We start from the raw sequence: 54,702 nt of genomic DNA, 5'->3' as shown, positions 1-54,702 counted from the left end.
CTTTGTCGCCGATGGTGACGAGCATCGCCATTTCTGTCGCAGTGAGATGATCGATGAGCACGTCGCGGACGTCGGCCACGTGCTGCGGAGCCGCGACCTTGATCAGGTCGCTGCCCCGGGGAGTGATGGCGACCACCGCCCCCCGTTGGTCGGCGAGGCACCGCTCGCGGGACACCAGGCCGCGATTTTGCATCCGGCCCAGGTGCTGCGACAGGCGGCTCTTCTCCCAGCGCAACAGCTGGCCGAGTTCGAACGACCTCAGCCGGCCTTCGGGCGCCTCGGAGAGATGGGCCAGGACCTTGTAGTCAGCGGCGGACAGCCCGCACCGGTTGCGCAGTTGCCGCTCGATGAACTCCGACAGCCCGTCCTGCATCTTTATCAGGCTGCGCCAGGCCTGCTGTTCTCGCTCGTCCAACCACCGCGGCTCGGTCATGCACGTCACTTTACCGTCTGGTTGACATGGTAACCAAATGCGACATACAGTTTGGTTCACACATTAACCAAATGTGGGGCGTCGACGACACAACCCGTTGACAACGACGGGGTGGGCATGGCGCGTCCTATCCGGCTTCAGAAAGCAGGCACACCAATGAGCAGCGTCAGCATTATCGGCCTGGGGAACATGGCCGGCGCCCTGGCCGCACGCGCGGTCGCCGGCGGCAACGCCGTCGAGCTCATCGGCCGCGACCCGGCCAAGGCGGAGGACCTGGCCGCGACGCTCGGCGGCGGGGCTACGGTCGGGACATTCGGCGCCGTCCCGGTTGGCGACATCGTCGTCCTGGCCGTGCCATACGCCAGCGCCGTGCCGGTCGTCGCCCAGTACGGGGATGCACTGGCCGGCAAGTTCATCATCGACATCTCCAACACGTTCAACGCCGACGCCACCGGGCTCGTCATCCCTGACGGCACGTCCGGTGCGCAGGAGATCGCCAAGGCAGTCCCGGCGAGCGCGCACGTCGTGAAGGCGTTCAACACGGTCTTCGGCCACGTGCTGGCCCAGGGGCGTCCGTTGGACGTGTTCTTCGCCGGAGATGACGCGCGGGCCAAGGCCGACGTGTCGGCGTTCATCGAGAGCCTCGGACTGCGCCCGCTCGATGTCGGCGGCCTGGAGATGGCCCGCTGGCTGGAAGGGGTCGGACCGCTGCTGATGGGCCTGGCCCGCAACGGCGCGGGGACCTTCGACGTCGCCCTCGGCGTCGACCTCCCCGGCTGAGCGCACCCCTGCTAGTAGCCCGCGGCGCTCCCGCCGCGGATTCTCACGAAGGAGTCATCGTGCGTCTGATATGGCAGCTCTTGGCGGTTGTGGCGGTCTGGATCCTCGGCAATCTGGGCACCGCGGCGGTGAAGGACAACCCCTGGCCGGCGCTCGTCGCCGGCCTGCTGACGGCCGTCGTCGCGGTCCTGGTCTACGGCTGGGTGGTGCGGCGCACCGAGCACCGGGCCCCCGTCGAGGTGGCGCTGAAGGGAGCAGGCGCGGGGATCAGCTGGGGCACGCTGCTCGGCATCGCGCTGTTCGGGGCAGTCATCGCGAACATCGCCTTCTTAGGCGACTACACGATCAACGGCCTGGGCACGACAGCGAGCGCCGTCGGCCTGCTCGGCATCATGGCGGGTGCCGCCGTGACCGAGGAGCTGGTCTTCCGCGGTGTCCTGTTCCGGAACGTCGAGCACTGGACCGGAACCTGGATCGCGCTCGTGCTGACCGGCTCGCTGTTCGGCCTGATCCACCTGCTCAACGCGAACGCCACCCTGTGGGGCGCCATCGCTATCGCCATCGAGGCAGGCGGGATGCTGACCGCCGCGTACATCGCCACCCGCAAGCTGTGGGTGCCGATCGGTCTGCACTTCGGCTGGAACATTGCCGCGAGCGCCATCTTCAGCACCAAGGTGTCCGGCAGCAACACCCCGCAGGGCCTGCTGGACGCGACGATGTCGGGTCCAGCGCTGGTCACGGGCGGCGACTTCGGACCGGAGGGCAGTGTGTACGCCGTGGTGTTCGGCGTGGTGGCCACCGTCGTGTTCATGTGGCTGGCACACCGGCGTGGTCACGTGGTCCCCGTCCGTCGCTCGGCCCGGGCGGACGTGGCCGCTAGGCTCGCCAGGTGATCGAACCCCCGCCGGCGCGCACGTCGTGAAGGCGTTCAACACCGTCTTCGGTCACATGCTGGCGCAGGGCAACCCGCTGGACGTGCTCATCGCCGGCGGCGACGCTGAGGCCAAGGCGACTGTGTCGGCATTCATCAAGAGCCTCGGGTTGCGGCCGATGGACACCGGCCCCCTGGGAATGGCGCGCTGGCTGGAGGGAACGGGCCTGGTGATGATAGGCCTGGGCCGCTACGGCGCGGGAAGCTTCAACTTCACCCTCGGCGTCAGCACTTCTGCCTGAGCGCGCCCGCACCACCACTTCTCGCGCCACATCAATCACAAGGAGCAGTAGCGTGCGCGTTTTCGTCACTGGCGGGACCGGCCATTCCGGTTCGTACATCATCCCCGAGCTCATCGCCGCCGGGCACCAGGTCACCGGCCTGGCCCGGTCGGACACAGCCGCGGCGGCGCTGTCCGCGCTCGGCGCGAAGGTGCGCCGCGGCGACCTCCAGGATCTCGACGGGCTCAAGGAAGCGGCTGCGGACTCCGACGGCGTCATCCACGTCGCGCACCGGCAAGACCTGCTTTTCTCCGGCGGGATCCACGCCGTGGCCGCCGCCGAGCTCCCGATCATGCTCGCGTACGGGGAGGCACTCGCGGGAACCGGAAAGCCGCTGGTCGCGGCAGGGAGCATCGGCTCGCCCGGGCAGGGATTCCTGGGCCGGACGGCCACCGAGGAGGACCCGGCCCTTCCCAGTGGCGATGAGCACAAGGGCACCCTGCGGGCTCGAAACATCGTGGAAACCACCGTAATCGGCCTCGCCGAGCAGGGCGTGCGGTCTTCGGTCGTGCGGCTCGCCAACATCGCGCACAGCACGACCGACCGTGCCGGCTTCCTCCCCACGCTGATCGCGCTCGCGAAGGAGAAGGGCTTCATCGGCTACCCCGGAGACGGCGCGAACCTGTGGAACGCTGTGCACATCCGCGATGCCGCCTCCTTGTTCCGCCTGGCGCTGGAGAAGGGCCCGGCCGGCAAATACTGGCACGCGGTCGACGACGGGGGCATCCCGCTCCGCGAGATCGCCGAGGCCATTGGCAGCCGCCTGGGCCTGCCCGCCGTGAGCGTGCCCTTGGACGAACTGATGCTGCCGGGATACTTCGGGTTCCTCGCGAACATAGTCACGCAGAGCTACCCGGCGTCCAACCTCATCACCCGCCGGACCCTCGGCTGGGAACCCGCTCAGCCCAGCCTGCTCGCCGATTTGGACAACGGCCACTACTTCCCCGCCAGTTGACGGCAGGGACCCCCATCGCAACGGTCAAGAACGTGCTGGATTGGCTGGAGTCCTTCCACCAGCTGACCGGCCGCCGCCACCGCGGCGGCGCCCGTGCCGCCACTGGCGCAACGGGCGTCACGCATCGCCACGCCCGGCCGCTGCGTGATCGCGCCATCGTGCACACCATGCTCGGCACCTTCCTGTCCGACCCGACCGACGCCCCGGCCGTGGTCGTCGACTACGTCGCCGAGCAGCTCGGCCTGGATCCGGCCGACCTGAAGGGGTACGGGGAGAAGGAGGCGCGCTGGGATCACCAAAAGCTGATCCGCCAAGCGCACGGCTACACCAGTTTCGAGTTCGAGCAGTGGTTCGGCTTGGCCCGGTGGGTGTATCGGCGGGTGTGGAGCGGCAGCGAACGCCCGATCGTGCTGTTCGACCTGGTCACCCACCGCCTGGTCGAGGCCAAGATCCTGCTGCCCGGGGTCACCACCTTGGAGGAGATGGACGTCGCCGCCATCCACGCCGCCGCCGATATCGCTCGCGAACCGGATGAGCACCTGCACGAGGAACTGACCGAGCGTTACGCCACCGTGCGGCGCTTCCTGCCCAAGCTGCTCAAGCACCTCGACTTCGATGCCGGAGCGGCCCTGGACGCGCCAGGGCAGGGGGTGCGGCCCGGTCATGAGGTGCTGGAGGCGATCGACTTCCTGCGCGCGATCGAACGCCGCCGCACCGACATCTCTCCCGAGGAGGTCCCGGCCGCCTTCCTGACCTCCGCCTGGCACCGGCGGGTCTTCCCCAAACGCGGCGAGTTCGCCGGAACCTTCGACAAGCAGGCCTACACCCTGGCCGCGGTGGAGCGGTTGCGCGAGTCGTTGCGCCGCCACGAGGTGTTCGTGCCGGGCCTGCGCAAATGGGGTGACCCCACCGCCGGGCTGCTGACCGGAGCGGCGTGGGAGAAGGAGCGCCCGAAGATCTGTGAGGAGCTGGGCCTGTCACCCGATCCCGAGCACGACGTACAGCGCTGGGCCACCACCCTTGACCACGCCTACAAGCAACTCGCCGCGGGCCTGTCGGGCGACGAAGACGGCCAAAACAAGTGGGTTCGCCTGGAAAGGGATGAGAGCGGCAAGGACCGGCTGGTCCTGACCGGCCTGGAACGCCTGGACGAGCCCGCCTCACTGACCGCGCTGCGCGCCGACATCGATGCCCGCATCCCCGTCGTCGACCTGCCCGAGGCGCTGCTGGAAGTGCACGCCTGGACGGCTGCCTGGACCACTTCACCCACGTCTCGGGGGACGCGCCCTCCCGCAAAGAGGACATGATCACCTCGATCGCCGCCGTGCTGGTCGCCCAGAGCATGAACGTCGGCATGCGCCCCATGGTCTGCGAAGGTGATCCGGCACTCGCCCTGGACCGCCTGTTCTGGGTGGAGCAAAATTACCTGAGGGCGGCCACCATCACTGCCGCCAACGCCGCCCTGGTCGACCACCACACCACCCTGGAGTTGGTGCAAGCCTGGGGCGGCGGCGAACTGGCCTCCGCCGACGGACTGCGCTTCGTCGTCCCGGTCAAAACCATCAACGCCGGAACCAACACCAAATACTGGGGGAAAGGCAAAGGCGCCAAGGGCGCCACCTATTACAATTTCACCTCCGACCAATTCACCGGCTTTCACGGCATCGTCATTCCCGGCACGCCGAAGGGCTGGTATTACATCCTGGAAGGACTGCTGGAACAGGAGACCTCACTGAAGCCGACCGAGATCGCCTTCGGCATCTTCCGGCTGCTGGGCTGGCAGTTCTCCCCACGCCTGGCCGACGTCGGCAGCGCCACCCTCTTCCGCGCCGATCCGGCCGCCCACTACGGACGGCTGGAGAGCCTGATCCGCAGCCGCGTCAACCTCGGCCTCATCCGCGACAACTGGGATGACCTGCTGCGCGTCGCTGCGTCCCTGTCCACCGGCGCGGTCAAGGCCAGCGAACTGTTTCGCTACTTCGCCGGCGGCGGCACGCCCACCCCGATCGGCCGCGCCCTGATGGAGCTGGGCAAGCTGGATCGCTCCACCTACCTGGCCTGCTACTTCGACGACGAACTCCTACGCCGCCGCGTACACACCCAGCTCAACCGCCAAGAATCCCGCCACACCCTGGCCAGGAAAATCTTCCACGGCCAAAAAGGCGAACTCCGGCAGAAATACAAAGAAGGCCAGGAAGATCAACTAGGGACGTTGGGGTTCATGACCAACGTCTGCATCCTCTGGAATACCGTCTACACGGCTCGCGCGCTGGACGAAATCCGCGCCGAAGGAAAGAAGATAGCCGCCGCCGACATCGCCCGACTGTCCCCGCTGGGATTTGAGCATTTCAATTTCCTGGGCCGCTACAACTTCGCCCTGCCGGAGACCATCCGGGACGGCGCCCTGCGCCCGCTGCGCACGCCCCCACCCGGTCAGTAAGACCGCAGGAACGCCACACCCTCTGAATCCGCCACGGCGCAAGACTGGCCTGGTCAGAGACAGTGTGTCAAATCATGTGACGCTAACCCCGACTCATCGTTCCACTAGTACTGGGAGGCCGGCCTCCGCCGGAAACCCACTTCCCCGATGCCCGATCAGCCTGTCGGCATGGTCGGCCACCCGGCCTTGATCGGTGCCATCGGGACGGCTAGCGTGATCGCCGAACTGCCGGGAGGCGGGGCCGAGGTGATCGCGTCACGTGGGAAGAGCCCTTGACCCGAACGAGCTGTTCGACCATGACGCCGTGGAGTTTGGGACCGACTGACGATGAGCGCGGAAGAGGATTTCAAGCAGGTCGGCGCCGAGCTGGCCGACCTGGGCGTATGGATCTCCACGATGATGGGGAGTCCCGCGCTGAAAGATCAGGCGGGGAAGGTGTTCGCGAGCCTGCAGCGCGACGGCGCGATGGTGTTCCGGCTGGTCAGGGACACCGTCGAACACGCGGCCGCGCTCCAGCTGGCCGGGGCGTCCCTGTTCGACCCCTCGGGGCGGGGCAGGGCGATGAAGGACTGGGTGGTCGTGCCTCACTCCTGGGCCGGGAAATGGACGGATCTGGCCGAGGCCGCCCTCAGCCGCCCACGCTGAGCGGGCCACGACCGCTACCGCTGGACGGTCAGCCGTCATCGCGGCCTTCCGCGGGCGGCCGGGAGGTCCTGGCCTCGATGGCGTGGATGACGGCCGCCATGTCCGCCCCGCCGTGTCCCAGCGCCAGGGTCTCACCGAACAGGGCGAGGCAGACGTCCACCAGGGGAGAGGCCGTCCCCGAGCCACGCGCGGCCTCTGCGATCAGCCGGTTGTTCTTCAGCACGGCATCGATCGCGGCCTCGTCGGCCAGCATCAGCATCACCACGCGGGTCCGTTCGAACACCTCGGCGGGGCCCGCCGCCACCCTCGCGCCGGCCGCGCGCAGGTCCTCGCACCGGCCCGGGGAGCGGTTCCAGACGATGAGGGGCGTGCCCGCCCGGGCCATGTTGAGCGCCATGGGCCGACCCATGAGGCCAAGACCGATAAAACCGACGTCCATCACCCACCTCCGCCGCGCCCCACGGCGGAGCACCGGCAGGACAGTTCTAGCAGCAGGTGGCGGTAACGGTCTTGAACGATTGTGCGGACGATCCCGTCTCCGTCGACGCCGAGTCGCTCCCTTCCAGAAGCCTCGTAGCGCACCAGGTTGCGGTTGACGAACACGCCGCCGGCGGTCCACGCGTAAAACAGCGACCGGCCGTAGTGATCCTTGGGCTCCTTGTCGGCGAGCAGGTACGTCCTTTTACCGACAGGCAGCAAGGTAGCGGTGCGTTTGGTGGCCGCGGTGAACCAGCACGCGCCGCGCTCAGGGGTGTCGACCTGCAAGAGTCTGCGAACGCGGCATCAAGGGCTTGCATCTCAAGCCGCTTGAGGTCGCATAGTGGGCGTCGTGGACATGAACGAGCTGTATGCCATTGGGGATGTCGCCCGGCGGACCGGCCTGAGCGTCAGTGCCGTCCGGTACTACGCGGACGCCGGTGTCGTCACGCCGGCCGCCGGCACCCCGGCGGGCCACCGCCTGTACGACGTTTCGGCCATCGCCCGGCTGGAACTGGTCCGGACGCTACGGGAACTCGACGCCGGCCTGAACGAGATCCGGCAGGTGCTGGCCGGCGAGGCGACGCTGCGCGAGTTGGCCGCCACCCATCTGACATTGCTGGCACGACAGGAGACGCGGCTGCGCAGCCGTCGCGCGGTGTTGTCGACCATCCTGCGGCAGGACTCCACGGCCGAGCAAGTCACGCTGATGCACAAACTTGTCGGTATGTCAGACGAGGAACGCGATCGGCTGATCGACGAGTTCTGGACTGAGGTCTCCACCGGCTGGGAGGCGCCGGAGCGGATGGTCGAGTGGTGGCGGGCGGCCCGGCCGGAGCTGCCGGAACATCCCACCGCGGCCCAGCTGGAGGCGTGGATCGAGCTGGCCGAGATGGTCCGGGACACCGAAGTCCGGCAGGCCGTGCGCCATGAGCTGTACGAGGTGTGCACCACCGGGGCCGGGCCGCTGATGACCTCGTCGTCGATGCTGGACAGCCTGGAGGCGGCCACACCGATCGGCCAGGCGGCGATGGACGCGGCGCGGGAGCAGGTGCCGCCGGACTCGCCACGAGGGCGCGAGATCGCCGACCAATGGATCGAGTGGCTGACCGGCATTCTCACGACACCGGACAGCCCCGGGAAGCCGGACACGCCCGAGTTCCGGATCCAGACGGCCGACCACATGCTGGCGGGCGCGGAGTGGGACCGCACGCCGCCGGAGCCAGAGGGACCGTTCGACCGGTACATGGCGCTGGTCAACGCCGTGAACAACGCGCCACCGGAGCGGTTCCCGTTCGAATGGCTGGCTGCGGCAATGCGCGCGTCCGCCCTACCAGCTCCTTGATTACTTCGACCCGAAGCGGCAGGCGCCTCGCGTCAGGCCATGGAGGGCCGCTGTCTCTGGGAGCCGTCGGCCGCGAGCGGGAAATCACGCAGCGACAGAGCACTCGGCGGAGGCAGGGCCCCGTGAGCCGCCTCGGCGCGGAACGACTGGAGCAGGTAGGCCACCAGACGCCGAGACGCGGCACTGTCATGCGGCAGCGCGGTGACCAGCCCGCAATGGGACAGCAGGGCCACGGCGAGGTCGGACGGATGGAAGTCGGCACGCAGCGCGCCCGCTGCCTGGGCTCTGCGGACCAGGGTCATGAGCTCCCGCTCGGCCCGTTCCCGGGACTGCGCGTGCTCCACCGTGCTGCCCGGGAAGACCGCGACGAACGCGGCCGAGAACCCCTGTTCCTCCCGCTGAAGCTCGCAGGCCGTCTCGACCACCCGCTGGAAGCCTCGCCAGGGGTCGGGGTCGGCCAGCGCCTCGGTGAGCGCTCGGGCGCAGGTCTCCATCTGCTGCGCGAACGCGGCCTGCACCAGGTCGTCCCGGGTCGGAAAACGCCGGTACAGCGTCGCGACGCCGACCCCGGCCCGTCGGGCCACGGTCGCCATGGGCGCGTCGATCCCGTGCTCGGCGAAGACCGCACGGGCGGCGACGAGGATGCGTTCCCGGTTGCGCCGGGCGTCGGCCCGCAGCCCCGGGCCCGCGATCCGAGAGGATTCCTCCACCATTGTCTCTCACCTCTGGTCCAAACGGACGGTGCCGTCCGGTTAAGAGCCTACGCTCGGGGCCAGACCCCCGCACGGCCGCTGGTGACGAAGGTGAGAAAGATGGACGACCGCATGATGAGAGCAGTACTTTTCGACCGCTTCGGTGGCCCCGAGGTGCTGTACGTGGGCCGGGTACCACGCCCCGAACCGGCACCCGGCGAAGTACTCGTGCGGGTGCGCGCGTTCAGCGTCAACGGCGGCGAACTGGCGGCCCGCTCCGGCCGCCTCCGGCTCTTCACCGGACAGAAGTTCCCGCAACGCGTCGGGCTGGATTTCACCGGCGAGGTCGCCGCGCTCGGCGCCGGCGCGACGGACGCCGCGGTCGGCGACCGGGTGTGGGGCATCGTGGGCCGCACCGGATTCGGCAGCGCCGCCGAGTACGTGGCAGTCCGGACCGAGCGGCTCGGCCGGGTCCCGGACGGACTGGATCTGGTGGCAGCCGCCGCGCTGCCGGTCGCGACCACGGCCATCACGGCGCTGCGCGACAAGGCCAGGCTGCGCCCCGGCGAACGACTGCTCGTCCGGGGCGCTGCGGGTGGCGTCGGCAACGCCGCCGTCCAGCTCGGACGGGCATATGGTGCCGAAGTCACTGCCCTGGCCCGCGCCGCCAACCTCGACTTCGTCCGCACGCTCGGCGCCCACCACGCCATCGACCACCGGACCGTCCCACCGAGGGAACTGGGCCTGTTCGACGTGGTCCTCGACACCGCGGGCACCGACCTGCGGTCCTTCCGGCGCCTGCTGACACCCGGCGGACGCATGGTCACCATCTCCTTCGACCTGACCCGGCTCGCCGCCTCACTCGGCTACATTGCCGCCAGCGCTGTGCACGGACGCGGTCGGGTGCGCTTCTTCAGCGGCAACCCTACGCGGGCGCTCTTCGACGACCTCGCCCGCCAGGCGGCGGCGGGGGGACTGCGCCCTGCGGTGGACAGGTGCTTCCCGCTGGAGGAGACAGCGGCGGCACACCGGGCGCTGGAGGCGGGCGGGGTGCGGGGCAAGTACGTGGTCAGGGTCGACTAAGGATCCCGATGGATCGGGCGGCGGAGGTCAGGAAGGCCGATTCTGGTCGGCGCTTGTCATAGTGCAGGCGGGAGCGCATGTCGACCGCCTGGTCACGCCGGCCGGCGCGCCACCGGCCGGCCGGCGCGCCACCGGCCGGCCGGTCGCCGGACATGGGCGGGCCCGAGGTGCGCCCCGCTGCCGATCTGGCCCGCGCCTACGCCCGCTCGCGCCCCAGCCGTCGGCCGGTGGTGTCGGTGCCGATGCCCGGGGCCGGCATCCGCGGCTACCGCAAAGGGGGACATCTCACCCCTGAGCACGCCGACGGCCGCATCACCTTCGAGCAGTTCCTCGCCGCATGAGTGCCCTCACCTGGCTGCGGGCGGGCCTGGCCTTCCTCGCCGTGGCGCAGTTCGCCGTGGGGTGTTGGGCGCTGTTGTTGCCCCGCTCGTTCTTCGACATTCCGTGGGTGGGGATGCGCATGCCGTACAACGCGCATCTGATGATGGACTACGGCGCGATGAGCATGGCCCGTACGGCGCTCGCCGTGTACCTGGTGTTCGCCGCGCCGCACCTAGTGATCCACGTCCAACTGCTGCACCATCTCACGCCCGGCGAACGCGTGCCGTTGCTGGCCGCACTCACGGCGGCCGTCGTGATCCCGCTGGTGCTGCTTCCGCTCACCAGCCGACTCGAAAAGGCGTAATTCCTCCACCTTTCCATAGAAAGGCGTCTTTGTTATGCCCGAAAACGTTCCGTTGCCGATCTGCGGGGACGCGGCTTGCCCCTTCAGCTGCGGCCCGTGATGGCCGTGTAGGTCGTGGGGGGTGAATGGTGAAGGTCATGGCGGTGGGGTTCACGAGATGCTCCGGCGGCTTCACAGGTGGCGTGCTTCGGGTGCCACCGGAATACGGCAGAAACGGGGCGGCGAGCTTGATCGCCGATATTAGGATCTAGGGCATCTACCACTATTGGTAACGGTTTCGAAGGTTCGGGTGGCGTCGATCGATCGGACGGCGTACCTGAGGTTCGCGCGAGCCGTATCGGAGCGAGCCGAGGTGTTTCCCCTGACAATCGAGCGGATGTTCGCCGAGCACCGCGGTCTGCTGCACGCCGTGGCCTACCGAGTACTCGGCAGCGTCGCCGAAGCCGAAGACGTGGTGCAGGACGCGTGGTTGCGCTGGAGCCGCGTCGATGTGGCGACCGTCGCGGACGCCGAAGGCTATCTGGTCAGGGTGGCCACCCGGCTGGCGATCGACCGGCTGCGCAGTGCACGCGTGCGACGGGAGTCCTATGTGGGATCGTGGCTGCCCGAGCCGCTTCTGACTGATCCGGATGCCGCGCAGAACGTGCTGCTCAAGGAGTCGGTGTCGACCGCGATGCTGCTGGTGCTCGAAACGCTCTCCCCGGTGGAACGCGCGGTGTTCGTGCTCAGCGAGGCCTTCGGGTACGGCCACCACGAGATAGCGCACCTCATCGGGCGCAAACATGCGACAGTGCGCCAGATAGCGCTCCGCGCCAGGAAGGCGGTGGAGACGCGGCACCGCCGCTATGACACCGATCAAGCGACCAGGCGGCAGGCCACCGAGCGGTTTCTGGCGGCCTGTCTCGGCGGCGACCTGAATGCCCTGATGGAGGTATTGGCGCCGGATGTGACCATGGTGAGCGACGGCGGCGGATTCACCGGCGCCCCTCGCAGGGCCATCCACGGCCGCGAGCGTGTGGCCCGCGCCGCCGTCATCCTGTCGGCACATCGGCCGTACGACTCGCTGGCGCAGATCTTCCAGGTCAACGACGGCCCGGGAATCATCATCCACTCAGGGCGCACACCGGTGCTGGCGGCCACCTTCCATCTGGTGAAGGGGAAAATCGAGGTGATCCACGTGGTCAGCAACCCGGAGAAGCTGACCGGCGTCGCGCTGTAAGGGGGCAGCCGGAATACGGGAGAAAGACACCGCGACCGTGGGTTCCCGCTGGTTAGCGGCGTTGGCCAGATGGGGCGAGATGTTCGGTGACGGCAGCGATTGCTTCGCTGCCGGGCCGGGTGTAGCGCATGGCGGTGCGGGGGTTCTTGTGCCGGGTCCTGGCCATGATGAGCTGTAGGGGGACTTCGGCGTCGCCGAGGTCGAGGTTTTTGACATTGAGGGCGAGGATCTCGGCGGCGCGGGCGGCGGTTTCGTAGAGCATCCGCCACAGGGTCTTCTCCCGCAGCGGCAGGTCTCGGCGCGACAGCAGCCGGTGGATCGTCGTCTTGGCGACCGCTTTGGTTTCGTCCGGGTGAGCGCAGCTCCGACCTTCGTCGGCGACCTCAGCCAACAGCCGACCCGCACCCAGAAGCGCGACGGTCCGGCCGATGGCCGATGCGTAGGCGCGATGGGTGTTCGGATTGCCGATCCGGTTCGTCGACAGAAACTGCTCGGCGACGTCGACGCCGTCGCCGCGCAGCGGCGAGACCTTCCGGCCTGCGGCCGCGCTCACACCAACGTCCGGACGATGTGCCGGATAACGTGCACAAGTCGCGCACCATCCCGGGGAACGAATCTCCTGCTCGACCACAGCGGCTGGCAGCGCATGTACGTGATAATAGACAGTTATCACGTACATGCTGTCATTGTCCGGAAGTGCGCCCGGCTACCGTGATCGGTATTGGGCTCTCCTCAGCCGTCAGGGGTTTCGCTGTCCAGTGGCGGCTGACCCTGCTCGAGAGGACTGTGTTCAGGGGAAGAGATTCGGCCAGTTGCCGCCGCGAGCGCGTACGTCCGCGGCCACCTCGTTCACCGACCGACCGTCGGTGTCAACGCGCAGATCATCTGCCCCGGCGCTGTCGAGCGCCTTGGCCTCGAACGGCGCTCGTGCGGCGATGCGGTGTAGGGCGTCCGAGTTCAGTCCTTTCAGCTCATCACCCGGTATGGTCGGCCCACCTCCCCATCCACGCTGCGCGACGCGCTCGGCCAGCGTTTCTGGCCCCGCATGCAAGCGGCACACGGTCAATGCGGTTCCGGGCAGCAACTCGGCGTAGCCACGGAGAGTGTCATCGGAGTCTGCTTCCCCGGAGACGACCAGGCACTGGGCGCCAACCGTGCGGTGCCCTGCCCAGATGGCCGCGAGGTTGCGGGCCTTGAGGCGATGGCCTTCCACGTCATCGGCGGCAGGACGCAGCGCCCCGATCTGTTTCACATCGACGTAGGCGGCTCGCACGCCGCTCCGGTAGACCTGCATGAAGATCTCGTAGCCGACCGTCGACTTCCCAACCGCCGTAGCGCCGCGCAGCCACAGCACGGGTACCGGCACGGAAGCCGGTGCGACATCCGTCGAGCTCGGATGACTCTGCCGGTCAGCGGCACTGTGGAACGTCGCGGCGGGGAGGAGACCCGGCCATCCCCCAACCCGCTCACAGACCAGCCGGGCCGCCTCGGACACCACTAAGCCGCCCGTATCCACGCACACGTCGGCGTAGTCACTGCGTTCCAGGGCTTCCGCTTCAACGACCGCCTCCTGGACCAGATCCGGACGCCATCCCCGCGCGAGGAACCGTTCCTTGAGCTCAGCGCTATCAACGCGCAGTCGGCACACCGTGAACGCGGCCTCAGGAAGATGGGCGGTGTACTCACGAACCTCCTCGGGAGTGTCAACGAAGCCCGCAAGGACCAGACATTGCACCCCCTCCTGCCGGAAGTTCGGCCACATCGCAGCCAGATTCCGCGCGCGGAGGTGGTGCGTCACGCCCTCGGACATGGGATAGCACAGGCTGATTTGGTCAGCGTCGACAAACGCCGTCTTGACGCCAGCACGGCTCAGCTGCGCAAACACCTCCCAGCCAACCGTGGACTTCCCGACACCCGTAGGCCCCGACAGCCAGAGCAGAGGCAGAGAAACGTTGCTCATCCGCGCGACACTAGCGGGCCCCCGTGCAGCGAGCGAGTGCATTTTTGCCGCTGTCAGGGGGCGGGTGAGGCTCCGAACAGAACACGCGGTTCCAGGTCCAGCCGGGTGGCGGGTGCCTGGTCGGGTGGATTGAGGTTGAGGGTCCAGTTGCCGAACCGGCGGATGGTGTGGGTGATGTAGGGCGAGATGGTGGCCAGGTCGTCCAGATCGACGGGGTGGCCTTCGGCGGCCAGGGCGCCTGCGGCGTCGGTGACGTCACAGGCGGCGAAGTAGATGACGCAGTTGGCGAGCAGCTCGTTGAATTTGACGACCTTCTCGTGATGGTCGGGGTCGTTGTGGCTGATCAGCTTGCCGCCGTACATCAGCCAGTCGGCGAAACCGTGGATACGCGGTCCGATCGATCGAGGTCACACACAACCCCCGAGACCGTCACCAACATGATGACGACCACCTCAACGATCAGCCTTCAGCCCGCGGTGTCTTTGTCTCGTATTCCGGCTGCCCTTTGTAACACAGATCACACGGCGACGCGTCACTTCTCGGGCCGCCGTCTCGTCCGTGAGGCGATCAACCAGCCGATCGTTGTCATGGAAGAGGGAATACCTTGATGTTCGCGGTTTATCTCACGGTCACACTTCTCGCTGCGGTGCTCTACGGTATGGCAGCCATCGCCAACCTCATCGGCCATGACTACCCCAAGAGCCAGGCGGACATGTTGGGCGTGCCCCGGTCCTGGATGCGCCCATTGGGGATGCTGCTGGCCGCCGGGGCGCTGGGGCTGCTGGCCGGAATCGCCGTACCGATCCTGGGCACGCTCGCCGCCAGCGGGCTCGTGCTGTACTTCCTCGGCGCATTCGCAGCACACCTACGGGCCAACGACCACCACTTCGCCCCCTGGGCCCTCTTCTTCTGTACGGCGGTGGCCGCTCTGGCCGTCAACCTAACGTGCCGCTGAGCCCGGCGAGCGGAGGGATGCTTCGCGCCGAGGAGGTCGTCGACGAGCTGACCGAGCGATGCCTCACCGGATACCTCGTGAGCTCCCGCCCGTGACGGGCGGGAACTCAGGGGGTCGGGATCAGCGCTCGCAGACGATGCCGTCGCCGTCGCGGTCTTGATACCAGGCGTACTCGGGATCGGTTCCGCGGCGGTAGGGCCCGTATCCGGCGGCATTGGCCGCCGCGCACGTGGGGAAGCGAGGATCGTTGCCGCCCAAGGGCGGATCCGGCGTTGAGGTAGGCGCGGAGGTGGGCGCCGAGGTCGGATTCGGGGCCGGGGTGTTGGTGGTGTCGCACCGGCCTGACCAGATGCGCAGCCGCTCTCGCTTCGCCTTGGTCTGCTCGGCGCGCATCACGGTGATGTACTTGTCGTTCGGCTTGTACAGCACGGCCTTGCCGTAGCCGTAGCGCACCAGGTTGCGGTTGACGAACACGCCGCCGGCGGTCCACGCGTAAAACAGCGACCGGCCGTAGCGATCCTTGGGCTCCTTGTCGGCGAGCAGATACGTCGTCTTACCAACGGGTAACAAGGTAGCGGTGCGCTTGGTGGCCGCGGTGAACCAGCACGCGCCACGCTCAGGCGTGTCGACCTGCAAGAGGCGAACGCGGACGGTGGGGCCGGTACGGGTGAACCGCACATCGATCGTGTCACCGTCCACGATTTTTACGACCGTTGCTTTCTTTGCACCCTTCGGTACAGCGGCAGCCTCGGCGGGCGCGGCCACGGCCAGGGGAGCGGCGAGAACGACGGCGAGCAGGGACGCGCCAATACCTCGAGTCACAGGTCTCCTTCACGCAAGACAGAGTCTTGACCGTAACCTTATGGGTTCAATTCGACGCATATAGTCACCAATCTGGAATATGCGAAAATCCTTCACATTCAAGGCCGCATCGAAGTCATCGAACGGGCAGGTCACGAGGGTGCTCTAGGCAGGCAGGCCAGGCGGTCGCGAGGACACAGCGCTGTTGTTCGACGACCCGTACGGGGAGCCACCCATGGGCGGTGCGCCGAGGTGCTCTCGTCCACCGGCCCGGCCCCCCGAACCTGCCCGTGGCGGTACAGGGCAAGAGGTAAGCAGTGGAGGTGACCCGTGGTTGCGGCCCCTCGGGCACACTGCCCCTGAAGACCGGTACGTTGCGGCGATCATCGCCCCCGCCTCCCTCGGTCAGAGCCCGGACCCCGGCGCAGCTCCCGGCGCCCGAGCAGGTCTCCGACGGCGAGGAGTCGCCACCCGACCCGACCGAGGCGCCGTGAAACGGCATACCGGACCGCTTTGGCGGCGCCTTCCACAACCGCGAATGCCCGCTGGGCCGACGGAGTGGTGCGCCGCCGCTGTCATAGCGCTCATCCTCGGCTCTTTCGCGATTCAGATCATCAGCACCGTGGTCGACGCGATTTTCAGCACCTGGTATATCGGCGTTTCCGTAGGAGCATGCGCCGTTCTGGCGATTATCGGATGGTTTCAATGGAGGGCCATTGCCGCCCGGCACCGTTCTGCGCGACTAGGTCATCTGCAACTGACGCTGCCGCAACTGGATGCGATGAATCCCACCGATTTCGAGCGGGCCACGCGTGACCTCATGATCCGAGACGGCATCGCGGCCCGGCACGTGGGACAGCGCGGGGACAAGGCGGCCGATGTCATCGGCCGCGAGCGCGGCGGCTACGTCATCGTCGTGCAGTGCAAGCACACCACCACCACCGCCAAGGTCGGCTCCCGGGTGATCTACGAGGTCAACGGCACGGCCGCCGCCGCGCACGGCGGCGATGTCGCCGTGGTGGTCACCAACGGCTCCTTCACCCGCGACGCCCGCCAGACGGCCGCCGACTTCCGTATCCACCTGCTCGGCCGCGAGGAACTCGGGTGCTGGGCCGGCGGCGAGGCGTCCTTGCAACGTCTGCCGAGATTGACCACCCCACTGCGGCGCTGGCGGCGGCTGCGCCACACCTCGTCCCGGCTCATCCACCACCGCCCCGCCTCACGCCACGACCTCCTGCGGCCGTGAAACGAATGCGCGTCGAACGGGCATAGTGCCGCCCCGCTCACCGCCCAGGTCTGCCAGGCGGCGCCAATCAAGTGGGCAGACGCCGCACGGGCCTTGCGGCGTCGCGATGACCTCGGCCACTGCCTCGCACGGGCTGCGGACCTGTCACAGCAATCAGCGACCTCGTTCCCTGCCGAGAAAGCACGACAGGAGTCGCCTGAAGTCGTCCGGGTGCTCTATCGGCGGCACGTGCCCGCATCGGCCGAGCACGTGCAGACGGACATCGGCCAGGTGTTCGAGCAGGGGCAGGGCTGCCGTCCCGAGCGGGGTGACTCGGTCCTCGGCGCCGTGCACGAGCAGCACGGGCGCGCGGACCCCTGCCAGCGTTTGCGCCGAGAGGGTGAGATCGTCGGCCCAACGTGCCCTAGGTGGAGGGAACAACGACGCGTATGCGGCCGCCCCCGCTCGCATCGCGGCTGTACGGGCGGCGACGGCCGACTCGGTCACAAGCGCTTGGTCGAGGACGAGGCGACTCAACATGTCTCGTGCCCCGATTGGGCCGACGGGGGCGGCCCAAATCGCGTCGAGCTCGGCGGACAGCGGCGCCCCAGGGGCGCCCATCGTCGAGACCGCCACCACATGGGTGACCTGCTGGGGACGCGCGGCCGCCAACGCCAGCGCCACGGCACCGCCCATGGAGTGGCCCACCACGGCGTAGTGCTCGACACCGAGAGCATCCATCAGGCCCGCGGCCTGCTCCGTCCACAGCCGGAGCCCACCCCTGGAACCCTCCGGGATCGGTGTACGGCCGAACCCCGCCTGGTCAGGAGCCACCAGGCGCCAGGACGTGCCCAGCGCCTGTGCCGTCGTCGCCCAGGCTCCGGATCCGGTCGTGCCGGGTCCGGAGCCGTGCAGCATCAGCACCGCAGGGCCGGTGCCGCTCTCCAGGACGTGAACGGGGGAGCCGTCGACTGTGACGGTCCGAAGTGCCGTCATCGAGACCGGTCCGGTGTGCTCATGCGGATGCGGAGTTGATGGACTTCGAGAAGACGTCCATCATCGCCCGGCCGAACTGCGGCATGTCGGGCCAGCCGCGGCAGGAGACGAGGTTGCCGTCCACGACGTCGGGAGCGTCGATGACCGTCGCGCCCGCGTTCTCCATGTCGCCGGTGATGGGGGGGAAGCACGCCGTCTTTCGGCCCTTCAGCAGCCCGTACACGGCCGGGACCTGCGCGCCGTGGCACACCAGCGCGATCGGGAGGTTGCGCGCGAAGAAGTGCTCGGTGATGCGCCTGACGTCGGCGTCGACCCGGATCCACTCGGGGGCGCGTCCCCCGGGGATGATGAGGGCGTCATAGCGCTCGACGTCGACGTCGGCCCAGGGCACGTCGACCGGCAGCTTTCGGCCGTTCTTCTCCACGTAGGCGTCGGAGTTGGGGTCGAACTCGTGGATGACAAGCTGAACGTCACGCATGGTGCGTGACGAGACGTCAACGTCCCAGCCTCCCTCCTGCACACGATAGTAGGGATACATGGTGTCGAGCTCCTCGGCGGCGTCGCCGGTCAGGAGCAGCGCTCTGGGCACCTGCTTCTCCTCGCATCTGGGCGGGTGAGATGGATCCAATCCGATCCGATCCGATCCGCTCCGGTTGGGTTAGCATTCCTCGGCCCGGCCCGCCCGTCAAGCCTTTGCCGTCATTCCGTCCGCGTCCTGGGCCTCGTCGAACAATCGTCGGAACCGCTCGCCGGACAGCAGGATGTGCCGACGCATGGCGTAGGCGGCGGCATCGGGGTCACGCGCGGCGATCGCGGCCAGAACCTCTTCGTGCTCGGCCATGGCCAGGTGAGTGACCTGGGTGTCGTGGAGAAGCCGGAACAGGTGCACGTGCGTGTGCAGGCGAGCGAGCGCTTCGCGGATGACCTGGTTCTCCGCGCTCAGGGCGATGAGATCGTGAAAAGCGGCGTCGCGTAGCCCGAAGGCGCCATAGGCCATGGCACCGTCGCCCCCCTCCAGCTCCGCCATCTCCTCCAGCATTCGTCGCAGACCGGCCACCTGTTTCGAGGATGCGCGTTCGGCGGATCTGCGCGCCGCTGCCGGCTCGAGGAGCAGGCGGACCTCGACCATGTCCTCGAATCGGTGACGGGTGATCTGGGGAGGAATGCGATAACCGGCATGCGGCACACGCACGACCAGGCCTTCGGCCTCCATGCGGTTCAGAGCGTCTCGGATCGGCGTCTGCGAGACCCCCAGCTCTCGCGCCAAAGCGTCGATCGTGACGCGCGAGCCAGGCTCGATCCGTAGCGACATCAGCTGTCCGAGCAGCGTGTCGTACACCTCGTCGGCAAGTCGGCCGCGAGATCTCCCCGGCGGCGTTCCGCCCCTCATGGCCCCACGGCGCCGCGCGATCATCGCTTCGTCGTCCATCGTGACGAGAGGTCCTTTCTTGCGCCTTCGGGAACCTGTTGACATCGGTCGCAACGCTACGGGATATTGACGCCCCCACCCGGATCGTATAGGAAAGGTGGCGGATGCCAGCCATCCTTCACCCATCGGGGAACCGCCCGCCATCGCTCCGCTTCGATCAGTTGGAGCTCCCATGAGCATGCTCGACGTCCTACTCGATTCGCCATCGGGCCCACAAGGACCAAAGGACCTCTCGACTGCCTGAAGCCCCATCACGTCGCGGCGTACTCGTGACGCCGGTCCGCAGGTCAGCCCCTGCGACAGCCGGCAACACGCCTGAACAACCCAGCAATTGCTCGGCGAAGCACACAGCAGGGCTCCAAAAGTCCCCACCCCCCAGAAAGCAGGCAAGAGGATGCGGTATCCCAAGCGGATAGGACGACTGTCCGTTTCCACTCGAAAGGTGCAGCTGGCGACGGTGGCCATGTTGGTGGCCACGACCATGGCGGCTTGCGGCGGCCAGGACGACGGCGCGGCGAGCGCCCCCAAGGCGCCGGCGGACATCCCGGAGCTCACCAAGGACCCGCTGACCCTCAGCTTCATCTGGTTCGAGTGGCCCCCCGCCAAAGCTCTGGAAGACTTCGCGAACGCGGAGTACACCAAGGAGCGGTCGAACGTGACCATCAAGGTCAACACCGTGCCGAACGCGAACTGGCACGACGCGATGTTCACCCAGTTCGCAGCGAACAAGACCGACTTCGACATCCCGATCCTGGACTCGCAGCACATCGGTGAGGCCGTGACGAACGGCAACATCCTCGACATCACCGACTTCGTCAAGAAGAACATCGACGTCAACGCCTACAACCCGTACCTCCTGGCGGCCTACGGCCAGTACCCCCAGGCGGAGACCGGGCAGCGCGACGAGAACGCCAGCCTGTACGGCCTGCCGCTGCTCGGCGACACCTGGACGATGATCTACCGCAAGGACCTGATCGGCGACAAGCCGCCGCAGACCTGGGACGAGATGATCGCAGCCGCCGAGAAGTGCCAGACGGACAACCCCGGCGTCAGCGGGCTGGCTTTCCACCAGGCCAACGGCTCGGACGCCGCGGCCGTGACCTACAACACGGTCAACGGCGTCTACGGCGGCAAACTCTGGGACTCCAAGGCGCGCAAGATCGAGGGCGTCATCAACGACGCCGCGGGCCAGGAGGCGATGGACGTCCTGGTCAACAAGATGAAGCCGCTGACCGCCGCGGGCTCCGGCAACTGGTTCATCGACGAGGTGAACGCGGCGGTCGCCCAGGGCAAGGCATGCATCGCGTTCAACTGGATCGCCGCGAGCGGCGGCCTGCTCGACCCGAAGGAGTCGACGCTCGGCACCACGCGGGAGGAGATCCTCGAGAAGCTGGGCTTCGCCACCCTGCCGAAGCAGAAGACGGACCTGGTGCCGCTCGGCGGCATGGGGATGCACGTGTCGGCCTACTCCTCCCCGGAGAAGCAGGCGGAGGCCCTGAACTTCATGAAGTGGTTCGAGCAGGCTGACATCCAGAAGAAGTGGGCGGCCGCCGGTGGTGTGCCCGCGCGTACGGACGCCCTGGCCTCGCCCGAGTTCCTCAACGCCGGGCCGTTCAACCAGGTGTACGCCGACTCGGTCACCCGGATGCGGGACATGTGGAACGTGCCTGAGTACGCGCGCCTCATCGACATCGAGAACACCAACGTGAACGCGGCTCTCAACGGCGCGAAGAACCCGAAGGACGCGCTCAACGACATCGCCAAGGAGCAGCAGGGCGTGCTCGACTCCGCCGGCCGCAAGGGCGGCGGCGGACTGTGAGTGACCCCGTCTCTCTGACGACGGACCACCCGGTGCAGGAGGCGTCGCAGACGCCTCCTGCACCGGGGCGGTCCCGCCACCTGAGCGACCGCTGGCTCACGGTGGCCTTCATCTCCCCCGCGCTGCTGCTGTTGCTCGCGATGTCGGTGTTCCCGCTGCTGTGGGCGTTGTACCTGTCGTTCACCGACTACTCGGCCACCCGCGGGGGGGCCGCCACTTTCGTCTGGTTCGAGAACTTCACCGCCATCCTGACGTCGGCGCAGGTCCACCTGAGGGCCTTCACGACGTTGATCTACGTGGTCGGCGCGGTCACCCTGCAGACCGTGCTCGGTTTCTCCATCGCCTACCTGATCTCACGGCGCACGCACGGGCGAGGACTGCTGACCACGCTGTTCCTGATTCCGATGATGCTGTCGCCGGTCGTGGTCGGGCTGTTCTGGCGATTCATGCTCGACGCGCAGTTCGGCGTGATCAACAGCATGCTCGGCTCGCTCGGCCTGGGGCAGGTGGAGTGGCTCACCCGGCAGAACACGGCATTGATCTCCCTGATCGTGGTCGACACCTGGCAGTGGACGCCGTTCATCATGCTCATCGCACTCGCGGGCCTTACCGCGGTCCCCAAGTACCTGTACGAGGCCGCCTCGATCGACCGGGCGTCCGAGTGGTTCCGGTTCCGCACCATCACTCTTCCGCTGGTGTGGCCGCTGCTCCTCATCGCCGTGCTGTTCAGGGCCATCGAGGCCTTCCGGCTGTTCGACCTCGTCTACATCCTCACCAGCGGAGGTCCGGGGGTCTCCACCGAGACGTTGTCGTTCCACGTCTACAAGGTCGCGTTCCTGGGCTTCAACACCGGAACCGCCTCGGCGTACGGGATTCTCATGGTCCTCGTCGTCATCGTCCTCGCGCAGCTCTACATGCGCTACCTGAACAAGCTCAAGGAGGACTGATGGCCGTCTCCGTCGACGAGGCCGTGTCCCCAGGTCCTGTCCAGGATCACCGGCCCCCAGGGCGCCGCTTCGGCGGCCGGGGACGCGCCGTGCTGGAGATCGCGTTGCTGGCCGTGCTGGCCGCCGTGATGCTCTTCCCGGTGCTGTGGATGATCGAGACGTCCATCAAGGAGAACCGGGACGTCTACGCCATCCCGGCCAAGTTCTTCAACTTCACGGTCACTTTGGACCATTTCAAGGACGTCTTCGTCGCCTCCGGTGGCGGTCCCTCGACCTTGTCCGGCGCGTTCCTCAACTCCGTCGTGGTCGCCGGGGTCTCCACGGTGCTGGCCACCGTGCTGGGGGTCCCGGCGGCCTGGGCCTACTCACGCTTCGCCGTGAAGGCCAAGAAGGACCAGCTGTTCTTCATCCTGTCCACCCGGTTCATGCCGCCCGTGGTGGTCGTGATCCCGATCTTCCTCATGTACCGCCAAGTCGGACTCTTCGACACCAAGCTCGGCCTGATCCTCATCTACACCGCGTTCAACGTCCCGTTCACGATCTGGATGATGAAGGGGTTCGTCGACGAGGTGCCCGCGGAGTACGAGGATGCCGCCATGCTCGACGGTTACACCCGCCTGCAGGCGTTCTGGAAATTCACCCTTCCCCTGCTCCTGCCCGGCATCGCCGCGACGGCGGTCTTCGCCCTCATCTTCTCGTGGAACGAGTTCGTGTTCGCCATCTTCCTCACCTCCAGCGACGCCGTGCGGACGGCCCCACCCGCCATCGCCGGCCTCATCGGCGGAACCACTGTGGACTGGGGTCTCGTGGCCGCCGCCTCCATAGTGTTCGCCCTACCGGTGCTCGTCTTCGCCTACCTGGTGCGCAAGCACCTCGTCGCCGGTGTGACGCTCGGGGCGGTGCGACGCTGATGGCGGGCATCGAGGTGACCGCGCTGCACAAGCGCTACCCGGACGGGACGGTCGCGGTCGAGCACGTGGACCTGTCCATCGCCGACGGCGAGCTGTTCGTGATGCTCGGCCCTTCGGGCTGCGGCAAGACGACCACGCTGCGGGCCATAGCCGGCCTGGAGAGGCAGACGACGGGCGACATCCGCATCGGCGACACGCTGGTCAACGACCTGCCGCCCGCCGAGCGCGACATCGCCATGGTGTTCCAGTTCTACGCTCTCTACCCCCATCTGAGAACCCGCGACAACCTGGCGTTCCCCCTGCGGGCCGAGGGACTGCCCAAGCAGGAGGTGCAGGAGCGGGTCGACGAGGCCGCCCGGCTGATGCGGCTCGGTCCGCTCATGGACCGGCGACCGCACCGGCTGTCCGGCGGGGAGCAGCAGCGCGTCGCGCTCGCTCGCGCCCTGGTGCGACGACCGCGCGCGTTCCTCATGGACGAACCCCTCACCAACCTGGACGCAGAGCTGAGGGCGGACATGCGCACGGAGATCAAGCACCTCCAAGGGGAGCTGGGGACGACGATGGTCTACGTCACCCACGACCAGGTCGAGGCGATGTCGCTCGGTCACAGAATCGCCATCCTCAACAAGGGCCGCGTCGAGCAGATCGGCACACCGCTGGAGGTCTACGACCGTCCGGCGAGTCTCTTCTGCGCCGCGTTCATCGGCTCCCCGCCGATGAACCTGATCGAGGTGGAGCTGGCCGACGGGCAACTGCGCAGCAAGAGCGGACTGGCCCTCGCGCCACCGCCGAACCTGCCACGCGACCGTTCCCTGGTCGCGGGCGTCCGGCCGGAGGCGCTGGAAGTCACGGAACCAGGGGCGGAACGTTCGGTCCCGGCCCGCGTGCTCTCGGCGGAGTGGTTGGGCGACGAGATCATCTACGTGGTCGATTACGGCGACCGGCGCGACGTACGGGTTCGGATGCCACTGACCGTCCGTTTCGCTGCCGACGCGCCGGTCGGGCTGCGGCACACCGGCGGGCCCCCGCCCGTCTACGACGCGAGCACGGAAGAGCTGGTGGCCTGATGGGAACCGTGGCAGTACACGGGCTGTCCAAGTCCTTCGGTAAAGTCCAGGCCCTCGACGGGGTGACGCTGGACGTGCCGGACGGCTCGTTCTTCGTCGTGTTGGGGCCCTCCGGGGCAGGCAAGACGACGACCCTGCGAGCGATCGCCGGCCTTGAGAAGCTCGACGCCGGGTCGGTGCACCTGGACGGTAGAGACGCGACCGGTGACACCCCGGCCGCACGCGACCTGGCCATGGTCTTCCAGAGCTACGCCCTCTACCCGCGACTCACGGCGTACGAGAACATCGCCTCGCCACTGCGGGCACGCCGCTGCTCTTCCAGCGAGATCGCCGCCGCCGTCGAGAAGATGTCGAGCCTGTTGCACATCGAACGCCTGCTGCAGCGTCGTCCCGCGCAGATGTCGGGCGGTGAGATGCAGCGTGTCGCCCTGGCCCGGGCACTGGTCCGTCGCCCGCGCGCGTTCCTCATGGACGAGCCGCTGACCAACCTCGACCTCAAGCTCCGCGTCGAGATGCGCACCGAGCTCACCCGCATCCACCGGAGCCTCGGGGGAACCTTCATCTACGTGACCAACGACCAGGTCGAGGCCCTGTCCATGGCCGACCAGGTCGCGGTCCTCAAGGAGGGGAAGGTGCAGCAGGTCGGAACGCCGACCGAGGTGTACGAGCGTCCGGCCAACCAGTGGGTCGCAGGCTTCGTCGGGAGCCCGGCGATCAGCCTGCTCGCCTGCCACGCCGAGGGAGATCGTCTGGTCGGGGCGGAAGGCTGGACGCTGCCGCGGCCCCGCTGGACCACGGCTGAGGACGGTCGTCCGCTGCTGCTGGGCCTGCGCGCGGAGGACCTGTCCGTCGAGCAGCGTGGGAGCGCGTCGTTGCCGGGTGAGCTCTACGGCCTTGAGCCGCTCGGTGACCGGACGGTGGTCGACGTCCGGGTGGGGACGGAGATGCTCAAGATCAAGGCACGCCCCACCGTCACCGGCACGCCGGGCGAGCGGCTGCTTGTCACGGTCGACCTGGACCGTGCGCACCTGTTCGATGCCGGCACCGGGCTGGCGCTGTCCGAGGCCGGGAGGTAACCGCGCGGGGCGGCGACGTCGACATGCGTCCGCACGTGGCAATCGAGCCTCGGCGGACCGTCACCGGTGAGCACGGCCTGACGACGCCGAAGCGGCCATGGCCCCAGAAGGCGATCGGTGGCGCGGGGCATCGCCCCGCGGCCAGGGCCGAGGTCACGTTCGACCCGCTCGGCAACCTCGACCCCGACCAGGTCGTGTGACCCGTTCGTCAACGCGTGTGGCGCGATCGCCGAGGTCACGCCGGACATCACCAAGAACATCACAGGAGGCGACGCAATGAGTGACCCGATGAACGTCCTGGCCCCCGAGCACCGGCGGCTCCGGATCGGCGACGCCTGGCGCGACGCCGCCGGCGGAGCCACCTTTGCCGTCGAGGACCCGGCCACCGGCAAGACCATCGCCGAGGTGGCGGACGCCGACGTCGTCGACGGGCTCGCCGCTCTGGACGCGGCGAGCAAGGCAATGACGGAGTGGGTGGCGACCCCGCCGCGAAAACGGTCGGAATTGCTGACCGCGACGTACCGGGCACTGACCGAGCGATCCGAGGAGGTCGCCCGGCTGATAACGCTCGAGATGGGCAAGCCGCTCGCCGAGGCTCGGGGAGAGGTGGCCTACGGCGCCGAGTTCTTCCGTTGGTTCGCCGAGGAGGCGGTGCGCGTCGAGGGGCGCTACAACACCGCTCCCGCTGGTGGATATCGCATCCTCACCGTGCCGAAGCCGGTCGGACCGTGCGTCTTCGTGACACCCTGGAACTTTCCGCTGGCCATGGGGGCCCGCAAAATCGCTCCTGCGCTGGCGGCGGGCTGCACGACGATCACCAAGCCGGCAGCCCAGACGCCACTCACCATGCTGTTCCTGGCCCGCATCATGGAGGAGGTCGGCGTTCCCCCGGGCGTCGTCAACGTCGTGACGACCAAGCGTTCCGGTGAGGTGGTCTCAGCACTGCTGGCCGACCGCCGGACCCGCAAGCTTTCGTTCACCGGGTCGACCGAGGTCGGGCGCGTGCTGCTACGACAGGCGGCGGACAACGTGCTGCGCACCTCCATGGAACTGGGCGGCAACGCGGCCTTGATCGTGTGTGCCGACGCGGACCTGGACGTCGCGCTCGACGGTGCCATGGTGGCCAAGATGCGCAACATCGGGGAGTCCTGCATCGCGGCCAACCGGATCTACGTCGAGGAGCCGGTGCGCGAGGAGTTCACGGCGCGCTTCGCCGAGCGGATGGCCGCGCTCTCGGTGGGCCATGGTCTCGACGACGGCGTGAACGTCGGGGCGTTGATCGACGAGCCCTCGGTCACCAAGATCGACGAGCTCGTCGCCGACGCGGTCGATCGCGGCGCCCGTGTCCTGGTGGGCGGCGAGCGTCCGGAGGGGCCGGGCCACTTCTACCCGCCTACGGTCCTCGTCGACGTGCCCGAAGACGCACAGATACTGGAGGCGGAAATCTTCGGCCCGGTGGCGCCGATCATCTCGTTCACATCCGACGACGAGGTGATGGCGAAGGCCAACGACACCGAGCACGGCCTGGCCGGATACGTCTTCACCCGTGACCTCCAGCGGGCGCTCCGGTTCGCCGAGGGGCTGGAGACGGGGATGATCGGCGTCAACCGTGGCCTGATCTCGGACCCGTCGGCTCCGTTCGGAGGCGTGAAGCAGTCCGGGATCGGCAAGGAGGGGTCGCACGAGGGCATCTTTGAGTACCTCGACGTCACCTACGCGGCGATCGACCTACCGTGACCGGCCTGCGGCTCCGGGTGCCCACCGAGGATCACCGCGCCCTGTGCACACATGACCTGACGGGCCTCCACCCGTGGGGCGGGACCCAGGCCACGGTCGGCACGAATCCGCCGGCCCCCGGGGACACCGTCGACTCCGCCGATGTGCGCGCCACAGACGCGGCCGCGGCGGTGGATGGGGCGATCAGCCCTTTCGGCGGTCCCAAGGGCCACGCCCTCGGGCTCATGATCGGGGTGCTGGTCGCGACCTTGACTCGTACCGCCCTTGGCGACGATGTCCGCGGGACCCTCGACCCGGCTGACCCGCCCACTGAGGGCGACGTCCTCATCGCGATGGACCCGAGGGCGCCCGGGCACGACCGGGTCCGGGCGCCCGGCGCGCGCCTGCGCCACCCGGCAGCCAACCTTGCCGACGCCGTCCCGGTCTCGCAGGTGACCTGCACGTCCGCCCAGCAAATCACCGCCGACGTTCCAGAGAGGCACTGACATGCTTGAGACCGTCCGCGGACCACGCCAGCTGATAGTGGGCGAAGGGGTCGCGCAGAACATCCCACGAGTGGTGACCGAGTGTGGCTCGCGAGTCCTCATCGTGACCGACCGGGTTCTTCTGGGGCAGCCGGGCGTGGCCGAGATCGTGGCCGCCGTGCGGGAGAAGGTCGAAGTCGTCGGGGTGTTCGCCGACGCGACTCCGGACGTGCCACTCACCGATGTCGCCCTGGCCGTCTCGGTCGCCGCAGAGGTGGACGCCGACGTAATCCTCGCCATCGGGGGTGGCACGGTGATCGACCTCGCCAAAATCGTCGGCGTCATCCGGTGCCACGGTGGGACGCCGCGCGACTTCTACGGCGAGTCGAGGGTGCCGGGGCCGACGATTCCTCTCGTCGCGGTCCCGACGACGTCAGGCACCGGCTCCGAGCTCACGCCCGTCTCGGTGTTGACCGACCCGGACCGCGAGCTGAAGGTGGGGGTCTCCAGCGTCCACATCGTGCCCGACTTCGCCATCGTCGACCCCGAGCTCACCTACACCTGCCCTGCGACCGTCACTGCCCACTCCGGCATCGACGCGTTTTGTCACGCGGTGGAGAGCTACACCGCGCGACCCCGGGCCCACGGACCACGCGACCTGGTGGAGCAGGTCTTCCTCGGCCGCAACCCGATCACCGATCACTACGCGCTCCTGGCCGCGGAGCGGATCGCCCGCAGCTTGCCCCGTGTCGTCAGGGACGGAGGCGACAAGGACGCGCGCGCGGACATGTCCTATGGGTCCATGCTGGCCGGGCTCGCGTTTTCCCACGCGGGCAACGCGGCTCCGCACGCCCTCCAGTACCCCATCGGCGCAGCCACCCACACACCGCACGGCCTGGGCGTCGGGCTGCTGCTGCCCTACGCGCTGGACGCGGCCAGGGACGCCATCGGCGACCGGTTGGCCATCCTCGCCAGGGTGTGCGGGCTCGACGTGACCGACGCCTCGGATGCCGAGGCCGCAGATACGTTCCTCACCTGGCTCGACGGGCTCCTTGCCGACATCGGCATCCCCGCCACCTTGGCGGACATCGGCGTGGCACGCGCCGACCTCCCGCGCTTCGCGGAGATGGCCAGTGGCGTCACCCGCTTGATCCAGAACCATCCAGGCCCGACCGACACCGCCAGCCTGACCGCGATCCTCGAAGCGGCCTGGATCGGGGACCGGACCCGACACGTCCTGACTCCGGAGCAGAGATAGTGACGGGCCTTTCACATGACGACGAGTTCCCTGCCCCACCCTGGGTATCGGAATCGTCGGTCACGCCTTAATAGGAGCCGAGACGCCCATTCCCAGGCCTGGCGCACGGCTGCGCGCCCACCAGGCCAGCCACAACCCCACCGGCCCACCTCGCTCCACGCGGTGACATAACGTCATCGTTCCACTGCGGATAGATCGACACGAGTGAACAACCGAATCGTGATCGCATCTGCTCTCGGTCCCGACCAGGCCGGCCACCACCCCAAGATCATTTCACTACCCGCCCAACAGGTGGCCGGCGCTTCGGGCCTCGTCGCCCGTCTGCCAGGATGGGCCCCTGCGCGTCAAACCAGGGTGTCGCGCACGCGCAACGGCCGGTACCCCGTAGGTCCGAGCCGGGCCGGCTCGCTTTCGATGTCGACCTCGATGGAACCGAAGAAGTTGATGTTCTTGCTGTGTGCCGGGGAGATGTGCTCCAGGACCTCATCATCGATGCGCCGCCCGGCCTCGCGCATCGACTCCACCGCCAGGCCGTAGTAGGGGTCCCGGTGGCAATCGCGGAAAATCCAACGGATATGGCTTTGACCTGCATGGATAGAGCTTGGCCTGCCGTCCCGTGATCATGTTTCTCAAGGAGTCTCAGCAGGTCAGCAGCAACATCGTTGGTTTCACCGCCATTACTACCGGGTCCCTTTCACGCCTACCCAAGATCCACAAGTGGGGCCAGAATGCGCGCGCATGGGGCCAGTTGTCGCTGGTCAGATCACCCTGACCATAGGTCGTGGCGGTCCCTCGTTTGCGGTGCGGCCGGGGCTTGGTGAGTCCCGGCCGCTGTGCTGTGGTCGTTGGTGGGTCAGGTGGTCCGCTGGGGGTTGGTCAGCAGGTAGCGAGGATGATGGAGATGACGTGGCAGGTCTTGGTGGCGGTGTCGTTGGCGGTGTCGTTGGCGGTGTTGGGGTCGGTGGGGGCGCTGGTGGCGCGGACGGCGGTGACGGTCACGTGGCCGAGGGAGAGCAGGTGGAGGGGGACGCGGAAGGTCTTGCAGGAGCTGAAGGAGGACCCGGGGCCGCTGCAGTTGGAGACGCTGCTGGCGGAGATCGTGAAGCTGGAGCGGGTCAAGGCGATCGGTCTGCGGACCGCGTTGTTCGAGGAGGTCTCGGAGAAGGTCGTGGCGGGCCGGCGGGCCCGGGCGATGAAGATGTACCTGTCCGATTTCGAGGCGGCGGACCGCCGGTGCGCCTCACCCTGCTGGCCGCGTTGTGCCAGGTGCGGCAGGCGGAGCTGATCGACGGGCTGGTGGAGCCGCTGATCCAGCTCGTGCACAGGATCAGCGTGCGGGCGGAGAAGAAGATCGTGGGAGAGCTCGACGCCGAGTTCCGGCGGGTGCAGGGCAAGAACGGGATCTTGGTGAAGCTCGCCACGGCGGCGCTGGAACTACCGGAGGAGATCGTCCGCAAGGCCCTGTATCCGGTGGTCGGTGAGCGGACGCTGGAAGACATCATCGCCGAGGCCAAGGCGAACGAGAAGGAGCTACGGACAACGTGTCGGCTATGTCAATCGGTCGTGCTGGCGTGCACGGCGATGATTCGCCAGCCGTGCGTCTCGCCGTAGAGCCAAGTACGGGTGTAGCGCATCCTGGCCGCGAACGGCGTACCGGAGACGGTCCCTTCGACGGTGCCGAGAAACCACGTCACCCCGGTGTGTCCATCGGCGAGCACGGTCAGCTCCTCCTCGGCCACCTTCGTCATCACCTGCGTCCGAGTGCGGTGCAGCTCCAGGTCGTCCGCCTTGGTCGCAACGTTCGCACCGAAGGTAAAGATCAGCCGATCATCCAGCAGCCGATCCAGCGCCTCGGCATCTCCAGCGAGCTGCGCGGCCTGGAGTCGGCGCTCGGCGTCCCGCAAGTCCTCCATCATGAGGTCCACCCTCCCAGCCAGCGCCGTATCCGCGCCAGGACGTTCACGCTCGGCTGATCTTTGCAGTCCGATCCAGGGACTCCGATCGTCGGTGAGTGGGTGTCGGGTTTAGAAGGCTTCCCGACAGGCCGTTGAAGTGGCGCGCGGCGGCCCGGAAAAACAGACCGTCGCGAGTTCACGTCTTCTGTGATTCGCGACGGTCGAGGATTGAAGAGACACCCTAAGAGTGTCAGCGGAGAGCGGCTTCGAGCGCGTCCGGCAGAGCAGTGTTGGTGATGACCAGTTCGCCGCCCAGGTTGAGGATGCGCACCTCGCCGTGATCGAGTCCGAGTCGGTGGCCGATCTCGGTCTCGATCCGGTGGTCGATGATGCGGTGACCTGCCTGATCGGCTCGACCGGCACCGGAGCCGAAAGCGTCTCGGTGAGCCTGGCCTGCCTGACCCTCGGCCCAGGACCGGCCACCACCGAAACCGTCACCTGGACCGATGCCACCGGCGGCACCAGCACCATCGCCTGGAACGTGCCCATCCTGGTCACCGCCACCGCCACCGCCACCGGCACCGTCACCGCAGGCCGCTACCTCGGCGACGCCGCCACCCGCGTCACCAGCGGCATCAGCTACTACACCAGCCTGTCCGGCTGCCTGCTCGGCCACCGCCCCCATCTCCTCGGCCACCGGCCTCGTCGACAGCCTCCTGCTCACCGGCTGAACGGGCTCCGGTGTCGGGGTGCTGCGTTAGGACGGGCCGGGGAAACCCACTGGAAATAATGCCGGCAGAGTGCCCGGGCCCAACTCAACATGGCACGTCCGCTGTGAGTTTGGCCGCCACGATCGTAGCCAGCGCCTCGCACAAGACTGGTGTGCTGTCCTAGGTCGTCAACCCCCTTCACCAGAGGTGGCGGCCTGCCGTTAACGGCTGAGGCCACCAGCCCCTAAGCGCGCTTGATCACGGGCCTAAGCCATCTCGATGCCCGCCGTCTCGCGGCGTTGATCGCCTCCACCGAGACGGCCGGGATCTGGACGATCCAGTCGGACGTCTTCCCCGAGAACACCGCCAGCCTGGCCCTGCACATCAAGGCCGGGTCCCGGGTGATCGGCACCCGGGAACGGATCGGCCGCCACCACGGCCGCTGGCGCGACGTCGCGCTGATCGAGCGCCGCAGCCCGGCCATCTCCTGACCGCCGAACGTGGGTGGCGCCCAGGTCCCGGCCCGCTCACTCCGACCATGCACGCCAGGCCCGGCATCCGCTCCCCGCCCAGCCAGGTCGTCATCGCCACCGTGTGCATGATGCCCGAGGAGCGCACCCGCAGGTTCGAGCCGTCAGCGCGGGCGGCCCGCGCAGCGGCTGGAGCCCGGCCGTCGTCGGCGGGTCCACCCCCATGGCCTCTTGTCGCACCTCAGCAGAGGCATAACCATGTGCCGAACAGGCCCGCGCGCAGGCCGGGCTCTGCGCGTCCGTACTGCGCCCTGCCACCGGCGCCACGGCAGTGAAGACAGTGCCCTCCCGCCCCAAGGACCACGGCAGCACCGGCAACGACGCCGCCATTTGGGGTCTTCTCGGAGCTGGTTTGGGTCATTTCACCAGTTGCGCGGCAGGACGCAGCCATGGATAGTGACTTTAAGTGATCGCAAGAATCGCATAAGTGACCGTTGAGTGCCCCCAGTGCCAGTCCCGTCGTTGACCAGAGCGGCGGCGTCGCGTCGTTTTCGATCCCGCTGCTGTTGCCCAGAGCGTCGCGTTGAGCGGCTCGACGCCGACCCACCCAAGAAAGGACCCCATGACCCCCCTGACCACCCCGGTCTCCAGCCTCACCGCGACCGAGATCGAGCAGACCGTCGCCCTGGTACGCGAGGCCGGCCTGGCCGGCGAGAGCGTCCGCTTCGTCTACATCGGCCTACTCGAACCACACAAACAGCAGGTACTCGCCTTCCAGATCGGCACCGGGCCAAGACCCGACCGCCAGGCGCGGGTACTGCTGCTCGACACCACGACCGGCGACGCCCGAGACGTCAGCGTCGACCTCACCGCCGGCGCGGTCGCCACGATCGTCGATGTCGACGGCTCCCGCGGCGCGATGCCGATCATGGCCGAAGAGTTCATGTCGGTCGAGGGAATCCTCGCCCAGGAACCGGCCTGGGTCGAGGCGCTGGCCAGGCGTGACCTGACCACCGAGCAGGTCAGATGCGCGCCGCTGTCAGCCGGCACCTTCGGTCTGCCCGGCGAGGAGGGCAGGCGGATCATCCGGGTGCTCTGCTTCGCCACGCTCGACCCCGACGCCCACGTCTGGGCACACCCGGTGGACGGGCTGAGCGCCTACGTCGACCTGATCGAGAAGAAGGCGACCGAGGTCATCGACATCGGTATCTTCCCGCTGCCGCAGGAGCCGAGCACGTTCCACCTGCCGCAGGGGCGCCCGGCACCGTTGGAGACCCTGAAACCCATCGAGATCACCCAGCCAGACGGGCCGTCGTTCCAGGTCCAGGGCGACCGGATCACCTGGGCGAACTGGTCTTTGCACTTCGGCTTCGACGCCCGCGAAGGCTTGGTGCTCCACCATGTGGCCTACACCGACCCCGACCACGACGGCGAGCTGCGGCCGGTCATCTACCGCGCCTCCATCGCCGAGATGGTCGTGCCCTACGGCGACCCGGCGCCGGTCCGCTTCTGGCAGAACTACTTCGACGCCGGCGAATACCTCTTCGGCCGGTATGCGAACTCGCTCACCCACGGCTGCGACTGTCTCGGCGAGATCCACTACGTCGACGTCGACCTGGCCGACGAGCTCGGCAACGTGCAGCAGATCCCCAACGCGATCTGCCTGCACGAGGAGGACTACGGCACGCTCTGGAAGCACACCGACATCTACACCCCCAACTCGGCCGAGGTCCGCCGCCAGCGCCGCCTGGTGATCTCCTTCTTCACCACGGTCGGCAACTACGACTACGGCTTTTTCTGGTACCTCTACCTCGACGGCAGGATCGAGTGCGAGGCCAAGCTCACCGGCATCCTGTTCACCACGGCCTACCGCGGGCTACGAGAGTGGCCCTACGCCAGCGAGGTAGCCCCAGGCCTGGGCGCCCCGTTCCACCAGCACCTGTTCAGCGCCCGCCTCGACATGATGGTCGATGGCGTCTGCAACGCGGTCGACGAGGTCGACGCGGCCCGGGTACCGCTCTCATCGGAAAACCCGTACGGCAACGCCTTCAGCTACACCCGGACCCGGATCGCCAGCGAGGCCCAGGGGGTACGCAGCGCGGACGCCTCGGTCGGGCGGACCTGGCACATCGTGAGCACCGAGCGCACCAACCGGCTCGGCCAGCCGACCGGCTACGTCCTGCGCACCGAGCAGAACCCGACCCTGCTGGCCGACCACTCCTCCTCAATCGCCGCCCGGGCGGCGTTCACCACCCGAGAACTGTGGATCACCCGCTACGCGTCCGAAGAGCGATATCCGGCCGGCGAGTTCGTCAACCAGAATCCGGGCGGCGACGGCCTACCGGCGTACGTCGCGGGCGACCGCCCCCTGGACGGTGAAGACATCGTGCTGTGGCACACCTTCGGCGTGACCCACTTCCCGCGACCCGAGGACTGGCCGGTGATGCCGGTCGACCATGCCAGATTCTCGTTGACGCCCTATGGGTTCTTCGACCGCAATCCCACACTGAACGTGCCCGCCGACACGGCCAGGCACCACGGCGGCCCCTGTCACCACGGCGCCTGAGAGGCGCAGACGGAGCAGGTGGTGGTCGGGCGGATTCCGAGGTTTCCCCGTTTCAAGGGCGAGGGACGGTTCGACAGCGTCGAGTGGCCGAAAGACGGTGACGGTTGTCGGTGGGACTCCCAGCCCGAACACCCCACCGCCACCTACGTCCGCCTTCAGGGCGTCGGCCACGTCCGTGTCCACCGGCACCGGTCGGTGCGTGGCACCGTCAAGACGATCGGTGTGAAGCGGGAGGGCTCGCGCTGGTACGTTGTGCTGTCGTGTGACGACGTTCCCGCCGAGGCGCTGCCCGCCATCGGCGCATCCGTCGGGATCGACCTGGGCGTGGCCTGGCTGGTCACCACTTCCGATGGTGAGCACCTGGCCAACCCGCGCCACCTGGCCGCGTCCGCCGAGCGCCTCGCCGCCGTCCAGCGCGACCTCGCCCGCAAGAAACGCGGCTCCATACGGCGTCGCAAAGCGGTGGCCCGCGTCGCGGCCCTGCATGCCACGGTCCGCCGCCAACGCCTGGACGGCGTGCACAAGGTGGCCCTCGCGCTGGTCGGCGGCTACGACGTGATCGTGCACGAGGACCTGCGGATCGCGAACCTGACCCGCTCGGCGTCCGGCACGCTCGAAGCGCCGGGCAACTGTGTCCCGGCTCAATGAAGGTGGCACGGCCAAGAGGTTTCGGGCTGGACGCGTGCCACTTTCACTGAGCCAGAACAGTCAGTAGGCGCACTGGACGACGACGTCGTCGAGTTCGGCGCGTGGGGAGAACTGGTGGTTGAAGGCCTTTGCCACAGTCAGTCGCAGCACGACATCGGAGCGCTGCGCGGTCCAGCTCACCGTGTGCAAGCGCCAGCCTGGGTCCACCGTCTGGTCCACCGGTACCGTCTTCAGGGCGATGTAGGTCCAGTCTGCCGGGTTGATGACCTCCAGGTTGAAGGTTGCCGCGGCGTTGCGCAGGTCCAGCCAGACGCCTGCGGTACAGCGGGCGCCGGGGTGGGCGGGCACCGGGGTGAGGAAGATGGTCCGGCCGATCGCACACCACCCGCCGGTGTTGCTGACGCGCAAACCGGCCATGCCGGTGCCAGTACGGGGCGAGGCGATCCCGACGCTCTGGAAGTACGGGGTGTCGCAGTCGCCCTGGTCGGTGAACGTCCACCGGGCGGCCGGGTTCGACGCCGGTTCGAAGCCGTCGGAGAGCTGCCAGATGCCCGCAGACGCGGGCTCGGCCGGGACGAGGACTGCTGCGAGGGCGATGACCGCTGCCATCAGCGTGCGTGGGAGTGCTGAGCGCATAACCAAGCTCCTTGTCAGACCTGAGACGACAACACTGTCATTCTGAGGGCCGTTAGAGACTTGTCCGTAGTTTCCAGACTAAAAACAACGCTAAGACGGTGACTCATTTGGCGAGTCGGCGGTAGCAGATAAGGGCTGCGGCTGGAGTTGACCCGGTTTGGTGAACTCCTTCTTCTGGGAACCAGGGTTCCTCAGAGATCAGGTGTCCACCAAACCGGGTCAACTCCACAACTCCAACAGATAGTCCAACCGGTAAGTCCGGTCCCCGACTGTCACCGGGTACTGCCCGCTCACATGGCGCGCGATTCCCGCCGTGGCGGCGGCGCTCAATACCCACTTGACGAAAGCGTTCTCCAGATACGACTCGCCGGACACCATGTCCATAAGCCGGGCGCCGCTCACCGGGCCTCCTCGTTCAACGCGGTGACCTTTTCTCCGGCTTCTCGTTTTAATAGGTGGCACCGAAACGCTGCATCCGTCGGCTCACACTGAGCGCATCACGCAACGCGCCTTCAGTATGCAGCGGGTTGATCCAGGTCATGACACCGGTGATGCGGAAATAGCCCTGCGAGGGATCGGCGTCGTTGATCAGTATGGCCTGCGACACCGCCTCGATCAGGCTGAGATCTAACTGAGCGAACACCTCCACGAAATGCTGCCCGGCGGGAGCAGCGCGGCGACGTGACCAGAGCTGTTCGACGGCGTTCTGCAGCAGGAAGTGATGGTCGGACGCGCTACCGTGTCCAGGCGTAGCCGGTGAACCACGTTGCTGCCGGGCCGGGCGCCTTCGGCCTTGCCTCCGGTGTCCACGTAGTAGCTGTGCGCGTTGCTGCCCAGGCGCGGGAGCGTCCAGTCGCTCAGGTTGTCGTCAAGTTTGATGGTGGAGATGAAAAGCATGAGCGTCCGCTGCGACATCCGCTTCGTTCCATCGGGCAGCGGTGGCAGTTCGACGCCGTCGGAGACGGTGATCTCAATCTGGAACCTGGCGGAGTAGCGGTCGTGCGGGTAGGCGGCCATGGAGCCCGTGAGCGGCACCTTGAAATCCGGCAGCGGCGCGAACACGGCGTACATGTCGCGCAAGCGGATCTGAGTGGAAACCGTCTGCGTGGTGATGCCCGACCTGGCGACGCCAGTGGCGCCCGACCAGACTCTCATCGTCCCGAGAGCCTCTTCGTCCACGTCGGGTAGCCGCAGATGCAGGTCCGCGCTGACGGTCACCTGACGTGCGCGCAGGTCGATGTCGCGAACGCTCAAGAAAACTATGCCGTCAGAGGACAACTGCGCGTCGATCTGGCTGTTAGGCCCGCCCAGCTCGTCGCCGCTTCTCATCGGGAAAGCGGCCCAGATGGCTAAGAGAAAGACGGCTAAGGCCACTAGTGCGAGCGTCACGCGCACTGATCACTCCGCTGAGGTCTGCGGCTCATTCGAATTGGGGTGGTCGGCGATCAGGTACGCCTTGTCGACCAGCGTGAGCCAGGCCGGGTTGCGCCGCCATGCATCGGAACGGGGGATGGACCGGCACGTGCCCCAGCTGCCACCGCGACATAACTGCCACAGAACGGCCAGAACACCACCCACCCGAACCAACCTAACGAAGTACTACCTAGGACTCGTCCTGGCAGGGAATCGTCGCCGCCGTTGGCGCGGCAGGCGCGTTCTCAAGGAAGGCCTGGGTTGAGACGGCATAGGCGGAACACAGAAGCTGGCCAAGGCGCGTCGCCCTGCCGTCACCGAAACGCCGGGTGGGAACACCCATGACATGCAGGCGCCGTTCCAGGGCCACGCCTGAGACCGCGACCACCGTGTCACCGTACCGATCAACCCAGCGAAACGCGTCCCGGAGCAGCGCAAGGGCAAGCGTGCCGAAACCCGCTGCCGTAGTGCGGGGCCAGGCCCGGCCAGTGGCCAGGCGGCTGAGCTCCCAGATGCTCGGATCACGAGGAGCAGGGGCGCCGCGCAGCGTCTCGGAGAAGACGTCGGGGATCATATAAGGACCGTCGGTGGGCAGGAGCCGACAGCACCCTGTGACCTCCCGGCAGACCTCCCCATGGCTGATCACATAGACCGGATCGCAGTCGTCGTAGGAATCTCGCTCCATTCCGTGGAAGCTGTCGACGTCCCAGCGGAGGCGTTCGTAGAACACCTCGTAGCGGAGGCGGAACATGCCGGTGAGTAACCACGCCGGGAGATCATCCGTGCGGCCGACGACAATCCGTTGTACGCACCCCATAGGGCTGGTCAATGAATGGTTACCGGCGTCGATGTCGTATCTCTCCAGTGATCGGGTCCCGCGCCACCCACTGGCTGGCGTTTGGCATGCGCTGCACCTTGTCGCGCCACTCGTTGACGAGCAGTCCGGCTACACCCCCAGCGTGACCACCTCACCGGCGAACCGGTAAGAAACCTTCCTGATCGGACCATACGCCCTGGGCGGGGCGGGTCAAGCACTTTCTGTGCCCTCGCCAGGACAGGAGCACCCCGTGATTCTGTTGCGTGGTGTTTGTTGCCTGCCGTTTTTTAGTGGTCTGCCATGTGATGTGACTACTACCAGCATTAACCGCGAGTAACTGACCGTGTCCGCATCGTCGCGAAGTGACGATGCCTTGAACCGTAGGGACCTCCCTCTTCGGCCGCATAGCGGCCCGCTGGTGTTCGTACTCCACCGGGCAGCACATCCCGTTGGCCGAGTGCAGCCGCATCGTGTCGAAGTCATCGACCCAGACCGCGACCGCGCGGCGGGCTTGCTCACGAGTGACGAACGGGCCCAGGATACGAAACAGCTCAAATTCCAGGCTGGAGAACAGCGATTCGGCGGCGTCGTCGAGGGAGGAGCCGACCAGGCCCATTGACTGGGCAACGCCCGTCCGCTCACACGCCGCCCGGAAGTGCTTGACGGTGTACTCCTCGGGTTCAAGCTGTCGTCGCCGTTTCCCCCTTAAGGCGATGTCTCTACGTTACGAGGGAAAGCCCATTACTACCGGAACCCCCTGTAAGGGTCTTCGAGTACAGCCCGGAAGAGAGACCGCTGACCTGCATATCCGTTGTTTTCTGTGCCGCTACCATCAGGCCCCCTCCGTGGCGCGGACGCTGGGGAAGACCTCGCTGCAGCTCAAAGGGCCAAGCGTCGTGGGTGGCGTGATCACCATGCCGACGAGCTCGGCAGCCGTACTGCCCCGGGACCACCTACCCCACCTGGTACAGCCAGTACGACACGCTCTGCGGAGCACCCGGCGGCCGGTAGGCCTCCACCGTCGCGCCTTCGTATCCGTAGGTCGTCGAGACCGTGCTCGTGGCCCCCGTCTCGTAGTCCTCGTACTTCTCTTCGTAGTCCTTCGTGATGAACATCTGGCTGGTGTCGTAGACGCTTTCCACGATCACCCGCCCGGGTCCGAACACGCCGATGAGGTCCTGCCGGAACAGCTTCAGGCGGGCCTTGCATCCGGTGCACGGCCCGATGTTGCCGACCACTACGACCCGGATGTGGGCGTCATGAGGGAACGAGGAATGAAGCGCCTCGATCCAGTCCCAGGCTTCCTGCAGGACGGCGACCTCGCTGTCCTGTTTGGACATGCGCGCCTGCGCCTTGTCGACGCGTCCCTGGTAGCTGCGGCTGGCGTCTTTGGTATCTGTCAGGGAGTAGCGCGTCGTCCCCCCGGAACGCGCTCCCGCGACCGGGGTCTTGTAGCTGTGCGCCTCGTCGAAGGAGAGGTCTCCGTTGGCCATCACCAGCGCCCGGGAGAACAGGCCCGTGCCCTTGGCACGGATCTCTGCCAGCGACTGTGCGATCTGCGGTGCCGCGGGGTCTGAGGTGAGAGCTTCGGGGGGCGTCGCGGTCATCGTGGTCCTCCTTGACCAGAAAGAAGAACCTCAGCCTTTCATCCGGAAGGGTGCTGTCAAGGCACGTCAGCGTCCGGCTCAGGCCAGCCTGCTCCGCGCAAGTAAGAAGGTCGACGCGGAACCTGTCAATTTGATCAAGGCAGCTGAACTGGTCTAATTCCGTGTCAGCTTTTCTTGTTCGCCCTTCTGGTCCAGGTCGTTGGGTTTGTTGATCCATGCCGGTCCGGGCAGATCGGGCAGGGTGGGTGTGCCACCGGAGGCGAAACGCTCGGGATAGGCGGCCTGGGCGGTGGCCAGGACGTGGACACGCCGATCGCGGACCATGCCGGCCTTGCCGTAGTGCACGTCGGCGGGATGGTGATAGCCGATCCCGGAGTGGTAGTGATCGTGGTTGTACCAGGCGTAGGACTCCTGGCGGAAGACGCGAGCGTCTTCGATCGAGCCGAACCGGCCGGGGAAGGCCGGGCAGTACTTCAGCTTCCCCGATCTTCTTGGGGTCCCCGTAGCAAACAGCGGAAATCCAACGGATATGGCTCTGATCTGCGGTTAGTGAGTTCGGTGTGGTGGGGCGAGGATGCCGGTGATCTCAGCGACGGCCTCGCTGCCTGGGCGGGTGTAGCGCATGGCGGTGCGGGGGTCTTGTGCCGGGTCTTGCCCATGATGAGCTGCAGCGGTACTTCGGCTTCGCCGAGGTGGGTGTCGGCGCTGTGGCGCAGTTGGTGCAGATCGAGCCCGGCGTACTTCTCCAGCAGGACGCGGGCGCGGTCATAGCCGAGGCGGGCGCGGCCGGTGTGCGGGCAGATGTCGGGGTGCCGTTAACCAGCGTGTCATGGGCCGCCAAACCTGGAGATCGAAGGTCGATCGCCAAGGCGAGAGCGAACAGGCAAAGGGGGCAACGGGACGTTTCGGCGGATACTGGGGCGCTCGGCGACCCGGTGCGAGGCCGGGCTCGTGGGGCGTAGCAGCGGCATGAAGCAGTCCGTTCGCCGAAACGGCTTCTGGATTCGCCGTCATCAAGCCGCCTCGTCCGTGGAGTCGGGAGCGGGAGCCAATCGCACGCTGCCGGACTGAGGGCTTCTCGTCGGGGAAGACCCACTTCCTGAGCGCCCAGAAGCGGAAGATCATGGCGATCAGCGTGCCGACGATCTGTGCGCTTATGAAGTCGGCGATCTCCTGGGTCACCACGCTCACGTCCGGGGTCTCCAAGTCGAGTACGTACCGGGAGATCCAGAGCGGCGCAGAGCTGAGCACCAGGCCGACGCCACTGACCAGGAAGAACAGCGCCGCCTCGTGACGGCGCTCGCGGCCGCCCCTGGTCCGGAACGACCCAGGGCCCCGACCAGGCCAGAGTTTCGCCCGGGCGTTCCTCAAGGGGCAGCCGCACAAGGCGGCCATCGCGACCACCCTGGTTAAGGACCGCATTCAGAAACTCGGCGACTAGCCCTTCACGGCGATGGCGCAACATGCGAATATACGTTCGAAGAACGAAGATCGTCTTTCAGAACGGAGTGCATGTGCGTCCTTCAGCCTCTGAACGCATCAGCCGATTAGTCGCCTCGGCCGGGTCTCTGCTCCTGGCGGCGAGCCTGCTCGCCGTCCCAGCCCCCGCCGCGGCCGCCGATCTCGTCGCCGACCTCGGGGTCGCGGGCATGGGCGGGGACCTGGTGGCCGGCCATGGCAAGGTCTTTGTCGCCGCTGACGACCGGATCGTGGTCACGCACCTCGACGGCGAGGCCGTCACCACGATCGGCGGCCTGTCCGGAGTCACCGCCCTGTCCGCGCCGGACGGCGCCAGGAAGGTGTACGCGACGCTGAGCGGCACGCATGAGGTGATCGAGATCGACACCGCCACGGTCGCCGTCACCCGGCGCATCGATCTGTCCGCCTATCCGTGCCCGTCCACGCTGGCGCAGGCCCACAACCGGCTGTGGATCGGGTACGGTTGCGGCGGGGCGGGTGAGGGAGGGGTCGTCGCGCTCGAGGTGCGGGCCACCCCCATCCTCGCCAAGGTCGGGCCGGCCACGACCAGGCCTCCGCTGGTCGCAGTCGCCGGCGCCTTCCTCGCCGTGTCAGAACCGGGAGTCAGCCCCGCCACCGTCAGGCTGTACGACGTCAACCGCGACCCGGGCAACCCGCTCGGCGAGATTCTCGGCGACGCAAACGGGCTGCCGCCCCTGGAGGACCTGGCCCTCGCCTACCAAGGGTCGGCGGTTCTGCCGGTGCCGTCCGGCACCCACCGCTTCGACGCCTGGGACACCACGACCTTCGACCGGGCCCAGGCCTACGACGAGAAGGGGCCGGCCGGGCACGACCTGGCCGCCACCGTCGCGGCCAGCGAGAACGGCTACTACGTCGTGGGCGGCTGGAACTCCGCCTTGGGTGACGCGGCGGAGCTCGTGGTCTACGACGCGACCACGAGAGAGGTGATTTACACGGCCGGCCACCAGGGAAAGGCGCTGGTGCCGGGCAGCATCGGCTTTTACGGCATCTACACCTTCGCGGTACTGAAGGAGCCCGGCACCGGGCGTATGCACCTATGGCGGCTGCCGTCCGCGCCCTACCACTCCTCGGCCCTGACCCTGACGGCGCCCGCCGAGGCGAACGCGCTCAAGCTGCTGACCATCAGCGGACGGCTCACGCTCAGCACCGGGGCGACCCCCGGCGTGCAGACGCTGGAACTGTACAGCTGGCTCCCCGACGGCACCGACCGGCCCTTCCGGGAGGTCATCACAGCGGCGGACGGGACCTACGAGTTCACCGACATCCCACCAGGCATCGGGGCGTTCAGGTATCGCCTGTCCTGGCCGGGCAACTCCTGGTACTACGGGGCCTACGCGACGGCGACCGTCACGGTGGCCAGGTACGAACCGGCGCTCACCGTGACCGGGCCCGCGACGGGCGCAGTCGGCGAGCTGCTTGAGTTCAGCGGTTCCTTCGCCGCCGAGGGCGTCGTCTACCCGCGCACGACGGTCACCGTCAGCCGCAGGGCCGTCGCGCCAGACGGCACCGTCACCACCAAGGGTCAGAAGCTGGCCGCCACCACCGACGGGACGTTCGCCTTCACCGACACGCCGGCCACGGCCGGGAAGCACACCTACACGGTCACGCTGGTCGGGAACTCGACCGTCAAGGGAACGAGCACCAATCACGTGGTCACCGTCGTCGAGCCAGCGGGATAGCGTCCCAGGGAGCCGGGGCCTACCTCTCTCGTAGGCCCCGGCGATGCCGGCCGCGCGGCGGCGCGCAGGGGCTCCACCAGGCGGAGCAGCTCGCGGGCGCGCCACACGGACAGTACGATGCCCAGCGCAGCGACGGGCCGCCCGACCGTGACGGCCCGGAACTCCTATAGCTCCGGCGAGCCGCCACTCAGTTGATCAGTGGGTACGGCGGCGGGGCGCCAGGACCTCGGTGACGGCGGCGATGGCTTCGGCATTGGGTTTGACGTAGCGCATGGCGGTGCGGGGGTTCTTGTGCCGGGTCTTGCCCATGATGAGCTGCAGCGGTACTTCGGCTTCGCCGAGGTGGGTGTCGGCGCTGTGGCGCAGTTGGTGCAGATCGAGCCCGGCGTACTTCTCCAGCAGGACACGGGCGCGGTCGTAGCCGAGGCGGGCGCGGCCGGTGTGGGGGCAGATGTCGGCAGCCGCCGGACGGCGTTCGGACAGGAACAGCGGACCGTGCGTGCGCGTGCTGCCGTCCGGGAGCCGGAGGAGCCGGGGCAGCAGGTGGGCGGTGCCACGGTCCCAGTACACCCACTCGATGGCGCCGCCTTTAGAGCGGACGGGGGCGCGCCGGTGCTCCAGGTCAAGGTCCTCGACGTTCAGCGCCAGGATCTCGGCGCGGGCGGCGGTCTCGTACAGCATCCGCCAGAGCGCCTTCTCCCGCAACGGGATGTCGCGGCGCGACAGCAGTCGGTCGATGGTGGTCTTGGCGACGGCGCGGGTCTCGTCGGCGCTCTCCTTGCGGCGTTTGGCGTCGGCCGGGACCGACGGCGCTGCCCAATGTTTCTTGGTCTGACACCAGAGCAGCCAGGAGGTGACGGCGGCGCGGTTCCAGGTCGCCGGCGCGCATCGGCCCCACAATTCGGTGAGCGCGGCGCCGATCTCGGCGTCGGCGACGTCGGCGAGCGGCCGGTCGCGGCCGAGCAGTGCGGTGACGCGGTCGATGGCCGAGGCGTAGGAGCGGTGGGTGTTGGGGTTGGCGGTGCGCGGGGTGGCCAGGAAAGCGTCGGCGGCCGCGGCGAGGCTGACGCCTCCACCGCGAAGGGCGGTGACCTTCGGCGCGGCGCTCATGCTGGCCGCCGGGCGGCGGTCGCTGCACAGACATGGGCAATGTACCGGATAACGTGCCGGAGTCGTGCACCGTCCCGGCGAAGGGTTCTCCTGATCGCCGCTCCGCCATGATCGCTTATGTACGGGATAATAGTGGGCCCCCGCGCCGTAATGGTTTTGACTGCGCTTTTGGTTCCGTCGGCGCGGACCCAGCGGTAGCGGACAACACCCTTCCTGCCGAGGTGGACAACGGCAGAGAATCCCACGCTTGCCGGGCAGTCGGTCGTCTGCCGGGCGGGTGAGGCCGTCACCTTCGTAACCGACGCCCATGTCACCGACGCTTCGGCCGGAACCGCCACCAGACCAGCCGACAATGCCAGTCCGGCGACCAACGATGACCACTTCGACCACACCGGATTTCCCTTTCCTCGGCAGTGTCGCAGCCATCTTCGGCCACTCAGCCCTCCGAAAGCCGGAGACCTCACCTTCTGACCGCTTTCGTTACCATCCTGATGCGAATTCGATCTTGTCGCCATTCAAGGATCCCGTTTCGGGCAACCATAATCACGAAATTCCGTGCGCTCAGCAGTCCAGCTGAGGGTGCAGATAACAAACGTTGGCAACTGTCATCTTTGCCCGCGCCAGACAGCCTGTCTGGCGCGCTTCACTGCAATGGTCGCAGCCCCGGTGAACCGCGCCGGGTTTCGTGGAGTGATTGGTGTGCCCCTGGTCTTGTGGAGTCGGGTTCTTGGATTCATGCCACTCGTTGAGAGGAGAGTGGCGTGGGACGGCATGGCTACCCATCGAAGTTCCGGCGCAAGGTATTAATCTCGTTAAAATGGGACGCTACAGCCCGGCCTTGCCCATGGGGTTGTCCTTCCAGCGGTCGACGGCGCGAACGTAGCCGTGCACGGTGGGGGAGGTGGGCTTCCAGCGGCCCTGTTCGGCGATTTTGCCGGTGGGCACGTTCGCGTCGGCCAGGGTGGTGGCGCCACCGGCGCGCAGTCCGTGCGCGCTGTAGCGTTCGGCGTTGGCCAGGCCCGCGCGCAGAGCGGCGTCCTTGACGATGGTGTTCAGTGTGACGCCCGATAGGCGCAGGCCGCCGCGGCCGGCCCAGCCGGGGGTACCGCCGATGCGGCCGAAGCGGTCGATGGGTCGCAGCAGCGCCCCGGTGGTGATGCCGTGCTCAGCCAGCACGGCCAGCCATGCCTGCACCGAGCGGACCGGGCAGGTGGCAAGGTGTGAGCCGTAGGGGACCGCGACGGTCTGCCCGGCGGCGTCCTGGTCGGTTTTGCTGACGGGTATGAACACCTCCAGTCCCTGGCGTGGGAAGGTGAGGTGTTCGCAGTCGAGGGCGGCGAGCTCGCTGCGCCGGCCCATCAGCGCGAAGCCGAGCACCAGCGCGGCCCGGTCCCGGATCCCGGTGGGGGTGTCGTCGGGGGTGTGGGCGATGAGGCTGCGCAGGATGTCGATGGTGATCGGCGGGGCTTTGCGCACCGTGTTGCCGGGTTGGGTGCTCCAGGTGCGGCGGTAGGCGCGCAACGCGTCGCGGGCGGCGGTGGTGTGCGGCTTGGGCAGTCCGGCCTTGCCGTGCGCGGACGACACGCAGGCCAGCGCCTGGTCGATGCTGGCCGGGGCCAGGCCACGTCCGGTGAGTTCGGCGACGAAACTGGCCAGGGTGGCAGCGGTGGCCGGCAGTGGAGTGCGGCCGGTGGCGGTGCACCAGGACAGGTAGTCGGCCCAGATACGGGCGTAGGCGCGGGTGGTGTTGGCCGCCGGAGCCGCCGCGATCAGCCGCGCCGCCTCCTCGGTCACGTACTCGTCGGCCGAGCGCCGATTGCCGATGACCGTCACCCCGTCCAAGACGACCGGATCGTCCATCCGTGCCGCGCTATCGACCGGAGCGCGCCAGGCGAGCGCGGTCCCGGGCGAACTCGGCTCCTCGGGAGAGGCATCCACTTCGGCACCGTCACCGGCACCAAGGTCTGACATCGCGTCATCGTTGTTGGGGCGCTTCAGATGCATGCAGCCACTCCCTGCTAATTCGTAGGATCATCGGATCTACTTCGATGCTCTTAGGCTTGCGATAAGCAAAGTTATCGTAAGCCTGCCCGAGGGCACTCGATCTCCAAGATTTCGTTTCGTGACGTACGTAAATATGATCGTTCGCGAACGGTACGATGCTATTCTTTGCCGGTGAGTGAAGATCCTTCCCGCGTGTTCGACCCTTTTGCACCTCTGGAGACGGGCCCGGATGATCCCGATACGGGGCGGATGTGTGCCCGCTCGGGCTGCGTCAACCGACTGGAGCCCACCGGTCGGCGCAGCGGCCGCCCGGCCCTGTACTGCGGGGACGCCTGCCGCGCCGCCGCGCATCGCGCCCGCACGGCCACCCACACCCCGGCGGTCACCGAGGCGCTCCGCCGCACCGGCGCGCTGAGCGGAGATCTGCTGGCCGCAGGTGAGCAGTGGAGCGCCCAGCTTGCCGCCTTCACCGAGGCGCTACAGGCCGCGACTACCGGCGCGCTCACCCAGATCGATGCCGCCGAGCAGGCCGCCGAAGAGGCCCGCGCCGCCGCTGCGGCCGCCGAGCAGCGTGCCGCCGACCGCATCGCCACCGCCGACCGGCGCGCCACCGCCGCTCAGGACAAGGCCGAGGCCGCGATCACCGCCAGCGAAAAGGCGATGGAAAAAGCCGCTGCGGCGCAGCAGCGCGCCGAGGAGTCCGAACGCGTGGCCTGGCGCACCGCCGGCGAGCACGAATCAGCCCGCGCCCGCGCCCAGCAAAACGCCACCACCAGCGTCGAGCGCGTCACCGTCGCCGAACGCGAGACCCGGCGCATTACCTCCGAACGCGACGCTCTGCAGGGTGTCCTGGACGCCGAACGTCGCCAGGCCCGCGTCGCGGCCAACGAACACGACCGGCAGATCGCCATTCTGAAAACCGCCCTGGCTGACCGCACCACCGCTCTCAATCAGGCACATACCGATCTGAAAGCCGCTGCTGGCCGAGCCGAGCGCGCCGAGACCGCCCGGGAAAAGGCGCACCAGGAAGCCGCGGCGGCCCGCGCCGAGACCATCCAGGTGCGCGAGGAACTCACTACTGAACGTGAGCAACTGCGGCGAACCGGCGTCCAGCGCGATGAGGCACGCACCGCAATCGCGGTGGCCGAGGCCCGGCTAGAGGTGCTGCACAAGGCGCTGGAAGGGGCCGAACTCCGTGCTCAGGCCGCCGAGCAGCGCGAAGAGGTCGCCCAGCAGACGATCAGCCGTCTGCTCACTCTTCAACCGCCTCCGGAAGCCGTATCGGCTGAGGGGGCAGGCGGTGCCGCACATCGCGAGGACTTCCCTGAGCGTCCCTGAGACGCTCGCCCTCTTCCGCCACAGCGGCCGTCGACGGAGGAAAACGCCTCTCTCAACACCGTGCTCCACCCCGACGTAGAGGTGCAGGAATCGAGTCTGACCAGGCGAAAAACCAACTACCGGGCCCGAGGCTGCCCATCGTCGACAGAGGCGCCACTGACATCCTGATGACGATTTCCACTGACAGCAGGTGACGAACCCCCAGTTCAGAGCGCCTTCTCCTCGTCGCGCCGCCCCGGAAACGTCATGTGATGTCAGTGAGCCCGGGGGCCTGTCTGCGGCTGGCGCCGCCGCCCTGCGGGCAGCGAAGAACTTCTGTGCCCGGCATGGCAGCGAGCCTCACCGCATTCTCAAGGCAAGCCATCTGGGCCCACATGGTTCGCTACGCCGGCGCTCATCAGCGCGACCACACATCCGGCGCAACGCTGCGGCCTGTAGCCCGTCGACGCCTCCGGCGGCGTGATGTGGCCTCGGAGAAGATCCCTGCAGATGATCACCAGTAGCTAAAAAGTACCTCTGCCCTGCTTACTGACACCTCGTGCAGATTTGCAGCACTCGCCCTCGGACCCGTTCGGCGCACTAACTTGCGGGAATTTACATTCCCGGTAGTTACCTGGACCTGGGGGAGACGCAACAGATCTCATTTATTTGTTTTTAATTTCTGGAAAATCAAAGATGCTAGGCTACTGCGCATGCGGGAGCCGGGTGCGATGACGCCGTGTAAACACTGTGGGACGCCGATCGAGCAGAGGCCTGGGAGAGGACGGCCGAGGGCCTACTGCGCGCAGGGAGACTGCCAGGCGGTGGCCAAGCGCGAACGCGAGATGCGGCGGGCGACACCGGGGCTTGAGGGGGCGCTGGCCAGAGCCGAGGAGTTCTACGAGCGCATGGAGAAGGGGATGACCGCGGCGATCGCGCCGCTGGCGCAGGTGCTGGCGCAGGAGCTGAGCCCTGCGGGGGTGGAGGCCAAGGTGAGCGCGGTGCAGGCCGAGGCGCACACCCGGGTGGCGATCGCGCGCACCGAGCGGGAACAGGCCTTCGAGCAGGTACGCCTGGCGCGGGAGGCTTCCGAGCACGCCCGGCGCGAGCGGGACGCGATGACGCGCCGCGTGGAGGAGGCCAACGCCGAACGTGACAACGCCCTGGCCGACGCGGAGACCGCCAGGGAGCAGGCACTGGCCGCGCTGCACGAGGCGGCCAGCACCGAACGCCGGGCCAAGCAGGCCGAGCAGGAGGCCACCCGCAGGGCCCAGCGGGCCGAAGCGGCCAGAGACGCGGCGCTGCGGGAGATGGCCGAGCGCGTGGAGGCCGCGGAGGCCGAGACGCGCCGTGCCGAGGCCCGGGCCGTTCACGACCAGGAGCAGGCCGAGCGGGCACGAGCCGAACGCGACCAGGCGTTGCGGGAGGCCGCGAGCGCGCAGGAGGCCAGGGGACAGGCCGAGCGTTCTGCTTCGGCCGCTTCGGCGCGTGCCGAGGCGGCCGAAGCAGAACGGGACCGGGCGCTGGCGCGCGCCGACGTCGCGGCGACCGCCCATGCCGAAGCCCTGGCCGAGGCGGCCGAGGCGCGCACACGGGCCGACCGAGCGGACAAGCAGGCGGCCGAGGCGGAGAAGCGGACGGCACGCCGGGTGGCCAAAGCCGAGGAACGGGCCGCCGAGAAGATCGCCGAGGCGGAGGAGCGCGCGGCGGCCAGGGCCGCCGAGGCACTCGCCGAACGTGACGAGATGCGCATGCGATTGGCCATGGAACAGATGCGCCTGTCGGATCTACGCGACCAGATGGAGGCACTGCGCGCCGAGTCCGCCCAGCTCAGGGAACGCGCAGTCGCCGCGGAACTGCGGGCCGAGCCAACCGGAGCCGGGGGCTGACGAGCGTCTGGGCGCAGGGCCTGCCGCATGACCACGACAGATTGGGGATCACCAGGGAATGACGCCGTCGTCCTCGAAGAACGAACCGGTCGGGCCCCCGTCGGGCAGGGTGGCGAGCCGGATCGCTGTGGCCGCGCCCTGCTCAGGGGTGCGGGGCCCTTGGAAGCCGGTGAAGTCGGTCGCGACCAGGCCCGGGCAGGCGGCGTTGATCAGGATGTTCGTACCGGCGAACTGCCGGGCGTACTGCACGGTGACGGCGTTGAGGAAGGACTTCGACGGCGCATAGGCAGCCATAACGGGACCGATCTCGATGTCCGGGTCCGCCTGCCGGGTCAGGGAGGCGACGCTACTGGAGACGTTGACGATGCGTGGCGACGCCGAGCGTCGCAGCAGCGGCAGCATCGCGTTGGTCACCCGGATGACACCGATCACGTTGGTCTCCACAACCGTGCGGACCACGTCGAGATCGAGCGAGGTCGGGTCCTGCCCCCACCCCGGACCCACCGGTCCTGAGATACCGGCGTTGTTGACCAGGACGTCCAGGCACCCAGCCTGCCGTTCGACCAGTTTCGCGGCCTCGGTGACGCTCTGGTCGCCGGTCACGTCCAGCGACACCTCGAACGCCTCCACCCCGGCGGCGCGCAGCTTCTCGACGGCGGTCTTGAGCCGAATCTCGTCGCGAGCTCCCACGCCCACGCGGTATCCGAGGGCGCCCAGCCCGGCCGCGATCTCGTACCCGATTCCCTTGTTCGCGCCGGTCACCAGCGCGGTCTTCGTTTCGCTCATGCCCTTGATGGTCGCGGGTGGACAAGCGGTGCATCCAACACCGATACGGCATCCTGTCATACCTGATAGGTATCACGGGGGTATGTTGTGGTGGTGGACACCCTAGAGACCCGCGAGTTGAGGTACTTCGTGGCCGTCGCCGAGGAACTGCACTTCGGCCGGGCCGCCGAACGCCTCGGCATGGCCCAGCCACCGCTGTCCCGGGCGATCCAGCAGCTCGAGCGGCGCCTCGGCGTCTCCCTGCTGAAACGTAACCGCCGCGGCGTCTCCCTGACCGGCGCCGGCGAGGTGTTGCTGCACGAGGGCCGCGCGGCCCTCGACGCGACCACCGCCGCCGCTCGCCGCACCCGTCGCGCCGGTGGCGCCGACGGTCCGGACGGCCCCCGCAATCGCCTGGTGCTGGCGGTGAAGGCCGCCGGCTCCCACGAGCTGCTGCGAAAGCTTCTCGACGCCTACGCGGCCGAACCCGACGCCGCCGAGATCGAGGTGCTGCCGTGCGGCCTCTGCGAGCAGGAAGGGCTGTTGCGCGACGGCCGCGCCGATGTGGCGCTCATGCACGCACCGTTCAACTCCCTCGCCGGGTTCGACAGCGAGGAGCTGCTGACCGAGGGGCAGGTCGCCATCCTGCCCGCCGGACACCCCCTCGCCGCGCGCAAGGCCCTGTCCCTGGCCGACGTCAGCGATGTCCCCGACCTTCCTCTCGCCCGCTGGCCCCGCCACGGCGTCTACCCGCCAGGGCCAGGCCCCGAGATCCGCGACCAGACACAGCTGGCCCAGCTGATCGCCCTCGGACGCACCGTGGCCGTCCTCCCCGACTCCGCCCGTTCCTGGCTGTGGGCCGAGCACACCGCCGTCCCCCTGACCGACGCGCCCTCCGTCGTCACCCACATCGCCTGGCCCGCGCACAGCCGCTCCCTCACCCTCGCCGGCCTGATCCGCACGGCCACACGGCTATGACGCTCTCCTGCCCTTCGTGCTGGAACGCGTCTCTCGGCCGAGGAGGTGAGCACGAGAAACACTTCGAGACGGCTGCCAAGGTAAGACTTCTCCATGGAGTTTTTCTGTTATCACCGCGACCGACCTGACTCAGCGGCCCTGCGCAACGAACTGGTGGAAGAGCACTGGTCCTACATGGACCGGTACGCGGCAAAGATGATCGCCCGTGGCCCGACCTTCGGCCGCGGCGGCGAGACGGCTACCGGCAGTGTGCATATCGTCGATCTGCCCGATCTCGCCACGGCGCGTGCTTTCGCCTTCGAAGAGCCCAACTACCAGGCCGGTGTGTACCGGGACGTGATGCTACGCCGATGGCGCAACGTGCTGGGGCGCACCATGTGGGATTTTCCTGGCGACCGAGACGGCGGCGACCGGTATCTGGTGGTGGGCCTCGGCTCCGGGCAGGCTGCCGACCTCGTCCCGCCGCCCGGCCGGGACGGCCTGATCGCCTATGGGCCGTTGCTGTCGGACGACGGCACCATCTGGCTGGGTACGGCGCTGCTGGTCCAGGCACCGGGACCGGACGCGGCGCGCGCCGTCCTGACTCCGGGCCGGTACGCCGATATCGAGGTCCACGACTGGAGGTTCGGCGGGCGGCGATGATGAGTGCTTGGCCGGCGCCGGGGGCGGGCGACGAGGATCGTCGCTCGCCCCCGGCTTTACGTTGCAGCGTCATATTTCCATCTGGCAATATGAGCGCATGAGCGCCTACGCAGCCCTGGCCGAGCCGCACCGCAGACAGATTCTCGACCTGTTGCGTGACGGCGAGCGGCCCGCCGGGGAGCTGGTGAAACGCCTCGATCTCAGCCAACCCGGCGTGTCGAAGCACCTCAAGGTATTGCGCGAGGCCGGACTCGTCGTGGTGCGCACGAACGGCAAGCAGCGCATGTACGCGTTGCGCCCAGATCCCCTCGCCGAGGTCGACCAGTGGCTGGAGCCCTATCGCGTGTTCTGGTCGAGGCACCTCGACACCCTGGAACGACACCTGGAGGAGAACCCATGATTGACGGAACCCTGGAAACCATCGATGGCCGCCCGGCGCTGCGCTTCGAGCGCACGCTCGCCTACCCGGTCGAGCGCGTGTGGCGAGCCGTCAGCGTGCCCGCAGAGCTCGAGCGCTGGTTTCCCGCGGCCGCGGACTGGACACCGGCGACGGGAGAGATCTTCGAAGTCGCCGGCGTGACCGGCGAGGTGACAGAGGTCGATCCACCCCATCGCCTGGCCTGGACCTATGCCGGCCAGTCATACAGCTTCGATCTGGCCACTCATGGAGACGGCTGCCGCCTGGTCTTCACCCACGTCTTCGATGACCGCGACATCTCAGCGCAGACCGCCACCGGCTGGGACGCCTACCTTTCGCGGCTTGAGCCTCATCTCGCCGGCAAGGACCTCTCAGAAGAGGACGCGCACGAAGGGTGGGAGGAGAATCACGAACGCTACGCCGAGCGCTTCGGGGTCGACCCGGCACCGGGTCGGCGCTTCGCGGCGGCTCTGCGCGGAGACAACGGCGCCACCTGAGCCATCGCACCACGGCGGCCATCCCGGCCAATTCGGTGACGCCCTCGCACATCAATTCCATTCGCGTTCTGTGACGGGGCGTGGCTCGCACGGCCGGGGTTGGCATAGTTTCGGGAATGGCGCCGCAGCAGGTCGGAGGCCTGCCGCGGCGCCATTCCCGCTAGTCCTGGGCCATCACGGTAAAAGTGAATCCGGTGCTCGTCGTACGGCGCAGCGGAATGTCGCACTTGATCCGGCGCAGCACCTCGTTCCTGCTGAGGCCTAGCCCCTGGGCGAGGAGCCGTTCCGGACGCACCGGCACCGGATCCTCGAAAACGACCTCCACCTGCACCGGCCACGCCTCGTCGGACCATGCCGACCGGGTGTCCAGCCGCCAGGCCCCTGTCCAGTCCAGGACGAAGCGGTTGCGCCTGGCGAGCAGCGGATCCAGCAGCCTGGACGCCACCAGTTCCGGATCGTTGGCGTGGTAGCCGCGGAGTTCGGTCGGATCGAAGGATCTGACCGGCGCTCGCTCGTGCACGGTGAGCTTGCCCGTCCGATCGCAGGACACGCAGCGCACCAGCAGCCACACGTCCAGCAGCTTGCCGTTGGCGTTGACGCGGAACCTGCCCTCGCCGGGGGTGGCCGACTCCGACCGGCAGTCCACGCACCGCAGCGACAGCAGAGGAAGCCTGGTCCGGTGAACGACCCAGGGCAGCACGATATGAGGTTGTGAAGACATGATCTCTCTAGACCTGACACGAGGCCGATTGCGCGCGGCCTCAAACGCTGTAGGACCGGGCGCACACGGGCAGCCCGGCAGGACCGACGGGAACGTCGGCTACAGGTGAGCGAAAGAAGGTGTCAGGTCTAAAAAGCGGGCGGGGTCACGTGGTTTCGTCCTCTGTCCTCACTGCGACGGGGCTGGGAGGCAACCTATGGGAATGCGGAAGGAAGGCTCAAACGGTTTTCCGGCCGAGCCTTCGTCGGCGCTACCGGCCCCTCGCTGACGAAGGCCGTCTGGGGGACCGGTAGCCGTCGCCGGTGTCCACGGCTTCGCGTCAGCCCGGGGTGAGGACGCAGAACTCGTTGCCCGCCGGGTCGGTGAGGACGATCCACGAGACGTCGCCCTGGCCCACGTCCGCAGGCGTCGCACCCAATTCCCGCAGGCGCGCGACCAACTCCGCCTGATGGGCCGCGGAGGTGGTGGCGAGATCGAGGTGCACGCGGTACCTCACCGTTTCCGGGTCCGGAACGGTGACGACATCGACGCAGACGGCGGTGGGGTCCGGCCAGGTGAAGCCCACGGGTCCGACGTTGGTCACCCCGGGGCCCTCGCTGGAGATGCCCCAGCCGAGGGCCTCGGCCCAGAACCGGCCGAGGGCCGAGTCGTCCCGAGCCTTGAAATTCACCCGAACGAGTCGCAGCGCCATCCCGCCAACCCTATGCCCAGGTGGATGACTGTTATGGGCGAGTCGCCATGCGTGGCCACAGAACGCCGGCTGTACGGCCGCGCCTCGCTCCGGGCGATCCACGTCGGCCCGAGCCCTGGCGGACGTCACGATCGTGTCGACGTCAGACGGCTCGGCGGGAGCGGGCCAGGGCCAGCCCGCCGAGTGCCATGGCCATCAGCCCTACCGCCAGGGCTATGAAGCCCCCGACTATTCCGTAACCGGTGCCGGGACCACCGTCTGCGGCGGCCACGACCAGCCCGCCGATGACCGCGCCGACCGCCCCCGCCACCAGAGCCACGACGGCTCCCCTTCTCCCGGAGCCGGAGCCGATACGCCCTGCGGAGCGTGCCAGGGCGAGCCCGCCGATGACCACGCCTGCCACCCCCAGCAGCGCGGCGATCAGGGACCACAGACGCCCGGCGGTCATGGTGTAGGCGCCGACGGGGTCCAGTTGGGCCGAGGCGTGCGCGGCCGTCGGTGCGGCGAGTGCGAGTACTCCGATCGGGGCGGCCGCGGCGGCGAGCAGTTGACGGACGGACATGGGACGCTCCTTTTATGTGTTTTCTCCCGTGAACCGGATGTCGTCTGATCATGTCCGCCGGGCCCGTCGCCGGTCGTCCCGCGCGGGCGGGCACTTCGCGCTGCCGCCGACGCGCACCCGGTTGCCGCGAACGCCGCAGGAGCCGCGAAAGATACCGCGGGTGCGGTAGCCGGAGACTGGTCCGCGCGCAGGAGTCGCCCGTGGGGACATCCGGCTAAGGTGCGCCCATGGGGACAGGACGGTCCGGCGTGCGGGCGGGTACCACGGACTGGGTGATCGCCGTCGGCGTGGCGGCGACGCTGCTGGTCACCGGGCTGTCCGGGCGGCACTCCGCCACCTACCTGGGGCTGCTCGGCTACGCGCTGCTGGCGGCCGGTGGCCTGGTGCTGGTCGCGCGCCGTCGTGCTCCACTCGCCGTCCTGGCCGTCACCGGGCTGTGCGCGGCGGGTTACCAGGCGGCCGGTTTCGACGTGCCCGCCGTCGCGTACCTGTTCGCGGTGTACGCGGCCGTGCGGGCGGGGCACCGCGTCTTCACGGTGGCGGCGAGCGCGATCAT

At 67.9% G+C, this 54,702-nt stretch carries 64 protein-coding genes and 2 pseudogenes (2 of these 66 only partly in view); 37 read left to right on the top strand and 29 right to left on the bottom strand.

Translation table 11 applies throughout. The features are described from left to right. Window positions 1-433: the 5' portion of a MarR family winged helix-turn-helix transcriptional regulator gene (locus tag ABZ664_RS35465; protein ID WP_362520345.1), read on the bottom strand. Its footprint begins 38 nt before the window's first position; only the first 433 of its 471 coding nucleotides appear in the window; its start codon is at window positions 431-433; its stop codon lies beyond the left edge, outside the window. 156 nt (window positions 434-589) lie between these two features. Here ABZ664_RS35465 and ABZ664_RS35460 point away from each other — a divergent pair, with 156 nt between their 5' ends. The 7 genes from ABZ664_RS35460 (at window position 590) to ABZ664_RS35430 (ending at window position 6,465) form a co-directional block, all read left to right on the top strand. Then, entirely contained in the window at window positions 590-1,213 is a 624-nt protein-coding gene (locus ABZ664_RS35460; RefSeq protein ID WP_362520342.1) for an NAD(P)-binding domain-containing protein, read from the top strand. A 59-nt stretch (window positions 1,214-1,272) separates the two neighbouring features. Next, a complete protein-coding gene (locus tag ABZ664_RS35455) occupies window positions 1,273-2,106 on the top strand; it encodes a type II CAAX endopeptidase family protein (protein WP_362520339.1) in 834 nt (277 codons plus the stop codon). 25 nt (window positions 2,107-2,131) lie between these two features. Continuing rightward, a complete protein-coding gene (locus tag ABZ664_RS35450; RefSeq protein ID WP_362520336.1) occupies window positions 2,132-2,386 on the top strand; it encodes a hypothetical protein in 255 nt (84 codons plus the stop codon). 52 nt (window positions 2,387-2,438) lie between these two features. Then, window positions 2,439-3,380 (top strand): SDR family oxidoreductase, encoded by a 942-nt coding sequence (locus ABZ664_RS35445; RefSeq protein WP_362520333.1) that lies wholly within the window; start codon window positions 2,439-2,441, stop codon window positions 3,378-3,380. A 32-nt stretch (window positions 3,381-3,412) separates the two neighbouring features. Further along, window positions 3,413-4,687, top strand: coding sequence for a DUF4158 domain-containing protein (locus ABZ664_RS35440; protein ID WP_362520329.1), 1,275 nt, complete (start codon window positions 3,413-3,415; stop codon window positions 4,685-4,687). Then, window positions 4,684-5,820 (top strand): transposase, encoded by a 1,137-nt coding sequence (locus ABZ664_RS35435; RefSeq protein WP_362520325.1) that lies wholly within the window; start codon window positions 4,684-4,686, stop codon window positions 5,818-5,820. Before ABZ664_RS35440 ends, ABZ664_RS35435 begins: the two co-directional genes overlap by 4 nt. Before the next feature lie 327 nt (window positions 5,821-6,147). Then, window positions 6,148-6,465 carry a hypothetical protein gene (locus ABZ664_RS35430; protein ID WP_362520320.1) on the top strand — a complete coding sequence of 106 codons (318 nt, stop codon included), beginning with the start codon at window positions 6,148-6,150 and terminating at the stop codon, window positions 6,463-6,465. A 28-nt stretch (window positions 6,466-6,493) separates the two neighbouring features. Here the strand turns inward: ABZ664_RS35430 and ABZ664_RS35425 are convergent, their stop codons facing one another. Further along, entirely contained in the window at window positions 6,494-6,904 is a 411-nt protein-coding gene (locus tag ABZ664_RS35425; RefSeq protein ID WP_362520317.1) for an NAD(P)-binding domain-containing protein, read from the bottom strand. After that, entirely contained in the window at window positions 6,904-7,230 is a 327-nt protein-coding gene (locus tag ABZ664_RS35420; RefSeq protein ID WP_362520314.1) for a hypothetical protein, read from the bottom strand. Before ABZ664_RS35420 ends, ABZ664_RS35425 begins: the two co-directional genes overlap by 1 nt. 70 nt (window positions 7,231-7,300) lie before the next feature. Between ABZ664_RS35420 and ABZ664_RS35415 the strand changes: the two genes are divergently transcribed. Continuing rightward, window positions 7,301-8,287 (top strand): MerR family transcriptional regulator, encoded by a 987-nt coding sequence (locus ABZ664_RS35415; protein WP_362520353.1) that lies wholly within the window; start codon window positions 7,301-7,303, stop codon window positions 8,285-8,287. A gap of 32 nt (window positions 8,288-8,319) precedes the next feature. Here the strand turns inward: ABZ664_RS35415 and ABZ664_RS35410 are convergent, their stop codons facing one another. Beyond that, window positions 8,320-9,000 (bottom strand): helix-turn-helix domain-containing protein, encoded by a 681-nt coding sequence (locus ABZ664_RS35410; protein ID WP_362520311.1) that lies wholly within the window; start codon window positions 8,998-9,000, stop codon window positions 8,320-8,322. Between the two features lie 99 nt (window positions 9,001-9,099). Here ABZ664_RS35410 and ABZ664_RS35405 point away from each other — a divergent pair, with 99 nt between their 5' ends. The 4 genes from ABZ664_RS35405 to sigJ all read left to right on the top strand — a co-directional run bounded on the left by ABZ664_RS35405 (window position 9,100) and on the right by sigJ (window position 11,966). Further along, window positions 9,100-10,062 carry an NAD(P)-dependent alcohol dehydrogenase gene (locus ABZ664_RS35405; protein WP_362520308.1) on the top strand — a complete coding sequence of 321 codons (963 nt, stop codon included), beginning with the start codon at window positions 9,100-9,102 and terminating at the stop codon, window positions 10,060-10,062. A 77-nt stretch (window positions 10,063-10,139) separates the two neighbouring features. Next, window positions 10,140-10,403, top strand: a complete 264-nt coding sequence (locus ABZ664_RS35400) for a hypothetical protein (protein WP_362520306.1) — start codon at window positions 10,140-10,142, stop codon at window positions 10,401-10,403. After that, window positions 10,400-10,747, top strand: coding sequence for a hypothetical protein (locus tag ABZ664_RS35395; protein ID WP_362520303.1), 348 nt, complete (start codon window positions 10,400-10,402; stop codon window positions 10,745-10,747). Before ABZ664_RS35400 ends, ABZ664_RS35395 begins: the two co-directional genes overlap by 4 nt. A gap of 376 nt (window positions 10,748-11,123) precedes the next feature. Then, window positions 11,124-11,966, top strand: a complete 843-nt coding sequence (gene sigJ / locus ABZ664_RS35390; protein WP_362520300.1) for an RNA polymerase sigma factor SigJ — start codon at window positions 11,124-11,126, stop codon at window positions 11,964-11,966. Between the two features lie 52 nt (window positions 11,967-12,018). On the opposite strand, the gene ABZ664_RS35385 is transcribed toward sigJ, so the two are convergent. From ABZ664_RS35385 to ABZ664_RS35375, 3 genes are all read right to left on the bottom strand, one after another. Next, window positions 12,019-12,645, bottom strand: a complete 627-nt coding sequence (locus ABZ664_RS35385; protein WP_362520298.1) for a hypothetical protein — start codon at window positions 12,643-12,645, stop codon at window positions 12,019-12,021. Between the two features lie 111 nt (window positions 12,646-12,756). Further along, entirely contained in the window at window positions 12,757-13,926 is a 1,170-nt protein-coding gene (locus ABZ664_RS35380) for a hypothetical protein (RefSeq protein WP_362520295.1), read from the bottom strand. 53 nt (window positions 13,927-13,979) lie between these two features. Then, complete coding sequence (locus ABZ664_RS35375; RefSeq protein ID WP_362520347.1) at window positions 13,980-14,312, bottom strand: Tn3 family transposase; 333 nt, start codon at window positions 14,310-14,312, stop codon at window positions 13,980-13,982. A 221-nt stretch (window positions 14,313-14,533) separates the two neighbouring features. Here ABZ664_RS35375 and ABZ664_RS35370 point away from each other — a divergent pair, with 221 nt between their 5' ends. Beyond that, window positions 14,534-14,881 (top strand): DoxX family protein, encoded by a 348-nt coding sequence (locus tag ABZ664_RS35370; RefSeq protein WP_362520292.1) that lies wholly within the window; start codon window positions 14,534-14,536, stop codon window positions 14,879-14,881. A 120-nt stretch (window positions 14,882-15,001) separates the two neighbouring features. On the opposite strand, the gene ABZ664_RS35365 is transcribed toward ABZ664_RS35370, so the two are convergent. Beyond that, complete coding sequence (locus ABZ664_RS35365) at window positions 15,002-15,703, bottom strand: thermonuclease family protein (protein ID WP_362520289.1); 702 nt, start codon at window positions 15,701-15,703, stop codon at window positions 15,002-15,004. A 760-nt stretch (window positions 15,704-16,463) separates the two neighbouring features. Between ABZ664_RS35365 and ABZ664_RS35360 the strand changes: the two genes are divergently transcribed. Next, window positions 16,464-16,928 (top strand): restriction endonuclease, encoded by a 465-nt coding sequence (locus ABZ664_RS35360; RefSeq protein WP_362520286.1) that lies wholly within the window; start codon window positions 16,464-16,466, stop codon window positions 16,926-16,928. Between the two features lie 153 nt (window positions 16,929-17,081). Here the strand turns inward: ABZ664_RS35360 and ABZ664_RS35355 are convergent, their stop codons facing one another. The 3 genes from ABZ664_RS35355 to ABZ664_RS35345 form a co-directional block, all read right to left on the bottom strand. Next, window positions 17,082-17,903 carry an alpha/beta hydrolase gene (locus ABZ664_RS35355; protein ID WP_362520283.1) on the bottom strand — a complete coding sequence of 274 codons (822 nt, stop codon included), beginning with the start codon at window positions 17,901-17,903 and terminating at the stop codon, window positions 17,082-17,084. A 19-nt stretch (window positions 17,904-17,922) separates the two neighbouring features. Continuing rightward, window positions 17,923-18,492 carry a DJ-1/PfpI family protein gene (locus ABZ664_RS35350; RefSeq protein ID WP_344744621.1) on the bottom strand — a complete coding sequence of 190 codons (570 nt, stop codon included), beginning with the start codon at window positions 18,490-18,492 and terminating at the stop codon, window positions 17,923-17,925. A 96-nt stretch (window positions 18,493-18,588) separates the two neighbouring features. Beyond that, window positions 18,589-19,332 (bottom strand): GntR family transcriptional regulator, encoded by a 744-nt coding sequence (locus ABZ664_RS35345; RefSeq protein WP_362520280.1) that lies wholly within the window; start codon window positions 19,330-19,332, stop codon window positions 18,589-18,591. Window positions 19,333-19,774: 442 nt separating this feature from the next. Here ABZ664_RS35345 and ABZ664_RS35340 point away from each other — a divergent pair, with 442 nt between their 5' ends. From ABZ664_RS35340 to ABZ664_RS35300, 9 genes are all read left to right on the top strand, one after another. Next, on the top strand, window positions 19,775-21,151 hold the full coding sequence (locus ABZ664_RS35340) for an extracellular solute-binding protein (RefSeq protein WP_362520277.1): 1,377 nt from the start codon (window positions 19,775-19,777) through the stop codon (window positions 21,149-21,151). Continuing rightward, window positions 21,148-22,098: a sugar ABC transporter permease gene (locus tag ABZ664_RS35335; protein ID WP_362520274.1), complete on the top strand. Its 951-nt coding sequence runs from the start codon at window positions 21,148-21,150 to the stop codon at window positions 22,096-22,098. The genes ABZ664_RS35340 and ABZ664_RS35335 overlap by 4 nt, the downstream gene beginning before the upstream one ends. After that, the gene (locus ABZ664_RS35330; protein ID WP_362520272.1) at window positions 22,098-23,009 is read left to right on the top strand and encodes a carbohydrate ABC transporter permease; all 912 of its coding nucleotides are present in this window, start codon (window positions 22,098-22,100) and stop codon (window positions 23,007-23,009) included. The genes ABZ664_RS35335 and ABZ664_RS35330 overlap by 1 nt, the downstream gene beginning before the upstream one ends. Further along, window positions 23,009-24,076: an ABC transporter ATP-binding protein gene (locus tag ABZ664_RS35325; RefSeq protein WP_362520269.1), complete on the top strand. Its 1,068-nt coding sequence runs from the start codon at window positions 23,009-23,011 to the stop codon at window positions 24,074-24,076. Before ABZ664_RS35330 ends, ABZ664_RS35325 begins: the two co-directional genes overlap by 1 nt. Continuing rightward, window positions 24,076-25,152: an ABC transporter ATP-binding protein gene (locus ABZ664_RS35320; protein ID WP_362520266.1), complete on the top strand. Its 1,077-nt coding sequence runs from the start codon at window positions 24,076-24,078 to the stop codon at window positions 25,150-25,152. Before ABZ664_RS35325 ends, ABZ664_RS35320 begins: the two co-directional genes overlap by 1 nt. Before the next feature lie 35 nt (window positions 25,153-25,187). Further along, entirely contained in the window at window positions 25,188-25,352 is a 165-nt protein-coding gene (locus ABZ664_RS35315) for a hypothetical protein (protein WP_362520263.1), read from the top strand. 76 nt (window positions 25,353-25,428) lie between these two features. Then, window positions 25,429-26,889 (top strand): NAD-dependent succinate-semialdehyde dehydrogenase, encoded by a 1,461-nt coding sequence (locus ABZ664_RS35310; protein ID WP_362520260.1) that lies wholly within the window; start codon window positions 25,429-25,431, stop codon window positions 26,887-26,889. After that, window positions 26,886-27,374 (top strand): Ldh family oxidoreductase, encoded by a 489-nt coding sequence (locus ABZ664_RS35305; RefSeq protein WP_362520257.1) that lies wholly within the window; start codon window positions 26,886-26,888, stop codon window positions 27,372-27,374. The genes ABZ664_RS35310 and ABZ664_RS35305 overlap by 4 nt, the downstream gene beginning before the upstream one ends. Before the next feature lies 1 nt (window position 27,375). Further along, window positions 27,376-28,611, top strand: a complete 1,236-nt coding sequence (locus ABZ664_RS35300; protein ID WP_362520254.1) for an iron-containing alcohol dehydrogenase — start codon at window positions 27,376-27,378, stop codon at window positions 28,609-28,611. 344 nt (window positions 28,612-28,955) lie between these two features. Here the strand turns inward: ABZ664_RS35300 and ABZ664_RS35295 are convergent, their stop codons facing one another. Both ABZ664_RS35295 and ABZ664_RS35290 read right to left on the bottom strand, forming a co-directional pair. Further along, entirely contained in the window at window positions 28,956-29,135 is a 180-nt protein-coding gene (locus ABZ664_RS35295; protein WP_362520251.1) for a hypothetical protein, read from the bottom strand. Between the two features lie 352 nt (window positions 29,136-29,487). Then, a complete protein-coding gene (locus ABZ664_RS35290) occupies window positions 29,488-29,610 on the bottom strand; it encodes a hypothetical protein (protein WP_362520248.1) in 123 nt (40 codons plus the stop codon). A gap of 40 nt (window positions 29,611-29,650) precedes the next feature. On the opposite strand from ABZ664_RS35290, the gene ABZ664_RS35285 reads away from it, so the two are divergent. Then, window positions 29,651-29,896 (top strand): hypothetical protein, encoded by a 246-nt coding sequence (locus ABZ664_RS35285; RefSeq protein WP_362520245.1) that lies wholly within the window; start codon window positions 29,651-29,653, stop codon window positions 29,894-29,896. Further along, window positions 29,845-30,222: a hypothetical protein gene (locus ABZ664_RS35280; protein ID WP_362520242.1), complete on the top strand. Its 378-nt coding sequence runs from the start codon at window positions 29,845-29,847 to the stop codon at window positions 30,220-30,222. The genes ABZ664_RS35285 and ABZ664_RS35280 overlap by 52 nt, the downstream gene beginning before the upstream one ends. Here the strand turns inward: ABZ664_RS35280 and ABZ664_RS35275 are convergent. Next, entirely contained in the window at window positions 30,165-30,527 is a 363-nt protein-coding gene (locus ABZ664_RS35275) for a nuclear transport factor 2 family protein (RefSeq protein ID WP_362520240.1), read from the bottom strand. The two genes, ABZ664_RS35280 and ABZ664_RS35275, sit on opposite strands and share 58 nt — an antisense overlap. A gap of 226 nt (window positions 30,528-30,753) precedes the next feature. On the opposite strand from ABZ664_RS35275, the gene ABZ664_RS35270 reads away from it, so the two are divergent. The 4 genes from ABZ664_RS35270 (at window position 30,754) to ABZ664_RS35255 (ending at window position 34,900) form a co-directional block, all read left to right on the top strand. Continuing rightward, the gene (locus ABZ664_RS35270; RefSeq protein ID WP_362520237.1) at window positions 30,754-31,296 is read left to right on the top strand and encodes a hypothetical protein; all 543 of its coding nucleotides are present in this window, start codon (window positions 30,754-30,756) and stop codon (window positions 31,294-31,296) included. A 174-nt stretch (window positions 31,297-31,470) separates the two neighbouring features. Continuing rightward, complete coding sequence (locus ABZ664_RS35265; protein ID WP_362520234.1) at window positions 31,471-31,707, top strand: hypothetical protein; 237 nt, start codon at window positions 31,471-31,473, stop codon at window positions 31,705-31,707. A 601-nt stretch (window positions 31,708-32,308) separates the two neighbouring features. Further along, window positions 32,309-34,252 carry a primary-amine oxidase gene (locus ABZ664_RS35260; RefSeq protein ID WP_362520231.1) on the top strand — a complete coding sequence of 648 codons (1,944 nt, stop codon included), beginning with the start codon at window positions 32,309-32,311 and terminating at the stop codon, window positions 34,250-34,252. 21 nt (window positions 34,253-34,273) lie between these two features. Next, window positions 34,274-34,900, top strand: a complete 627-nt coding sequence (locus tag ABZ664_RS35255) for a transposase (protein WP_362520228.1) — start codon at window positions 34,274-34,276, stop codon at window positions 34,898-34,900. A gap of 60 nt (window positions 34,901-34,960) precedes the next feature. On the opposite strand, the gene ABZ664_RS35250 is transcribed toward ABZ664_RS35255, so the two are convergent. The 9 genes and pseudogenes from ABZ664_RS35250 to ABZ664_RS35210 form a co-directional block, all read right to left on the bottom strand. Then, window positions 34,961-35,536, bottom strand: a complete 576-nt coding sequence (locus ABZ664_RS35250) for a hypothetical protein (RefSeq protein WP_362520225.1) — start codon at window positions 35,534-35,536, stop codon at window positions 34,961-34,963. A gap of 219 nt (window positions 35,537-35,755) precedes the next feature. After that, a complete protein-coding gene (locus ABZ664_RS35245; protein WP_362520222.1) occupies window positions 35,756-35,938 on the bottom strand; it encodes a hypothetical protein in 183 nt (60 codons plus the stop codon). A gap of 46 nt (window positions 35,939-35,984) precedes the next feature. Then, window positions 35,985-36,185 (bottom strand): hypothetical protein, encoded by a 201-nt coding sequence (locus ABZ664_RS35240; protein ID WP_362520219.1) that lies wholly within the window; start codon window positions 36,183-36,185, stop codon window positions 35,985-35,987. Then, entirely contained in the window at window positions 36,164-36,931 is a 768-nt protein-coding gene (locus tag ABZ664_RS35235) for a hypothetical protein (protein ID WP_362520216.1), read from the bottom strand. The genes ABZ664_RS35240 and ABZ664_RS35235 overlap by 22 nt, the downstream gene beginning before the upstream one ends. A 208-nt stretch (window positions 36,932-37,139) precedes the next feature. Then, complete coding sequence (locus ABZ664_RS35230) at window positions 37,140-37,700, bottom strand: acyl-homoserine-lactone synthase (RefSeq protein WP_362520213.1); 561 nt, start codon at window positions 37,698-37,700, stop codon at window positions 37,140-37,142. 1,019 nt (window positions 37,701-38,719) lie between these two features. Then, a complete protein-coding gene (locus ABZ664_RS35225) occupies window positions 38,720-39,373 on the bottom strand; it encodes a hypothetical protein (RefSeq protein WP_362520210.1) in 654 nt (217 codons plus the stop codon). Between the two features lie 153 nt (window positions 39,374-39,526). Beyond that, window positions 39,527-39,718: a hypothetical protein gene (locus ABZ664_RS35220; RefSeq protein ID WP_362520208.1), complete on the bottom strand. Its 192-nt coding sequence runs from the start codon at window positions 39,716-39,718 to the stop codon at window positions 39,527-39,529. Beyond that, window positions 39,701-39,850: pseudogene (locus ABZ664_RS35215) on the bottom strand (IS3 family transposase); the annotation flags it as partial. The pseudogene ABZ664_RS35215 and the gene ABZ664_RS35220, both read right to left, overlap by 18 nt. A gap of 288 nt (window positions 39,851-40,138) precedes the next feature. After that, the gene (locus ABZ664_RS35210) at window positions 40,139-40,768 is read right to left on the bottom strand and encodes a GtrA family protein (protein WP_362520205.1); all 630 of its coding nucleotides are present in this window, start codon (window positions 40,766-40,768) and stop codon (window positions 40,139-40,141) included. A gap of 119 nt (window positions 40,769-40,887) precedes the next feature. On the opposite strand from ABZ664_RS35210, the gene ABZ664_RS35205 reads away from it, so the two are divergent. Beyond that, complete coding sequence (locus ABZ664_RS35205; protein ID WP_362520202.1) at window positions 40,888-42,552, top strand: hypothetical protein; 1,665 nt, start codon at window positions 40,888-40,890, stop codon at window positions 42,550-42,552. A 195-nt stretch (window positions 42,553-42,747) separates the two neighbouring features. Here the strand turns inward: ABZ664_RS35205 and ABZ664_RS35200 are convergent, their stop codons facing one another. Both ABZ664_RS35200 and ABZ664_RS35195 read right to left on the bottom strand, forming a co-directional pair. After that, on the bottom strand, window positions 42,748-43,662 hold the full coding sequence (locus ABZ664_RS35200) for a site-specific integrase (protein ID WP_362520200.1): 915 nt from the start codon (window positions 43,660-43,662) through the stop codon (window positions 42,748-42,750). Between the two features lie 825 nt (window positions 43,663-44,487). Next, window positions 44,488-45,666, bottom strand: a complete 1,179-nt coding sequence (locus ABZ664_RS35195; RefSeq protein ID WP_362520197.1) for a tyrosine-type recombinase/integrase — start codon at window positions 45,664-45,666, stop codon at window positions 44,488-44,490. 171 nt (window positions 45,667-45,837) lie between these two features. Between ABZ664_RS35195 and ABZ664_RS35190 the strand changes: the two genes are divergently transcribed. Both ABZ664_RS35190 and ABZ664_RS35185 read left to right on the top strand, forming a co-directional pair. After that, window positions 45,838-47,004 carry a hypothetical protein gene (locus ABZ664_RS35190; RefSeq protein WP_362520194.1) on the top strand — a complete coding sequence of 389 codons (1,167 nt, stop codon included), beginning with the start codon at window positions 45,838-45,840 and terminating at the stop codon, window positions 47,002-47,004. An 803-nt stretch (window positions 47,005-47,807) separates the two neighbouring features. Next, window positions 47,808-48,872, top strand: a complete 1,065-nt coding sequence (locus ABZ664_RS35185; protein WP_362520191.1) for a hypothetical protein — start codon at window positions 47,808-47,810, stop codon at window positions 48,870-48,872. A 48-nt stretch (window positions 48,873-48,920) separates the two neighbouring features. Here the strand turns inward: ABZ664_RS35185 and ABZ664_RS35180 are convergent, their stop codons facing one another. Beyond that, window positions 48,921-49,658: an SDR family oxidoreductase gene (locus ABZ664_RS35180; RefSeq protein WP_362520188.1), complete on the bottom strand. Its 738-nt coding sequence runs from the start codon at window positions 49,656-49,658 to the stop codon at window positions 48,921-48,923. A gap of 93 nt (window positions 49,659-49,751) precedes the next feature. Here ABZ664_RS35180 and ABZ664_RS35175 point away from each other — a divergent pair, with 93 nt between their 5' ends. From ABZ664_RS35175 to ABZ664_RS35160, 4 genes are all read left to right on the top strand, one after another. Next, entirely contained in the window at window positions 49,752-50,615 is an 864-nt protein-coding gene (locus ABZ664_RS35175; protein ID WP_362520186.1) for a LysR family transcriptional regulator, read from the top strand. A 93-nt stretch (window positions 50,616-50,708) separates the two neighbouring features. Beyond that, window positions 50,709-51,257 carry a YciI family protein gene (locus ABZ664_RS35170; protein WP_362520183.1) on the top strand — a complete coding sequence of 183 codons (549 nt, stop codon included), beginning with the start codon at window positions 50,709-50,711 and terminating at the stop codon, window positions 51,255-51,257. 97 nt (window positions 51,258-51,354) lie between these two features. Continuing rightward, complete coding sequence (locus ABZ664_RS35165; RefSeq protein ID WP_362520180.1) at window positions 51,355-51,657, top strand: metalloregulator ArsR/SmtB family transcription factor; 303 nt, start codon at window positions 51,355-51,357, stop codon at window positions 51,655-51,657. After that, the gene (locus tag ABZ664_RS35160) at window positions 51,654-52,172 is read left to right on the top strand and encodes an SRPBCC domain-containing protein (RefSeq protein WP_362520176.1); all 519 of its coding nucleotides are present in this window, start codon (window positions 51,654-51,656) and stop codon (window positions 52,170-52,172) included. The genes ABZ664_RS35165 and ABZ664_RS35160 overlap by 4 nt, the downstream gene beginning before the upstream one ends. Window positions 52,173-52,332: 160 nt before the next feature. Here the strand turns inward: ABZ664_RS35160 and ABZ664_RS35155 are convergent, their stop codons facing one another. From ABZ664_RS35155 to ABZ664_RS35145, 3 genes and pseudogenes are all read right to left on the bottom strand, one after another. Further along, window positions 52,333-52,872, bottom strand: coding sequence for a DUF1062 domain-containing protein (locus ABZ664_RS35155; protein ID WP_362520173.1), 540 nt, complete (start codon window positions 52,870-52,872; stop codon window positions 52,333-52,335). Window positions 52,873-53,218: 346 nt separating this feature from the next. Beyond that, window positions 53,219-53,584: pseudogene (locus ABZ664_RS35150) on the bottom strand (VOC family protein); the annotation flags it as partial. A 142-nt stretch (window positions 53,585-53,726) separates the two neighbouring features. Next, window positions 53,727-54,146 (bottom strand): DUF6223 family protein, encoded by a 420-nt coding sequence (locus tag ABZ664_RS35145; protein ID WP_362520170.1) that lies wholly within the window; start codon window positions 54,144-54,146, stop codon window positions 53,727-53,729. A gap of 227 nt (window positions 54,147-54,373) precedes the next feature. On the opposite strand from ABZ664_RS35145, the gene ABZ664_RS35140 reads away from it, so the two are divergent. Further along, window positions 54,374-54,702: the 5' portion of a histidine kinase gene (locus ABZ664_RS35140; protein ID WP_362520167.1), read on the top strand. It continues 799 nt past the right edge of the window; 329 of the gene's 1,128 nt are visible here — the first part of the coding sequence; its start codon is at window positions 54,374-54,376; its stop codon lies beyond the right edge, outside the window.

Source organism: Streptosporangium sp. NPDC006930 (assembly GCF_040635605.1).
Classification (GTDB): Bacteria; Actinomycetota; Actinomycetes; order Streptosporangiales; family Streptosporangiaceae; genus Streptosporangium.
Note: the sequence above shows the minus strand (reverse complement) of the source record. Positions and strands in the feature narration are given on the sequence as shown.

Excerpts from the sequence above, each read along its gene's own strand:
- ABZ664_RS35460 (WP_362520342.1), top strand. The coding sequence starts at position 590 with ATGAGCAGCGTCAGCATTATCGGCCTGGGGAACATGGCCGGCGCCCTG.
- ABZ664_RS35435 (WP_362520325.1), top strand. The coding sequence starts at position 4,684 with ATGATCACCTCGATCGCCGCCGTGCTGGTCGCCCAGAGCATGAACGTC.
- ABZ664_RS35430 (WP_362520320.1), top strand. The coding sequence starts at position 6,148 with ATGAGCGCGGAAGAGGATTTCAAGCAGGTCGGCGCCGAGCTGGCCGAC.
- ABZ664_RS35425 (WP_362520317.1), bottom strand. The coding sequence starts at position 6,904 with ATGGACGTCGGTTTTATCGGTCTTGGCCTCATGGGTCGGCCCATGGCG.
- ABZ664_RS35415 (WP_362520353.1), top strand. The coding sequence starts at position 7,301 with ATGAACGAGCTGTATGCCATTGGGGATGTCGCCCGGCGGACCGGCCTG.
- ABZ664_RS35410 (WP_362520311.1), bottom strand. The coding sequence starts at position 9,000 with ATGGTGGAGGAATCCTCTCGGATCGCGGGCCCGGGGCTGCGGGCCGAC.
- ABZ664_RS35405 (WP_362520308.1), top strand. The coding sequence starts at position 9,100 with ATGGACGACCGCATGATGAGAGCAGTACTTTTCGACCGCTTCGGTGGC.
- ABZ664_RS35400 (WP_362520306.1), top strand. The coding sequence starts at position 10,140 with ATGTCGACCGCCTGGTCACGCCGGCCGGCGCGCCACCGGCCGGCCGGC.
- ABZ664_RS35395 (WP_362520303.1), top strand. The coding sequence starts at position 10,400 with ATGAGTGCCCTCACCTGGCTGCGGGCGGGCCTGGCCTTCCTCGCCGTG.
- sigJ (WP_362520300.1), top strand. The coding sequence starts at position 11,124 with ATGTTCGCCGAGCACCGCGGTCTGCTGCACGCCGTGGCCTACCGAGTA.
- ABZ664_RS35385 (WP_362520298.1), bottom strand. The coding sequence starts at position 12,645 with ATGTACGTGATAACTGTCTATTATCACGTACATGCGCTGCCAGCCGCT.
- ABZ664_RS35380 (WP_362520295.1), bottom strand. The coding sequence starts at position 13,926 with ATGAGCAACGTTTCTCTGCCTCTGCTCTGGCTGTCGGGGCCTACGGGT.
- ABZ664_RS35370 (WP_362520292.1), top strand. The coding sequence starts at position 14,534 with ATGTTCGCGGTTTATCTCACGGTCACACTTCTCGCTGCGGTGCTCTAC.
- ABZ664_RS35360 (WP_362520286.1), top strand. The coding sequence starts at position 16,464 with ATGAATCCCACCGATTTCGAGCGGGCCACGCGTGACCTCATGATCCGA.
- ABZ664_RS35355 (WP_362520283.1), bottom strand. The coding sequence starts at position 17,903 with ATGACGGCACTTCGGACCGTCACAGTCGACGGCTCCCCCGTTCACGTC.
- ABZ664_RS35345 (WP_362520280.1), bottom strand. The coding sequence starts at position 19,332 with ATGGACGACGAAGCGATGATCGCGCGGCGCCGTGGGGCCATGAGGGGC.
- ABZ664_RS35330 (WP_362520272.1), top strand. The coding sequence starts at position 22,098 with ATGGCCGTCTCCGTCGACGAGGCCGTGTCCCCAGGTCCTGTCCAGGAT.
- ABZ664_RS35325 (WP_362520269.1), top strand. The coding sequence starts at position 23,009 with ATGGCGGGCATCGAGGTGACCGCGCTGCACAAGCGCTACCCGGACGGG.
- ABZ664_RS35320 (WP_362520266.1), top strand. The coding sequence starts at position 24,076 with ATGGGAACCGTGGCAGTACACGGGCTGTCCAAGTCCTTCGGTAAAGTC.
- ABZ664_RS35310 (WP_362520260.1), top strand. The coding sequence starts at position 25,429 with ATGAGTGACCCGATGAACGTCCTGGCCCCCGAGCACCGGCGGCTCCGG.
- ABZ664_RS35300 (WP_362520254.1), top strand. The coding sequence starts at position 27,376 with ATGCTTGAGACCGTCCGCGGACCACGCCAGCTGATAGTGGGCGAAGGG.
- ABZ664_RS35275 (WP_362520240.1), bottom strand. The coding sequence starts at position 30,527 with ATGATGGAGGACTTGCGGGACGCCGAGCGCCGACTCCAGGCCGCGCAG.
- ABZ664_RS35260 (WP_362520231.1), top strand. The coding sequence starts at position 32,309 with ATGACCCCCCTGACCACCCCGGTCTCCAGCCTCACCGCGACCGAGATC.
- ABZ664_RS35250 (WP_362520225.1), bottom strand. The coding sequence starts at position 35,536 with ATGCGCTCAGCACTCCCACGCACGCTGATGGCAGCGGTCATCGCCCTC.
- ABZ664_RS35230 (WP_362520213.1), bottom strand. The coding sequence starts at position 37,700 with ATGTTCCGCCTCCGCTACGAGGTGTTCTACGAACGCCTCCGCTGGGAC.
- ABZ664_RS35225 (WP_362520210.1), bottom strand. The coding sequence starts at position 39,373 with ATGACCGCGACGCCCCCCGAAGCTCTCACCTCAGACCCCGCGGCACCG.
- ABZ664_RS35210 (WP_362520205.1), bottom strand. The coding sequence starts at position 40,768 with ATGGCCGCCTTGTGCGGCTGCCCCTTGAGGAACGCCCGGGCGAAACTC.
- ABZ664_RS35200 (WP_362520200.1), bottom strand. The coding sequence starts at position 43,662 with ATGAGCGCCGCGCCGAAGGTCACCGCCCTTCGCGGTGGAGGCGTCAGC.
- ABZ664_RS35195 (WP_362520197.1), bottom strand. The coding sequence starts at position 45,666 with ATGCATCTGAAGCGCCCCAACAACGATGACGCGATGTCAGACCTTGGT.
- ABZ664_RS35180 (WP_362520188.1), bottom strand. The coding sequence starts at position 49,658 with ATGAGCGAAACGAAGACCGCGCTGGTGACCGGCGCGAACAAGGGAATC.
- ABZ664_RS35170 (WP_362520183.1), top strand. The coding sequence starts at position 50,709 with ATGGAGTTTTTCTGTTATCACCGCGACCGACCTGACTCAGCGGCCCTG.
- ABZ664_RS35165 (WP_362520180.1), top strand. The coding sequence starts at position 51,355 with ATGAGCGCCTACGCAGCCCTGGCCGAGCCGCACCGCAGACAGATTCTC.
- ABZ664_RS35160 (WP_362520176.1), top strand. The coding sequence starts at position 51,654 with ATGATTGACGGAACCCTGGAAACCATCGATGGCCGCCCGGCGCTGCGC.
- ABZ664_RS35145 (WP_362520170.1), bottom strand. The coding sequence starts at position 54,146 with ATGTCCGTCCGTCAACTGCTCGCCGCCGCGGCCGCCCCGATCGGAGTA.